The 50361-nt window shown below is 58.8% G+C and carries 43 protein-coding genes and 1 tRNA gene; 19 read left to right on the forward strand and 25 right to left on the reverse strand.

The genetic code is table 11. The features are described from left to right. The coding region (locus BN1189_RS08460; RefSeq protein WP_040227368.1) for a transposase at positions 1–663 on the forward strand (663 nt) is incomplete at its 5' end. Here BN1189_RS08460 and BN1189_RS08465 read toward each other — a convergent pair. From BN1189_RS08465 to BN1189_RS16280, 8 genes are all read right to left on the reverse strand, one after another. Then, positions 573–1883: a GTPase family protein gene (locus BN1189_RS08465; RefSeq protein ID WP_040227371.1), complete on the reverse strand. Its 1311-nt coding sequence runs from the start codon at positions 1881–1883 to the stop codon at positions 573–575. The genes BN1189_RS08460 and BN1189_RS08465 overlap by 91 nt on opposite strands. A gap of 236 nt (positions 1884–2119) precedes the next feature. Then, positions 2120–2536, reverse strand: a complete 417-nt coding sequence (locus BN1189_RS08470; protein ID WP_040227372.1) for a pyridoxamine 5'-phosphate oxidase family protein — start codon at positions 2534–2536, stop codon at positions 2120–2122. A gap of 71 nt (positions 2537–2607) precedes the next feature. Next, complete coding sequence (locus BN1189_RS08475) at positions 2608–4077, reverse strand: alanine/glycine:cation symporter family protein (RefSeq protein WP_040227373.1); 1470 nt, start codon at positions 4075–4077, stop codon at positions 2608–2610. A gap of 279 nt (positions 4078–4356) precedes the next feature. Beyond that, positions 4357–6894, reverse strand: coding sequence for a bifunctional 2',3'-cyclic-nucleotide 2'-phosphodiesterase/3'-nucleotidase (locus tag BN1189_RS08480; protein ID WP_040227375.1), 2538 nt, complete (start codon positions 6892–6894; stop codon positions 4357–4359). Positions 6895–7018: 124 nt separating this feature from the next. Beyond that, entirely contained in the window at positions 7019–7681 is a 663-nt protein-coding gene (locus BN1189_RS08485) for an HAD family hydrolase (protein ID WP_040227376.1), read from the reverse strand. Between the two features lie 34 nt (positions 7682–7715). Next, positions 7716–8078 (reverse strand): SCP2 sterol-binding domain-containing protein, encoded by a 363-nt coding sequence (locus tag BN1189_RS08490; protein ID WP_040227378.1) that lies wholly within the window; start codon positions 8076–8078, stop codon positions 7716–7718. Between the two features lie 81 nt (positions 8079–8159). After that, a complete protein-coding gene (locus BN1189_RS08495; RefSeq protein ID WP_040227380.1) occupies positions 8160–9371 on the reverse strand; it encodes a DUF819 family protein in 1212 nt (403 codons plus the stop codon). Between the two features lie 370 nt (positions 9372–9741). Further along, complete coding sequence (locus tag BN1189_RS16280; RefSeq protein WP_218922847.1) at positions 9742–10302, reverse strand: collagen-like protein; 561 nt, start codon at positions 10300–10302, stop codon at positions 9742–9744. Positions 10303–10946: 644 nt separating this feature from the next. Between BN1189_RS16280 and BN1189_RS08505 the strand changes: the two genes are divergently transcribed. Genes BN1189_RS08505 through BN1189_RS08515 form a run of 3 tightly spaced genes read left to right on the forward strand, consistent with a single transcriptional unit; the run spans position 10947 to position 14379 of the window. Next, positions 10947–11825, forward strand: coding sequence for a mandelate racemase/muconate lactonizing enzyme family protein (locus BN1189_RS08505; protein WP_257125401.1), 879 nt, complete (start codon positions 10947–10949; stop codon positions 11823–11825). A 14-nt stretch (positions 11826–11839) separates the two neighbouring features. After that, positions 11840–12970: a mandelate racemase/muconate lactonizing enzyme family protein gene (locus BN1189_RS08510; protein ID WP_040227383.1), complete on the forward strand. Its 1131-nt coding sequence runs from the start codon at positions 11840–11842 to the stop codon at positions 12968–12970. Beyond that, positions 12967–14379 carry a YfcC family protein gene (locus BN1189_RS08515; protein ID WP_040227385.1) on the forward strand — a complete coding sequence of 471 codons (1413 nt, stop codon included), beginning with the start codon at positions 12967–12969 and terminating at the stop codon, positions 14377–14379. The genes BN1189_RS08510 and BN1189_RS08515 overlap by 4 nt, the downstream gene beginning before the upstream one ends. A 450-nt stretch (positions 14380–14829) precedes the next feature. Here the strand turns inward: BN1189_RS08515 and BN1189_RS08520 are convergent, their stop codons facing one another. The 3 genes from BN1189_RS08520 to BN1189_RS08530 form a co-directional block, all read right to left on the reverse strand. Then, positions 14830–16008: a M20 metallopeptidase family protein gene (locus tag BN1189_RS08520; protein WP_040227387.1), complete on the reverse strand. Its 1179-nt coding sequence runs from the start codon at positions 16006–16008 to the stop codon at positions 14830–14832. A 223-nt stretch (positions 16009–16231) separates the two neighbouring features. Next, positions 16232–17119 carry an SDR family oxidoreductase gene (locus BN1189_RS08525; protein WP_257125402.1) on the reverse strand — a complete coding sequence of 296 codons (888 nt, stop codon included), beginning with the start codon at positions 17117–17119 and terminating at the stop codon, positions 16232–16234. 88 nt (positions 17120–17207) lie between these two features. Continuing rightward, the gene (locus BN1189_RS08530; protein ID WP_040227390.1) at positions 17208–17594 is read right to left on the reverse strand and encodes a UPF0158 family protein; all 387 of its coding nucleotides are present in this window, start codon (positions 17592–17594) and stop codon (positions 17208–17210) included. Positions 17595–17688: 94 nt separating this feature from the next. Here BN1189_RS08530 and BN1189_RS16090 point away from each other — a divergent pair, with 94 nt between their 5' ends. Continuing rightward, positions 17689–18837 (forward strand): SEC-C metal-binding domain-containing protein, encoded by a 1149-nt coding sequence (locus tag BN1189_RS16090; RefSeq protein ID WP_218922848.1) that lies wholly within the window; start codon positions 17689–17691, stop codon positions 18835–18837. Positions 18838–19281: 444 nt separating this feature from the next. Continuing rightward, positions 19282–19851: a hypothetical protein gene (locus BN1189_RS08540; RefSeq protein WP_143242282.1), complete on the forward strand. Its 570-nt coding sequence runs from the start codon at positions 19282–19284 to the stop codon at positions 19849–19851. A 422-nt stretch (positions 19852–20273) separates the two neighbouring features. Here the strand turns inward: BN1189_RS08540 and BN1189_RS08545 are convergent, their stop codons facing one another. Both BN1189_RS08545 and BN1189_RS08550 read right to left on the reverse strand, forming a co-directional pair. Continuing rightward, a complete protein-coding gene (locus BN1189_RS08545) occupies positions 20274–21785 on the reverse strand; it encodes a DASS family sodium-coupled anion symporter (protein WP_052455766.1) in 1512 nt (503 codons plus the stop codon). A 205-nt stretch (positions 21786–21990) separates the two neighbouring features. After that, positions 21991–22884: a TetR/AcrR family transcriptional regulator gene (locus BN1189_RS08550; protein WP_052455767.1), complete on the reverse strand. Its 894-nt coding sequence runs from the start codon at positions 22882–22884 to the stop codon at positions 21991–21993. Positions 22885–23156: 272 nt separating this feature from the next. Here BN1189_RS08550 and BN1189_RS08555 point away from each other — a divergent pair, with 272 nt between their 5' ends. The 4 genes from BN1189_RS08555 to BN1189_RS08570 all read left to right on the forward strand — a co-directional run bounded on the left by BN1189_RS08555 (position 23157) and on the right by BN1189_RS08570 (position 28870). Then, positions 23157–24662: a DHA2 family efflux MFS transporter permease subunit gene (locus BN1189_RS08555; RefSeq protein WP_052455768.1), complete on the forward strand. Its 1506-nt coding sequence runs from the start codon at positions 23157–23159 to the stop codon at positions 24660–24662. A gap of 297 nt (positions 24663–24959) precedes the next feature. Beyond that, entirely contained in the window at positions 24960–26438 is a 1479-nt protein-coding gene (locus BN1189_RS08560; protein WP_040227444.1) for an aldehyde dehydrogenase family protein, read from the forward strand. A 38-nt stretch (positions 26439–26476) separates the two neighbouring features. Then, positions 26477–27643, forward strand: a complete 1167-nt coding sequence (locus BN1189_RS08565) for a saccharopine dehydrogenase family protein (protein ID WP_040227397.1) — start codon at positions 26477–26479, stop codon at positions 27641–27643. A gap of 33 nt (positions 27644–27676) precedes the next feature. Then, positions 27677–28870: an acyl-CoA dehydrogenase family protein gene (locus BN1189_RS08570; RefSeq protein ID WP_040227400.1), complete on the forward strand. Its 1194-nt coding sequence runs from the start codon at positions 27677–27679 to the stop codon at positions 28868–28870. Between the two features lie 216 nt (positions 28871–29086). Here the strand turns inward: BN1189_RS08570 and BN1189_RS08575 are convergent, their stop codons facing one another. Further along, positions 29087–30400, reverse strand: a complete 1314-nt coding sequence (locus tag BN1189_RS08575; protein WP_040227402.1) for a short-chain fatty acid transporter — start codon at positions 30398–30400, stop codon at positions 29087–29089. Between the two features lie 167 nt (positions 30401–30567). Here BN1189_RS08575 and BN1189_RS08580 point away from each other — a divergent pair, with 167 nt between their 5' ends. From BN1189_RS08580 to BN1189_RS08590, 3 genes are all read left to right on the forward strand, one after another. Continuing rightward, the gene (locus tag BN1189_RS08580; protein ID WP_040227404.1) at positions 30568–32721 is read left to right on the forward strand and encodes a beta-propeller domain-containing protein; all 2154 of its coding nucleotides are present in this window, start codon (positions 30568–30570) and stop codon (positions 32719–32721) included. Between the two features lie 269 nt (positions 32722–32990). Next, positions 32991–33755 carry a threonine/serine exporter family protein gene (locus tag BN1189_RS08585; protein ID WP_040227406.1) on the forward strand — a complete coding sequence of 255 codons (765 nt, stop codon included), beginning with the start codon at positions 32991–32993 and terminating at the stop codon, positions 33753–33755. After that, the gene (locus BN1189_RS08590; protein WP_040227409.1) at positions 33752–34198 is read left to right on the forward strand and encodes a threonine/serine exporter family protein; all 447 of its coding nucleotides are present in this window, start codon (positions 33752–33754) and stop codon (positions 34196–34198) included. The genes BN1189_RS08585 and BN1189_RS08590 overlap by 4 nt, the downstream gene beginning before the upstream one ends. A gap of 57 nt (positions 34199–34255) precedes the next feature. Here BN1189_RS08590 and BN1189_RS08595 read toward each other — a convergent pair whose 3' ends face one another. Further along, positions 34256–35950, reverse strand: coding sequence for a sensor domain-containing protein (locus BN1189_RS08595; protein WP_257125403.1), 1695 nt, complete (start codon positions 35948–35950; stop codon positions 34256–34258). Positions 35951–36156: 206 nt separating this feature from the next. Here BN1189_RS08595 and BN1189_RS08600 point away from each other — a divergent pair, with 206 nt between their 5' ends. After that, positions 36157–37083 carry a DMT family transporter gene (locus BN1189_RS08600; protein WP_040227410.1) on the forward strand — a complete coding sequence of 309 codons (927 nt, stop codon included), beginning with the start codon at positions 36157–36159 and terminating at the stop codon, positions 37081–37083. A 59-nt stretch (positions 37084–37142) separates the two neighbouring features. Here BN1189_RS08600 and BN1189_RS08605 read toward each other — a convergent pair whose 3' ends face one another. From BN1189_RS08605 to BN1189_RS08620, 4 genes are read right to left on the reverse strand one after another with little or no spacing between them, the layout of a single operon-like run. Further along, complete coding sequence (locus tag BN1189_RS08605) at positions 37143–37814, reverse strand: hypothetical protein (protein ID WP_040227412.1); 672 nt, start codon at positions 37812–37814, stop codon at positions 37143–37145. Then, positions 37811–38563: a hypothetical protein gene (locus tag BN1189_RS08610; RefSeq protein WP_040227413.1), complete on the reverse strand. Its 753-nt coding sequence runs from the start codon at positions 38561–38563 to the stop codon at positions 37811–37813. Before BN1189_RS08610 ends, BN1189_RS08605 begins: the two co-directional genes overlap by 4 nt. Further along, positions 38505–39440, reverse strand: coding sequence for an ATP-binding cassette domain-containing protein (locus BN1189_RS08615; RefSeq protein ID WP_052455769.1), 936 nt, complete (start codon positions 39438–39440; stop codon positions 38505–38507). The genes BN1189_RS08610 and BN1189_RS08615 overlap by 59 nt, the downstream gene beginning before the upstream one ends. Then, the gene (locus BN1189_RS08620; protein ID WP_040227415.1) at positions 39437–39811 is read right to left on the reverse strand and encodes a GntR family transcriptional regulator; all 375 of its coding nucleotides are present in this window, start codon (positions 39809–39811) and stop codon (positions 39437–39439) included. The genes BN1189_RS08615 and BN1189_RS08620 overlap by 4 nt, the downstream gene beginning before the upstream one ends. 180 nt (positions 39812–39991) lie before the next feature. Here BN1189_RS08620 and BN1189_RS08625 point away from each other — a divergent pair, with 180 nt between their 5' ends. Together BN1189_RS08625 and BN1189_RS08630 are read left to right on the forward strand one after the other, a co-directional pair. Next, positions 39992–41722 (forward strand): ABC transporter ATP-binding protein, encoded by a 1731-nt coding sequence (locus BN1189_RS08625; protein ID WP_040227417.1) that lies wholly within the window; start codon positions 39992–39994, stop codon positions 41720–41722. Continuing rightward, a complete protein-coding gene (locus BN1189_RS08630) occupies positions 41715–43559 on the forward strand; it encodes an ABC transporter ATP-binding protein (protein ID WP_040227419.1) in 1845 nt (614 codons plus the stop codon). Before BN1189_RS08625 ends, BN1189_RS08630 begins: the two co-directional genes overlap by 8 nt. A 644-nt stretch (positions 43560–44203) precedes the next feature. On the opposite strand, the gene BN1189_RS08640 is transcribed toward BN1189_RS08630, so the two are convergent. Both BN1189_RS08640 and BN1189_RS08645 read right to left on the reverse strand, forming a co-directional pair. Continuing rightward, on the reverse strand, positions 44204–45265 hold the full coding sequence (locus BN1189_RS08640) for an acyltransferase family protein (protein WP_040227422.1): 1062 nt from the start codon (positions 45263–45265) through the stop codon (positions 44204–44206). A 190-nt stretch (positions 45266–45455) separates the two neighbouring features. Next, positions 45456–45992 carry a YusW family protein gene (locus BN1189_RS08645; protein WP_040227424.1) on the reverse strand — a complete coding sequence of 179 codons (537 nt, stop codon included), beginning with the start codon at positions 45990–45992 and terminating at the stop codon, positions 45456–45458. Positions 45993–46131: 139 nt separating this feature from the next. Between BN1189_RS08645 and BN1189_RS08650 the strand changes: the two genes are divergently transcribed. Next, positions 46132–46863 (forward strand): glycerophosphodiester phosphodiesterase, encoded by a 732-nt coding sequence (locus BN1189_RS08650; RefSeq protein WP_306610705.1) that lies wholly within the window; start codon positions 46132–46134, stop codon positions 46861–46863. A 57-nt stretch (positions 46864–46920) separates the two neighbouring features. Here BN1189_RS08650 and BN1189_RS08655 read toward each other — a convergent pair whose 3' ends face one another. After that, on the reverse strand, positions 46921–47241 hold the full coding sequence (locus BN1189_RS08655; protein ID WP_040227430.1) for a hypothetical protein: 321 nt from the start codon (positions 47239–47241) through the stop codon (positions 46921–46923). Positions 47242–47301: 60 nt separating this feature from the next. Further along, on the reverse strand, positions 47302–48354 hold the full coding sequence (locus BN1189_RS08660; RefSeq protein ID WP_257125404.1) for a DUF2804 domain-containing protein: 1053 nt from the start codon (positions 48352–48354) through the stop codon (positions 47302–47304). Positions 48355–48396: 42 nt separating this feature from the next. On the opposite strand from BN1189_RS08660, the gene BN1189_RS08665 reads away from it, so the two are divergent. Further along, positions 48397–48469: transfer RNA gene (locus tag BN1189_RS08665), tRNA-Ala, on the forward strand. Between the two features lie 163 nt (positions 48470–48632). Continuing rightward, positions 48633–49127, forward strand: coding sequence for an amidase domain-containing protein (locus BN1189_RS08670; RefSeq protein ID WP_098049691.1), 495 nt, complete (start codon positions 48633–48635; stop codon positions 49125–49127). 59 nt (positions 49128–49186) lie between these two features. On the opposite strand, the gene BN1189_RS08675 is transcribed toward BN1189_RS08670, so the two are convergent. Beyond that, a complete protein-coding gene (locus BN1189_RS08675) occupies positions 49187–50038 on the reverse strand; it encodes a DegV family protein (protein WP_040227434.1) in 852 nt (283 codons plus the stop codon). Positions 50039–50168: 130 nt separating this feature from the next. Beyond that, a partial coding sequence (locus tag BN1189_RS16095; RefSeq protein ID WP_040227436.1) for a hypothetical protein occupies positions 50169–50361 on the reverse strand: 193 nt, incomplete at its 5' end.

Below are 50361 nucleotides of genomic sequence, written 5' to 3' on the forward strand. Positions count from 1 at the left end.
GAACAATCGCGCAGTTATAAGAAAAACGCATACAACGCCAAGAACTGGGCGTATCACGAAGAGGATGATCTGTTCGTCTGTCCGAACGGACGGAAAGTCCGCTTCAAGAAATACATGAAAAAGAAAAATGCGTCTGGCTTCGTCCAGGATTTCAAAATCTATGAGTGCGAGGATTGCAGTGACTGCCCGTTGAAAGCACTGTGCACCAAGGCAAAAGGGAACCGGCAGGTTCACTGGAATCCGATTTATGAGGAATTGAAGGCCAAGGCAAGAAAAGCCCTTGATGATGAAACCCTAAAACAGATCTACGCCCTTCGGAAAATCGAAGTGGAGACAGTTTTTGGGAATCTCAAGGGCAATTTGGCGTTCCGTCGATTCCATCTTCGAGGGCTGGATAAGGTTCACTTGGAGTTTGGAATCCTGGCACTCGCCCACAATTTCCTGAAAGTGGCGGGCATCCTGCGGATGCCTTCTGCCAAACATATTCAAAATAAAAGGAAGGAGGCGAAAAACGATTTGTTTTTCGCCTCCTTCATCATTTTAGGGACTTATCGGACAGCCCCTTTTCATCATTATTTGTCTTCTTCCTGTTGCTCTTCGTACTCTTTCCGGGCGTCCTGCACGACTTGCCCGAGTTCGTGTTCCGGCACACCGCGCAAATAGTAGGCAACGGCGGCTTTGCCGATGGCGTAGGTGCCGCCGCTCGCGATGCCGGCGCTGATGGCGGAGCCGGCGCCGGGGAAGAGGAGGTTCGCCAGTTTGCTTCCTTGCTGGGCGACCATCCTCAGCGTGAACCCGGTCGCGCCGATGCCGCCGAGCGAGACGAGCAGCTCACGGGCGGTGCGGAATTCCAGTTCCCGTCCGGACAGGTACGCGATGATCATCAGCAGGATCGACTGCAGGGTGAGCAGCACGGCGATGTCCGTCGCGATGATCGGACTGAGCGCGACCGTCGCGCTCAGCGCGGAGAAGATTTTGATGAACCGCTCAGAGATCCGGATGGCGACCCGGTTCAGGCGCACGGTGAGTCCCAGATGGATCGCCGCCCGCACGTCCAGGCTTTCTTCCAAAAAATCGAGAAGCTCCTCGATCCCGCGACGTCCGTCGAATCCGATCCGCAGTTCGTGCCGGTCATTCTCCGGCATGGCTTCCGGATCCCGGTCCCATTCGATATAGGAGGAAACGGGCAGGATGGCCGTCGCCTCGAGGCCGTGTTCGGCGAAGATGCGCTCGAGCTGTGCTTTCTTTTCACCGATCAGCCTCAGTTTTTCATCCGGATAACGGTCCGGTTCCTTCACCCGGGACGGATTCAGTTCGTCGATATGCGTCAGGATCGCGACAAGCGGGAGGTCGCCGCCGGTCTTGTCCATGAGCTGCTTCGTCGCGATGACGTCTTTGTCGATGTGCGCCCGCTCGGTCGCTTTCTGCAGAAAGAGCAGCGCATCCGGCCGGAATTCCCGGACCACTTCGGACAGTTCATCTTCGGCTTTTTTGTCGAACGTCTCGGATTCGCCGATGCCGCGGGTGTCGATCACTTCGAAGTAAACCTGCCCGTCCGCCTCGTATGTGAACTTCCGGGCTTCCTTCGTGCCGATCTCCACATCGCTCACTTCGGCGAGGTACATGCCGCTCATCGCGTTGACGAGGCTGCTCTTGCCGACACCGGTCCGGCCGACGAGGACAAACCGCGGCGGCCGCGGATTTTTCAGGCCTTCCAGCAGATTATTCAGGTCATCGTCATCCATGATCGCCTCGGTCAGCTTTTTCCGCTGTTTCTCATTGATCAGGTTGCCCGGGACTTTCTGCAGCAAGTCCTCTATGTAATTGTTCAGGTTCCCGATATGGGTGAGGCGCTTCTGCATTTCCTCGGATTTCGGGTTCATAGCGGCCGCTCCTTCCGTAAAATCATTTGACTCCATTATGACCCTATACCCCCGATTGGCGCCATCAAGACATCCAAACGACGGGAGAAGGAGGACGGACTGCGAAAGGAAAAATAAACCCGGACGGCTCAAAGCCGGATGTGCCCGGCTCGCACCCGAATGCACCCGCTCCGTCCGAAACACGCGGCCCACGCCAAAACCGCCCCGGTCCATAGAGACCGGGGCGGTTCTTGCGATCAGGACAGCGAAACGTCCTGCGGGGGTTCACCTTTTTTGTTCATGACGCGCATCGATTCCGGCGTCACTTTCAGGATGACGAGGTCCGGGTCGTCCGGACCGCTGAACCAGCCTTTCATGGCGTCGTTCCACACTTTATCGATGAGCCCTTCTTCGTCCGTTACCGAGACGGTGGCGAGGATTTCAAGGAAGTCGTCGCCGAATCCGTCGCCGTCATATCCGATGAGGATGTGGGTGTACGGATTGGATTCCAGTTCATCGACCTTGTCGGTTTTCTTCGAAGTCGCCGTGTACAGCGTGAGTCCGTCGTTGAAGAACGTCATATACCGGCTGAACGGCTTTCCGTCCTGGACGGTCGCCATCGTTCCGACCATGCTTCCGTCCAGGATTTTCTGTGCAGTTTCCTTTGCGGCCAATTCGATCCCTCCTGTTTGGTCAATCCTCCGTATCATTCCCGCCGGGGACCCTGACTAAACGGAGCGACGGGTCACTTGCCGCGGTCCTCGTAGAAGACTTTGAAGTCCGGGTCCACCGTGCCGATGTTGAGATGGCGCGCTTTATAGTCATTGAGCAGGGCGAAGAACTTTTTGCTCAGGAAGAGGATGACGACCAGGTTGATGAATGTCGGGATCGCCGTTGTGATGTCCGCGAAATACCAGACATATTTGCCCGGGAGCTGGTAGACGACCGCGTAGATGACGAGCAGCAGTCCCGGCAGCGGATACACCCACTTAAACAGGAAGAGGATCCGCTTTTTCATCGGGATGCTCTGGTCTTTTGAGAAAATATGGCGAAGCAGGATTTCATAATACGTGTACCATCCGGTCGTCGTCGTGAGACCGAACAGGAAGACGGAAAGCGTGATGATGTACCGTCCCGTTGTGCCGATCCCTTCCTCAAATGCGGCGAGCGTCAGGCTGGCGCCGTCCAGTCCGCTCGACCAGACGCCCGTCGCGATGATCGTGAGGGCGGTGATCGAACAGATGACAATCGTGTCGATGAACACTTCGGCCGCGCCCCACATCCCCTGTTTGACCGGGTGGTCGGTCTTCGCGGTGGAGTGGATCATCGGCGACGTGCCCCAGCCGGCTTCGTTGCTGTAAACGGCGCGCGCGACGCCCATCTGGATGACCTGTGCGATGGCGGCGCCCGTGAAGCCGCCGACTGCCGCCGTGCCGGAGAACGCACTTTTGAAGATCAGTTGAAAGACCGGAATGATCTCTCCCGCGTTCGAAAAGATGATATACAAGCCGGCGAGAAGATAAAAGGCGCACATGAACGGGATGATCTTCGCGGCGGTTTCCCCGATGCGCTTGATGCCCCCGACGATGATCAGATAGATCCCGACCACGTAGATGAGGGAAGAGGGGATCAGGCCGAATCCGAATGTGGAATCAATCGCCTCGGCGACGGTGTAGTTTTGCAGGGTGATGAAGAAGGTCGCAAAGATGCCGAAACCGAACAGGACGGCCGGGATCTTCCACCACTTGATGTTGTGTTCCTCGCCGAGCCCTTTCTGCATGTAGTAGGTCGGTCCGCCGTAAGGGTCTCCCTGTTCGTCCGTGTTCCGGTAATGGACGGCGAGCGTGACTTCCACCATCTTGGTCATCATGGAGAAGAGGGCGATGAGCCACATCCAGAACACGGCTCCAGGCCCGCCGACCGCGATTGCCGTGGCGACGCCGCCGATGTTTCCGACGCCGACGCTTCCGCCGATCGCCGTGCTGACCGCCTGGAACGGCGTGAGGATCCCTTTTTCAGTATCCCTCTGGCTCCGGTCGCGTTCCCGTTCCTTTTTCGAAAACACTTTGCCGAATGTCGCTTTGAAAATATGAGGAAGATGCGTGATCTGGAAGACCTTGCTTCCGACCGTGAAGTAAAAGGCGACAAATAAGACCGTGAAGATCAGCGGCAGTCCCCAAAGCCAGTCGACAATCTTTTCCAACAGTACATCCATTCGTTGATCCCCCCTTGATTTTCAAATCCTCTTGCAGGTTCAGCCCCGGGCATCCGGAACTGCCTTTCCCGATCACCTCCAGCACTTTGCCTTGCCCATCCATCCGACGAATTCATTGCCTGCCGACAGGATTAGACAATATGATAGCGTTCTTCATGCTAGAAAGGAACTCTTTTTAGAATAGTCAAAAATATATATGAGAAAAGGACTGCCGTCCGATGCGAAAAAAAGCGGGACCGTCCGTTGTTTCGGACAGTCCCGCTTTTGGAGGGCGGTTATTTACTTCTGGATGGAAAGTGAAATGACCTTTGCGGCGTGGGAGCGTTTTGCCTGGCCTTTCGGATTGAAGTTGCGGTTCGGTTCGCCGGTCATGAGGCCGAGTTCATGGGCAAGCGCCACTTCGTCTTTGAACCATGGCGCCACTTTGTCGAAGTCCGGATAATCCGGCATCTTCGAGGCTTCGTGCTCTTTGCCCGTCTTGACGTTGTACGCGCGGACGATCATCGCCGCCATTTGTTCGCGGCTGATCGGCACGGCGGAGCCGAAGTTCTCGGCCGTTTTCACGGTGATGCCCTTTTCGATCGCAATGGCCAGTTCGTCATTGAACGGCGTGGAACTGTCGCTCAGGCCGAGAGAACGGACCGTCATCGACATGAACTGGCCGCGGGTGATCTGCTTTTCCGGCTTGAACGTCCCGTCCGGATAGCCTTTGATGACTTTCATCGACGACAGGTGATCGATGTAGGATTTTGCCCAGTGGTCCGAACCGACGTCTTTGAACGATATGACCGGTTCGGGTGCCGGAATGTCCTTTTTGCCGAGGTCGATCGTGAAGATGCCGAATCCGTCTTTATCCTTCTCGCCGGTGTAAGTGATATGGCCGGCGTCTGTCGTATATTTCTCGGCCGCCGGGCTGGAAATGAACGTGACGTTCGGGTTGCCTTCAAGCGGTGCGATCGACCAGTTATTGTCTGCCGCCGGGTTGATTTTACCCTGGTCTTTAATATAATCCATCAGCACCTGGCGGTTTTCCTCCGCGGAATCAACGATGAGCGGAGCATCCTTGACGTGCGGGAAGTAACCGCCGCCGCTCTGTCGGTAGTTGTTCATGATGAGGACGAATTCCTGGTCGTCTTTCACCGGCTTGCCTTCAAACTTCAGATCGGCGACACGCGTCGAATCCGCGTTGATGAGCTTGCCGTCGGCATCATATTTCGCCGGCTTCGTCACGTCGATCTGGTAGGTGACGCCGTCCACGATGTCAAAGTTGTATGAGCGGAAGTCCGGGTTGAGGAGCGGCTGCTCTTTGTCTGACGCCGGATCGATCTGATTGAAGTTGGCTGCGGAGCGGTCGATGTAATCGCGCAGTTCGCTCCCTTTCAGCAGGATGGCCTTCAGCGTGTTGTCATGGAGATACAAGTCGCCGGCACTGCGGATCGTCAGGTCGCCTTCAGGAATATCGGTGTACTCCGTGACGCCGTTTCGGCCGCCCGCCTTGAACGGGGCACCGGCTGACAAGATCGGCGTATTTGCATATTCAGGGTTGTTCAGCTTGATGAACTCTTTCGCATACGCCTTTTGGGCGTCCGTCACGATCTGGACCGACGGATCGTCCTGGACGAGTGCGAAGTAACTGTAAATCGGTGCAGTGGTCGTGCCGAGTTTTCGGTTCGTGTATTCGATGACTTTGTCGTGGGCTTCCTGAAGCGCTTGCTTGAGCTCCGGATCTTCGTCGAAGCCGATCACCGGGCGCACCGAGGACTGGCCGTCCGCCACTTTCCATCCGTCGCCGTCCGGCTCGATCGTCAAGTCGATGACGCCGAGGTATTCGCCACCGTAGCCGGCTTCAACGGCAGGGACGCCGTTGATCGTCCCTTTTTCAGGGTTGATGGAGGCGATTGCCCGGTCCCCGTCCATGAACTTGGAGGCAAGCGTGCCGCCCGGGGCCGCAGGGAATACATCATGGCCGTGCCCGAATGCGATGGCGTCCACGCCGTCGACGAGGGAAAGCGGCAGGACCGCATTTTCTTCTTCTGCATTTTCCGTGACGGCGTCTTTATCAAAGCCGGAGTGGGTGAGCGCAATGACGACGTCCGCGCCTTTTTCCTTCATTTCCGGAACGTATTTCTCGGCCGACTCGACGATGCCTTTCGTGATCACTTTTCCTTCGAGGTGACCTTTGTCCCACATCATGATCTGGGGCGGCACGAAGCCGATATAGCCGATCTTGATCGTCTGTTCGTTGCCGGCTTCGTCGGTGACGACTTTGTCCTGGATGGAATACGGCCTGAACATGAGCTCGTCGTTGTCCGGGTTGCCGTCGCCGTCATCCTTATAGACGTTTGCACTCAAGTACGGGAAATCAGCCTTGCCGTACGTTTTCCCCTGATAGTCGAGGCCGTAGTTGAATTCATGGTTGCCGAGCGTGACGGCGTCGTATTGCATGGCGTTGAACGCCTGGATCACCGGATGCACGCCGTCATCGCCGACCGGGTCGACAGTCGCGAAATAAGTGCCGAGCGGAGTGCCCTGGATTGTGTCGCCGCCGTCGACGAGGACGGAGTTGGCCACTTCGCCCCGTGCCTGCTTGACGGCCGATGCGACTTTGAGAAGGCCGAGCTTGTCGTTGGCCGCCCCTTTGTAATAGTCGTAGCTGAACAGGTGTGTGTGCGTGTCGGACGTTTCGAGGATGCGCAGTTTGACTGTGTTGTCCTGTTCCGCGGCGGAAACTGAAGCGGGAACAACGGTGCCGAGCAGCATTCCGGCAGACAAGAGAAGGGATCCTGCGACCGGGGCCGTTTTATTCGGTGGTTTCAAATGATTCAATCCTTTCAGATCAGATTAAGGTCAATGATAGTTTAGCATTCTATTAATCATTGGCATATGTGAAATTCACATAAAAAGAGGCACCCGCGCGTCAGATCGCGCATGGTGCCTCCGGTTATTCAACAATTTCCCAGCCGCGTCCTGCGGCGGTTTTCCTCAGGGCGTCTTCCGGACAGACGGCGACCGGGTGGCCGGTGAGCTCTAGTACGGACAGGTCGGACATCGTGTCGCCGTATGCCGAGCTTTCGGCCCAGTCGACTTTTGCATCGCCGAGCGTCTCCAGGATCCGTTCGTTTTTCCGTTCCGCGCGAATGTGGCGGATCGCATCGTCGCCGCCGAAAGTCCCGTCCCGGTAGGGGATGTCCGTGCCGATCACGTCATTCACCGGCAGTCCCTGCACGACTTCCTCAAGAAGCGGGGTGAAGGCGCCGGACACGAGCATGACCCGGTCGCCGGCAGCTGCATGTTCCCGGACCCGGCGTTCGATCTCCGGATTGAAGCCGCTCCGCATCTCTTCCGCCATGCCGCTGAAATAGGAATCGAGCTCCTGCTGCGAAAAGCCGGCGAACGGCGACAGGTAAAGCTGCATGGACTTTTCGCGCATGACCGGGGAGGGGACGAGTTTCAGCTTGTATCCCGTGTAGAGGGGCAGAATCCGGCGGAAGAACTTCCCGTACAGCTTCCCGTATTCCGGGTGGTGCTTCAAGTGCTTCATCATGAAATCGAATGTTTCATTTTGGTAAAGCGTTCCGTCAAAGTCGAAAATCGCGACGCGCAAGGCGTTCCCCCCTTTCCCGGCATGGCCGGTGCCTTCAGCCGGAGAAATCGTATTCCTTTAAGAGCTGTTCGAGCTTCAGTGCGAAGCCGACATTGCCTTTCACTTTCAGCTTGCCGGTCATGAAGGCGGCCATGCTGTTCAGATCGCCGGTGAGCAGTTTGCGGAAGTGCTTGCCGCCCAGTTCGAGCGTGCAGGCGGCTTCCTCGGGGCTGCCTTCCAGCACGTCCGCTTTCCCGTGGTCCAGAAGCAGCTGCCACCGGCCGTGTTCGTCTTTCCCTTCCACAAAAAATTCATACCGGACGTCCTGATCCTTGAACGGTTCCGGATTGGCGTCCAGTTTCTCTTTGATCAGTGCCCAGATTTCATCGAGCGAAAGCCCGTCGAGCGGATTCCCCATCATGCAGTCCCCCCAAAAGTAAAGTGAATCACTATTCATTCTATGGGAGGCTGGGGGTTTTGGCAATACTCGGAAGGAGGATCAAAGGCCGGCGAGCAGATTGCCGACGATCGTGCCGAGGTAGTTGCCGATGATATAGCCCATCGTCCCGACGAGCATGACGGGCACGATCAGGTTTTTCCATCCTTTGGCGATTGCCATCGCCGCGGCCGTCGTCGGCCCGCCGATGTTCGCATTGCTCGCGACGATGATTTCCTCTAGGCTGAATTTCATCGCCTTGCCTGCCGTGAACGTGACAATCATGTTGAGCAGGACGATGATGAACACGAAGATGAGCAGGAGCGGCGCGTTCTGGACGAGCAGGGGAATCGAAGCCGGAACGCCGATCACGACGAAGAAGATGTAGATCAGATAAGTGCCGATCTCCTGCGCGCCGTGCAGCGAATCGAAGAACTTCGGCATGAGCGTGACGGCTGCAACAGTGAGCGTTGTGAGCATCAGATAGTTGTCCCCGAGCAGTCCGCCGAGGAGCAGCCAGCCGGCGCCCTCGTCCGGGATGACCGAGCCGAAGAATTCCGCGATCTTGAACGAAACGGCGACGATGAGGAACGCGCTGCCGACGGACAGGGCGATGTCTTTGAGCGAGATGTCCTTCCGCTGCCAGTATGACCCGGCGAGCGTTTCCGACTGCGGGTCGGCCGATGCTTCCACTTCATCGATATGCGGAGTCGGGAACTTTTTCCGGAAGAAGCTGATGCCCGGGATGGCGATGAGGACGAAGAAGTAGATCGCCATCATGAGGTTGTCCGCGACGATCGTCGAGGAGATCATTCCTTCGCTCGTTTCGAACTTGGCGGAAAGCGCGGCGAAGTTCACCCCGCCGCCGATGTAGGATCCGGTCATCATCGCAGCGATCCGGTCAAGTTCGGGAATGAACCGGCCGAGGAGGGAGAAGGCCGCAAAGACGCCGACGACAGTTCCGACCGAACTGATCAGGAACAGAAGGAGCAGGCGGCCGCTTTCATTCCATACTTTTTTCAGGTTCGCCTGGTAGAGGAGGAGCGGGATGGCGAGCGGGATGACATAGCTCCAGACGACATCATACGCGGGTGCATCGACCGGGATGATCTTCAGATTGGACAGGATGAGCGCCCCGACGAGCGCGATGATGGCGCCGGATACTTTCGACGCCCATTTGTATCGTTGTTCGAGCCAGATGCTCGCGGCCGCCCAGCCGGCGAGAAATGCCCAGAGCAACCACGTGTCGTCCGGCTTGATGAGAGTGGTATCCATGGAGAACCTCCTTTTTGTCCATTATATAATGAAGGGCCAAGCGGTTGGCGGGGTGTTGTGAAAATAGGTCCGGAGAAATGCAAAAGGAGCTCCCGTTAGAGATTGATCGGGAGCTCCCTTCAGATTGGCCGGTCATCCGACCGCGAAGCGATCTGCGTGTTTAGAAGGATAAGAAATCCATGAGACACATGGGGGAAAAGTTAATGTGCTTGCACCCGGCCTCGGTCCAATGACACTCGGCCGTCCTCCGATTACACTCGGCTCCGCTCCGATGACACTCGGCTGCCCTCCGATTACACTCGCATCATCCTCTGAATTTCCGACTGAGGAACTCACATAAATTTTGGATACGATCCGCAAAGCCTCCGGTTTAAACGGGAGGCAGCTGTGCGAGCCGCTTGAACACGACGGACGCGGTGACGACCGGCAGCGATCCGCCGGCCTCCGGGCTCAGATTGGCATTGTTCGGCTCGGATGTGTGGTTTCGGAGCGTCAGGACGTCCCCTTCTTGAAGAGTTGTAACGAGAAGCCCGACCGGCATGGCGTTGCCGGACTGGATGCCGTAGCGGGAACCGGTCAGCTCCCGGTCATTGACGAACACCGCCCACTGGCTCACGTTCCGTGAAGTGACGGTGAAGGTGATTTCATAAATGCCGCTCCGGTGGATCACGATCTCGGCGTCGCCGGGCCGGTGCCCGATCCCGCGCGTCATCAGACCGTTATGGCTGAAACATAGAGAGTGGCCGCGCGGAATCCGCTGATCGCCGATATTGTAAACATACGCATACTCCGCAATCCCTCCGGGCGGGCCGGTCTCGCCTGTTGCCCCTTTATCTCCTTTCTCGCCTTTTTCCCCTTTGTCGCCTTTCTCTCCTTTTGGTCCGGGTATCCCCTGAGCGCCTTTTTCTCCTTTCGGTCCGGCGGGTCCCATCGGCCCCTGGTCGCCCTCGGGTCCGGGGATTCCCGGTTGTCCCTGAATGCCTTGTGGGCCCGGGTCTCCTTTCGGTCCGGCGGGTCCCATCGGCCCCTGGTCGCCCTCGGGTCCGGGGGTTCCCGGTTGTCCCTGAATGCCTTGCGGTCCCGGGTCTCCTTTCGGTCCGGCGGGCCCTGTCCGCCCTTGTGGCCCCGGTTCGCCGGGCAAACCTTGCGGACCCGGGTCACCCTGAGCGCCGCGGGGTCCTGGACGGCCTTGGGCCCCGGCCGGTCCCCGTTCTCCCGGCAGCCCGTCTTTTCCGGGCGGGCCCTGCATGCCGGTATGTCCCCGGGGACCCCGGTCGCCGCGTTCCCCTTTTTCTCCCGGGGGTCCCGGTTCGCCCGCCGGCCCTTGAGGTCCCGTAATGCCCCGAGGTCCGCGGCGGCCCCGGTTGCATTTCTTGCAGCCGTCTTCATTTTTGCAGCAGTTGCACGTTCGTCTGTTCACGATCCATTCCCTCCCTCGAGACCAGTGTATGCACGGGAAGGGGCCGGGCCAGGGCGCGGATCAGCTGGATGTTTCAGGAATAATGGTTCTGAATATACATTGATTTCGAATAAAGATGCCGATAGACTAGAGAAAAACTGAAGAGGTGGACATCCATGATCATCACGAGTGCAACAATCCATGCGGTCCGGTTCCCGCTGCGCGAACCATTCATCATTTCCTACGCGACGTATCCGGACATGCCGTCCGTGATCGTGAAGCTTGAGACAGACAGCGGGCTCACCGGATACGGGGAAGCCGTTCCGGACGAACATGTGACGGGGGAGTACTTCCTGTCCGCGTTTGAAGTACTGAAGGAGATTCTCATCCCGGCCGTGATCAGGGAAAATCCGTTTAACATCGAAAAGATCCACGGGAAGATGGATGCGGCGATCTGGGGCAACCCGGCGGCCAAGGCGGCGATCGACATCGCGTGCTACGACCTGATGGGGAAAGCGGCCGGGCAGCCGGTCTTCAATCTGCTCGGCGGCCGTGCGCACGACCGGCTCGAGTACCCGCGCGTCCTGAGCATCGAGGCGCCGGAAGTCATGGCCGAAAAAGCGGTGAAGGCGGTGGAAGACGGATACTCCTCGCTGAAGCTGAAAGTCGGCAAGGGAGATCCGATGGAAGACGTCGCCCGCATCAAGGCGGTCCGCAAGGCGGTCGGTCCCGAATTCCCGATCCGGGTCGATGTGAACCAGGGCTGGAAGACGCCGGGCACGGCGGCCGCCGCCATCCGGGAGCTCGAAGGGGAAANCTTGAGGTCCCGTAATGCCCCGAGGTCCGCGGCGGCCCCGGTTGCATTTCTTGCAGCCGTCTTCATTTTTGCAGCAGTTGCACGTTCGTCTGTTCACGATCCATTCCCTCCCTCGAGACCAGTGTATGCACGGGAAGGGGCCGGGCCAGGGCGCGGATCAGCTGGATGTTTCAGGAATAATGGTTCTGAATATACATTGATTTCGAATAAAGATGCCGATAGACTAGAGAAAAACTGAAGAGGTGGACATCCATGATCATCACGAGTGCAACAATCCATGCGGTCCGGTTCCCGCTGCGCGAACCATTCATCATTTCCTACGCGACGTATCCGGACATGCCGTCCGTGATCGTGAAGCTTGAGACAGACAGCGGGCTCACCGGATACGGGGAAGCCGTTCCGGACGAACATGTGACGGGGGAGTACTTCCTGTCCGCGTTTGAAGTACTGAAGGAGATTCTCATCCCGGCCGTGATCAGGGAAAATCCGTTTAACATCGAAAAGATCCACGGGAAGATGGATGCGGCGATCTGGGGCAACCCGGCGGCCAAGGCGGCGATCGACATCGCGTGCTACGACCTGATGGGGAAAGCGGCCGGGCAGCCGGTCTTCAATCTGCTCGGCGGCCGTGCGCACGACCGGCTCGAGTACCCGCGCGTCCTGAGCATCGAGGCGCCGGAAGTCATGGCCGAAAAAGCGGTGAAGGCGGTGGAAGACGGATACTCCTCGCTGAAGCTGAAAGTCGGCAAGGGAGATCCGATGGAAGACGTCGCCCGCATCAAGGCGGTCCGCAAGGCGGTCGGTCCCGAATTCCCGATCCGGGTCGATGTGAACCAGGGCTGGAAGACGCCGGGCACGGCGGCCGCCGCCATCCGGGAGCTCGAAGGGGAAAACCTGAATTGGATCGAGCAGCCGATCCGGATGGGGGACATCCGCGGGCTTGCCGACGTGCGGCGGAAAGTGGCCGTCCCGATCATGGCGGATGAAACGCTCCACGGCATGGAGGAGCTTCACGAGATCGTCCGGCTGGAAGCGGCGGACGTGCTGAACATCAAGCTCATGAAATGCGGCGGCATCTTCCCGGCGGTTCATATCGCGAAGGCGGCGGAAGCAGCGGGGCTCCAGTGCCAGGTCGGCTCGATGGTCGAATCGTCGGTCGCTTCATCCGCAGGCTATCACGTCGTCTTGAGCCGCTCCAACATCCGCAGTTCCGAGCTCTCCGGCCCGCTCCTCTTCAGCGAAGACATCGGCGACCTTCGGTACGAACTGCCGGAAGTCCTGCTTTCGGACAAGCCGGGCCTCGGCATCGAAATCGACGAGGCGCAGCTTGAAAAGCTGACGGTGAAGAAAGCGTCCGTCGGCGGCGGGGAGGGAGGCTCATGAGCAAGGAAGGGACAGAAACGGGGAAGAAGAAGCGCTGGATTCCCCATACATATGCGATCCTGCTCGGAATCATGGTGCTCGCCGCGGCACTTTCCTATATCATCCCGGCGGGTGAGTTCGAGCGGATCGAAGAGGACGGCCGGACGATCGTCGTCCAGGGAAGCTATGAGCAGATCGAGCAGCACCCGGTCGGCCCGTTCGACCTGTTCAAGGCGATTCCGGAGGGGATGAGCGCCGCCTCGCAGATCGTCTTTTACATCTTCCTCGTCGGCGGGGCATTCGGCATCATCCGCGCAACCGGTGCGATCGAAGCCGGTATCGGACGCGTCGTCCATAAACTTGAGAATAAAGAAAAGCTGCTGATCCCGGTCACGATGTTCCTCTTCTCGGTCCTCGGTGCGACAATCGGCATGTCCGAGGAATCGATCATCTTCGTCCCGATCGGCATCGCGGTCGCCCGCGCGCTCGGATTTGACGCCATCACGGGAACGGCGATGGTCGCCATGGGGGCGGCGGCCGGGTTTGCGGGCGGCATGATGAACCCGTTCACCGTCGGAATCGCCCAGTCGATCGCGGAGCTGACGATCTTCTCGGGGATCCTTTTCCGTTCATGTGTGTACGTGGTCATCCTCGGATTCGGCATCTGGTATGTCATGCGCTACGCGGACAAAGTGAAAAAGGACCCGGCAAAAGGGGTCATGTATGACATTGAGATGAAAGTGAAGGGGGACAATGCGGACCGGGCGGCGGATGAGTTCCAGCAATTCAACTGGCGCCACGCGATGGTTTTCCTGTTCCTCGTCGCGGGCCTGTCCATCAACGTCTACGGCGTGTTCCAGTGGGACTGGTTCCTCACTGAACTGACCGCTTCGTTCCTCATCATCGGATTCGCCGCAGGGATTGTCGGGAAGCTCGGTATCAACGGGACGTTCGATGCGTTCGTCGACGGCATGAAAGTGATCGCCTTCGGAGCGATCATCGTCGGCTTTGCACGCGCCATCCTCGTCATCATGGAACAGGGCTTCATCATTGACACCGTCATCAACGCGCTCGCCTCGATGATCGGCAGCCTGCCCGCCTCGCTGAACGCGGTCGGCATGTACTTCACGCAGGTCGTCATCAACTTCTTCATCCCGTCCGGCTCCGGCCAGGCGGCGACGACGATGCCGATCATGACGCCGCTCGCGGACCTGCTCGGCATGGAACGCCAGGTCGCCGTACTCGCCTACCAGTACGGCGACGCCATCACAAACTCGATCATCCCGACCTCCGCTTCCCTCATGGGATACCTCGCGGTCGCGGGCATTCCATACGAGCGATGGGTCAAATTCATCTGGAAACTCATCCTCGGCTGGCTCATCATCGCACTGATTGCACTCGTCGTCGCCGTCATGATCGGCGTTTCCTGAAGAATCAAAAGCTGTGCTGCGGCACAGCTTTTTTGATGCGGAGAAAGAGGGGAGCGAGGTGGGATGTTGGGCGGGTAAAATCGGAGTATGGCGTGTGGAATCGGAGTATGGGACGGAAAATCGGAGTATGGGACGGAAAATCGGAGTATGGGACGGAAAATCGGAGTAAGGCGGTTGAAATCGGAGTATGGGACGGAAAATCGGAGTATGGCGGTTGAAACCGGAGTATGGGACGCAATTTCGGAGCGTGGAGAGGAATCGGTAAGCCGGATGCGGTCTGTCGTCGCTCACCTTGCCGAAGTTGACACTCACACTGCCAAAGTTGCGACTCGCCTCCTCAAAGTTGATACCCAACCACTCAAAATTGACACTCGCTCTGCCAAAGTTGACACTCACCCACACTCACACTCTAAAAAAAGGCTGTCCGCTGACGGACAGCCTTTCCCATTCTTATTTCTCCTGAGCTTCAAAGAAGATGGCGGCGAAGGTGGTGGCGGCCATCGGCAATGCCGGTTCATAGAAGTCGAACCGCTCGTGGTGGTGCGGGTATGCCTTTTCTGCGTCCGGTGCCAGGGCGCCGACGAAGAAGTAGGCGCCCGGCCGGTGCTGCAGGTAATAAGAGAAGTCCTCTGCAGGCATGACGGGATCGATTTCCTGATAGGTCTCCGGCCCGTAGGCGTCTTCGACCGCTTTTTCGAGGATTTCGATGCCCTCGGTATGGTTGATGACGGTGTCGTAGCCTTTGGTGACATCGACGTCGGCCGTGCAGCCGAACGCCTTCGCCGTATATTCGGCGATTTCCTTGATTCGCTCCGAGGCGAGTTCTCGAAGTCCTTCATCGTAGACACGCATCGTTCCTTCCAGGACGGCCGTTTCCGGAATGACGTTCGCGGCCTGGCCGGCGTGGAAGCTGCCGATCGAGACGACGAGCTGTTCGAGCGGAGGCGCGTTGCGGCTGACGATCGACTGGAGGGCGGTCATGATGTGGCTGGCCGCGAGGATCGGGTCCCGTCCCGTATGCGGCTCGGCGCCGTGCGATCCATGGCCGTTCACCTGGATGCGGATCGTGCTTTCCGCTGCCTGCAGATAACCGTCGCGGCTGTAGATCTTGCCGTACGCCATCTGGGACTGGAGGTGAGCACCGAACACCATGTCGACCCCGTCCAGGCAGCCGTCTTCGATCATGCCGATCGCGCCGCCCGGATTCAGTTCCTCGGCGTGCTGGTGGAGGAGCACAATATTGCCTTCAAGCTCATCCTTCACTTCATTCATTGCCTTGGCGAATAAAAGAAGGGAAGCCGTGTGGCCGTCGTGCCCGCAGGCGTGCATGACGCCGGGAACGGTTGACTTGTACGGCACGTCTTTGGCGTCCTGGATCGGCAACGCATCGAAATCCGCCCGGAACGCGATTGTCTTGCCGGGCTTGCCTCCGCGGATCAGACCGACGACACCGCGGCCGCCGACATTCCGCCGCACTTCGATTCCAAGATTTTCGAGATAGTCCGCAATATAAGCGGCGGTATTCTCTTCTTCGAAGCTCAGTTCGGGATGCATATGCAGATGGCGCCGGATCTGGACCATTTCATCCAGGGAACCGGCGATCGTTTCATAGATGGATTGCTTGTTCATTGAATTCTCCCCTTTCCGACAATAAGTATAACATCCTCATGGAATGCGAATAGATAGAAAGGCCACACGAATAGATAGAATGAGCTCACGAATAGCTAGAAAGACCACATGAATAGCTAGAAAGACCACATGAATAGCTAGAACCGCTCTCCACGCTCCGCAAAACGCTGCACAAGAAATGCCGGCACCCGCTTTTGCGGATGCCGGCCGTGATGTCAGTGAATCAGCTCGTGAGGAAGTCGCCGCCGTCGATGTGGATCGTCTGGCCGGTCATGTAGCTGCCGTCCTTGGAGGCGAGCAGCACGTAGGCCGGGGCAAGTTCCGCCGGCTGGCCGCGCCGCTTCAAGGTTGTGTCGCTGCCGTGCTTTTCAACTTTTTCGGCGTCGAACGTCGCCGGAATGAGCGGTGTCCAGATCGGTCCCGGAGCGACCGCGTTCACCCGGATGCCCTTGGACGCGATATTCTGGGCGAATGAGCGCGTGAAAGCGGTGATGGCACCCTTCGTCGCCGAATAGTCGAGCAGTCCCGGCGAACCGTTGTACGCGGTGACGGACGACGTGTTGATGATGCAGTCGCCGTCTTTCAAGTAGGCCATCGACTCCCGGGTCATGTAGAACAGGCCGAAGAAATTCGTCTCGAATGTGTTTTTCAGCTGGGCGGACGTGATCGCCTCGATGTCCTTTTTCGGGAACTGCACACCCGCGTTGTTGACGAGAATGTTCAGGCCGCCGAACTCATCGGCCACCTGCTTGAGCAGATTGCGGCAATTCTCTTCATCGCGCAGGTCCGTCTTCACCTTCATTGCGCGCCCGCCGTATTTCTCGATGTCGCGGACCGTCTGCTCGGCATCGCCGTCTTCCGCATCAGCAAGGTAAGCGATCGCCACGTCCGCGCCTTCCTTGGCGAACGCAACGGCGACGGCGCGCCCGATGCCGGAGTCGCCGCCGGTGATGAGCGCTTTTTTCCCTTTCAGCTTTCCGGAACCTTTATATTCCGGGTCGTCGTAGATCGGCTCGGGCTTCATTTCCGATTCGACGCCGGGCTGGAAATCCTGTTCTTGCGGGGACACTTCCTGATCCACTTTTTCATATTCGTTCTTTTCTTCTGGCAACAATAAAACCTCCTTCATCCAATTTCGGATGGGATTTTGATCAACCTGCCGGTCACACACTGCAACGGTTTCTCTGCTCACACAAACGTCAGATGCCGTCCATGTCGAAACGGATGCCGTGATTGCTGCACCATTCATTCAGCAGCCGCTGGCGGGCGAGTTCCCGGTAGTTTTTCCAATCGTGCAGCAGCCCCTCCTGCTGGAGCAGCTCCTCAAACTCTTCGACAGGCCGGTTGTACGCGAAAATTTCTCCGATCCGGTCCTGAAGAGCAGGGCGGTCCTGGAGTGTATGGGTGAATTCCACCCTCATCTGCTGGTCGGTCGTGTCGTCGAACCGGGGGAGCTCGATGTACCGGTTCTCATCATGGTGGACCTCATGCTGGATGACTTGACCGGACTTCCGGTCATACCAGGACGGTTTCTCAAAGTGGGCGGCCTCGTAAAGGTCGCGATAGGCGATTCGGGTATGCTCCATCCGCCGGATCCCTTCCTTTCGTGTTTCTCCCTTTCATATACCCCGCCCGCCGCAGCCGGTAAACAGGCCGGGGGGTACACCGGAGAGCGATGCAGTGGTAAAATGGTTGGGCAGCTTTTTTAATAGCAAAGGAATGATGGCAGTGATCGGACGCAATGATCCATGCCCGTGCGGCAGCGGGAAAAAATATAAAAAATGCCACGGCAGACAGGAGGGCGGGGCAGAAGCGCTCGCTGAAGCGGAACTCAAGCGCATCATGTCCGCCTATATCCGGAATGCGCCGTCCAGTCTCGGACGGGAAGAACTGAGCCTCCATATCAAAACGTGGATGACCCATCTGGGCGGGCTGATGGAATCGGATGTGATCGAAGGTGCGGCATTCGAACACTTCCTGTTTTCCGTCCACCGTCAGGAGTGGCAGAAATACTTGGACGACATGCTGGCCCGGACCGGCCGCGAAGAAGTGCGGATGGTTCTTCGTTCCTGGCAGGAGCCGTTCATCCTCCTCGCCAAGCTCGAAGGCCGGGACTCCGGCCATTTCGTCCTGGAAGATGTGTTCGGCGAGGCGGTCCGGACAATGAAAATCGCCGGCGACACCGATGCGCCGGACGGCACGGTCTTCTTCGGAACCGTCCTGCCGGATCCGCGTGAGCGGGACAACGGAATCCAGCCGGTGACGATGCTTTACTCCATCCCGGCCGGCGCCGCGGGAATCACCGGACGGATCCGGAGGCTGGCCGAGTCGGAGGGAAGGGTTCCGGATGCCGGATTCCTGTCCGATCAGCTCATGGAGGTATTCGGCCTCCTGTTCACTCCGTGGGACAAGGAAGAAGAGGTCCTCGCAGTGCCGGCGGAAGAGGATTCAATCCCGGCTCCGGCCGAAGAGGCGGAAGTCGAGGCGGCCGCCGCAGAAGCCCGGCAAGGGAACGCGCCAGAGACGGCCACGCTCACCGGCGGACAGGCCGGCGCCGTCACGATGCTTCTGCAGGCACTGGAAGAAGACGGAGCGGCCGCCCCTGCAGCCACCCGCCTCCAGGAGGAAATGACCCGGTACTTCGTCGAAGAAAATCCGATCGTCCGCAAGCCGGGCGGGATCGTGGCCGGGCTGTACCTGGCCGCCGGGAATGAAGGACTGCTGGCCGGCACTCCGCTCACCGCAAAGGAAGCGGCCAAACGGTTCGGCGTATCCGAAGCGACCGCCCAGAAATACGCGGGCGTGCTTGCAAGTCGTCTTGGAAAATAAATCAACATGAAACAGCCCTGCCCGGGAGATTGAACCGGGGCAGGGCTGTTTTCTGTTCGCTTTTACTTTATCCAGCTGCGGGCGGCAGGGGCTCGGGGTCATAAGTCATGCCGCGCCGCGGATCAGGATCCGCTCTGCGTCCTGCCTTATGCCTGTCGCCCCTGACCAGCCGCCCTCCGCTTTTACCCTATCCAGCTGCGCGGGCCAGCCCCTCGGGGTCATAAGTCAGCCGGCTTCACGAGGCAGGCCTCGCTACGCCGTCCGCCTTATGCCTGTCGGGTCTGTGCAGGCCCGCTCCGCTTTTAATATATCCAGCTGCGGGCGGTAGGGGCTCGGGGTCATAAGCCGGACTGCGCCGCGAGGCAGGCCTCGCTCTGCATTCCGTCTTATGCCTGTCGCCCCTGACCAGCCGCCCTCCGCTTTTATAGCAGCCCTNTCCAGCCGGTGACGATGCTTTACTCCATCCCGGCCGGCGCCGCGGGAATCACCGGACGGATCCGGAGGCTGGCCGAGTCGGAGGGAAGGGTTCCGGATGCCGGATTCCTGTCCGATCAGCTCATGGAGGTATTCGGCCTCCTGTTCACTCCGTGGGACAAGGAAGAAGAGGTCCTCGCAGTGCCGGCGGAAGAGGATTCAATCCCGGCTCCGGCCGAAGAGGCGGAAGTCGAGGCGGCCGCCGCAGAAGCCCGGCAAGGGAACGCGCCAGAGACGGCCACGCTCACCGGCGGACAGGCCGGCGCCGTCACGATGCTTCTGCAGGCACTGGAAGAAGACGGAGCGGCCGCCCCTGCAGCCACCCGCCTCCAGGAGGAAATGACCCGGTACTTCGTCGAAGAAAATCCGATCGTCCGCAAGCCGGGCGGGATCGTGGCCGGGCTGTACCTGGCCGCCGGGAATGAAGGACTGCTGGCCGGCACTCCGCTCACCGCAAAGGAAGCGGCCAAACGGTTCGGCGTATCCGAAGCGACCGCCCAGAAATACGCGGGCGTGCTTGCAAGTCGTCTTGGAAAATAAATCAACATGAAACAGCCCTGCCCGGGAGATTGAACCGGGGCAGGGCTGTTTTCTGTTCGCTTTTACTTTATCCAGCTGCGGGCGGCAGGGGCTCGGGGTCATAAGTCATGCCGCGCCGCGGATCAGGATCCGCTCTGCGTCCTGCCTTATGCCTGTCGCCCCTGACCAGCCGCCCTCCGCTTTTACCCTATCCAGCTGCGCGGGCCAGCCCCTCGGGGTCATAAGTCAGCCGGCTTCACGAGGCAGGCCTCGCTACGCCGTCCGCCTTATGCCTGTCGGGTCTGTGCAGGCCCGCTCCGCTTTTAATATATCCAGCTGCGGGCGGTAGGGGCTCGGGGTCATAAGCCGGACTGCGCCGCGAGGCAGGCCTCGCTCTGCATTCCGTCTTATGCCTGTCGCCCCTGACCAGCCGCCCTCCGCTTTTATAGCAGCCCTATCCATTTCCAATAAGTAGCGCTGAACACGAGGATGAGGATGTAGCCGATGATCGTCAGCGGGACGCCGGATTTCAGGAAGTCCTTGACCGTGAAGGCGCCGGTTCCGTAGGCGAGCATGTTCTGCGGGGCGCTCACCGGCAGCAGGAAGCCGAACGAGATGACGAACTGCTGGATGAGGACGAACCCGACGCTTTGTTCGCCGAGCGCGAGCGTTGATGTGAGGGCAATGAAGATCGGGATGAGCGCGGACGACAGGCTCGTGGCGCTGGCGAATCCTAAGTGGATCAGGATGTTGAAGATGGAGACGAGCGCAATCGTGGCCAGAAGCGGCATCTTGTCCAACCCGACCGAGCCGAACACTTCGTTGGAGAGCCACTGGGCGCCGCCGGTGTTGAGCAGGATGGTTCCGAGCGCGATGCCGACCGCGAACACGATGATCGTGCCCCACGGGATCATCTTCTCGGCGGTTTTCCAGGAGTCGAAGATGCCGATCTTCGGGGTCAGCATGATGGCGACGGCGACGAGCGTGACCGTCGTCGTGTCGAACGGATGGAGCTTTTCCTCGGTTGCCCAGAGGAGGAGCAGGACCACCGACAGGACGATCAGTCGGATTTCAACAGGCTTCAGGTGGCCGAGTTCGTGCAGCTGCTTGTTGATCACTTCGCGGCCGCCTTCGATGTTGTCGGTCTCCGGCTTGATGAGCCGGATCATGACAAAATACAGGACGACCGACATGATGATCGAGAACGGAGCGGCATACAGGAACCACGAGCTCCAGGCGATCGTCTGGCCCATCTCTTCTTCGATGAAACCGATGGCGACCATGTTTTGCGCCGCCCCGGTCTTCAGCCCGATGTTCCAGATCGAGACGGCCTGAACGGCGGTGATGACGAGAAGCGCCGCGAGCCGGCTGTTGTTCGGCAGGCCGAACGCTGCGACCATTCCGAGCAGGATCGGGACAACCGCACCGGCACGCGCGGTCGCGCTCGGCACGAAGAACGCCAGGATGATCGAGACGATGATCGCCCCGATGACGATCGCGCTCGTCTTCGTCCCGACCCTCGACAAGATCCAGAGGGCGAGCCGTTTGTGTAAGTTGGTCGCCTGCATGGCGGCTGCGATGAACAGGGCACCTGCAACGAGGGCGACGGCGCTGTTCGAGAATCCGCCGAGTGCGAGCTTCAGTGCGCCTTTCGTGCCGAGCAGTTCACCGGGGTTGTCCATATCGGGTGCCATGCCGAGAAGCAGGGCGATCAGCCCGATGATCATGGCGGCACTCACCGGATATGTGACGGCTTCCGTCATCCAGACGATGACCGCGAACGCCAGGATGGCGAGTGCCCGGTGTCCCATCACCGGAAGCCCCTCCGGGGACGGAAGAACCAGGACGATGATTAATGCAAGAAATGATAAAGCCAGATAAAGCGGCTTCCGGTTCGGCTTCTTCTTCTCGGGAGCGGCCGGGCCGGCTGGCCGGTTGTTCGTGTTTTCTGCCATTCCATCTACCTCCCCGCCCGAAATTTCGCCGGGCTCTTCTTTCAATAGCATTATTACCCGCCGGGAGGGAAGGAATAACAGCGGGATCCGGAATAAGTCCCGTTCCGAATGAAAAGCCGCGCAGCGGGCGATGTCACCCGGCTGCACGGCTTTGCTTTAAATGAAGGTTCATCCCCGTGAATTGGGGAAACCTACAGGGAATTGCTCAATTCGCCTCATCCGGCTGATCCGGCTGCGGCTTGGTGATCTGCCAGAGGTCTGCCATGGCGGTGCGCGCCTCGGATTCAGCGGGCGTGCCTTCGAAGAGTTTCCGGAACGGTCCGGCGACGGTGCGCACGAGCAGATGGCGCGGCTGGCCGGATTGAAGTTCGGATGAGAGGAATCCGGCGTATTCTTCTCCTGTTTCCCGGTGCTGTTCGGGAAGGGTGCCGGCGAGCTGCCGGATCTGTTCGGCTAGCCTTGCGGGAGAAATGCGCACGGGTCCGACTACCTCACTCACGAACCGGCCCGGCTGGAGCATGTATTCATTGTGTTCGGCCAGATCGGCGAGGATCGCCTCCATCCGTCTCAGGATGTAGTCGACCAGTCCCGGGTAATCCACCGGCGCCTTCATGGCGGACTGGAGCTGGAGGAACTGGATCAGCATGCCGAACTGGAGAACAGCCGCATCGGCTGCGTACGGACGGGTCCATTCTCCATACACTTCGACGATCCGGCGCTCGGTCCAGGCGAATTCGGACAGCCGGATGCTTCCCATGAACTCCCTCAGTTCCGCATCGCCGGAGTGGAGGATCGCCTCGTAGAGCGGAAGGAGGTTCTGGTCCCGGTTGAGCCGAAGCCGGATGATGATCTGCTCGGCGAGGACTCCCGGGCCGTCCGATCTGTCCGAGGCGATCTCATCCCTTAGGACCGCAGACTCCTCCCAAGACTGCTGGATGATCGCCATCAGGCATTCATTTTTCGATGTGAAATAGTTATAGAAGGTTCCCTTGGAAATGCCGGCTTCGTCCAGGATATTCTGGATCGATGTGTGGGCAAATCCTTTTTCGAGGAACAGCCGCCGTGCCGCAAGGAGGACATGCTGCTTACGTTCGTTCAATTCAATCACCTTTCGATCGGGGCGTTTGCAGTTTTGTAACCGTTTTTATACCGTTGGTCCAATGCATCGGTTCTGCGTCTATTGTACTGTTTTAATGCCGGTTGCACAATTTTTTAATGTGGTGCCGTCTTTTTTGTTGCAAAGATTGGACCGCCGTTATAAAATGAATCTCATGTTTGATTCGTAACCCGCAATAATCGGATCATGCCTGGAAATGGAGGAACGAAAGAGTGAATCAGCAAGAACAACAAACTGCCAAAATACCATATGGAATGATCGCCATCCTGTTCTTGGGAGCATTTGTGGCATTTTTGAATAACACGCTCCTGAACGTCGCACTTCCGGTCATCATGGATGAATTCAAGGTGAACCCGGCTCAAGTGCAATGGCTGACGACCGGATACATGCTCGTGAACGGGATTCTGATCCCGGCGAGTGCGTTCTTTATCCAGAAGTTCACCAACCGGAACCTGTTCCTGACGGCTATGACCCTGTTCTCGATCGGGACGCTGACCGCGGCGCTCGCGCCGTCCTTCGGCTTCCTGGTCGCGGCGCGCATGATCCAGGCATCCGGTTCCGCCATGATGATGCCGCTGCTCATGAACATCATGCTCGTCATCTTCCCGATCGAAAAGCGCGGGACGGCCATGGGCTTCTTCGGCCTCGTCATGATCACCGCGCCTGCACTCGGACCGACCCTGTCCGGCTGGATCGTCGAGCACTATTCTTGGCGGGTCCTTTTCTGGATGGTGCTTCCGTTTGCGATTTTCGTCATCGTGGCTGCGCTGCTCAAGCTTCGCAACATCATGGAAACGCGCGATGTCCGGCTTGACTTCTTTTCTCTTATTTTATCGACCATCGCATTCGGCGGCCTGCTGTACGGTTTCAGCATGGCCGGTGACAAAGGATGGGGCAGCGCGCATGTGTACGTGCCGATCGTTGTCGGCGCCATCTCTCTCACGGCGTTCATCTTGCGCCAGCTGAGCATGCAGGCGCCGCTCCTGAACTTCCGGATCTACAAATTCCCGATGTTCGCCCTTGCTTCGGCGATCATGGTCGTCATCTCGATCGCCATGTTTGCAGGGATGCTCCTCACGCCGCTCTACGTTCAGAATGTGCGCGGCATCTCGCCGTTCCATTCGGGGCTGCTCATGCTGCCGGGCGCGATCGTCATGGGGATCATGTCGCCGATCACGGGCAAGCTGTTCGATAAATACGGCCCGCGTGTGCTCGCGATCAGCGGCCTGCTCATCACCGCTGTGACGACATTCCTGCTGAGCCGGCTTCAGATCGATTCGACTTACTTCTATATCATGGCCGTCTACACGGTCCGGATGCTCGGGATGTCGATGGTCAACATGCCGATCATGACAAACGGGCTCAACCAGCTGCCGCAGATAATGAATCCGCACGGCACCGCGATGAACAATACGCTTCAGCAAGTGTCCGGTGCGATCGGCTCCGCTTTCCTCATCACGGTCATGAACAAACGGACCGAATCGGAGGCCGAGTCGCTTGCGGCCGACGCGATGAAGAACGTCTCGCCGGATATGTCGGCTGATCAGCTGGCTTCCCTTAAAATGGAGATCGGCCAACAGGCGCTCATGCACGGGATCAACTTCTCGTACTTCGTCTGCACGATCATCGTCGTGATCGCCCTTGTGCTGACCTTCTTCGTCAAGCGGGTCATGCCGCCGACCGCCCAGCAGCAGGAGGCGGAACGCGTGGCTGCCGTGCAGAAAACACAGACGAACACGAACACGACCGCAACCGAATAAAAACAGTCAGCCCGCAGGCCATGTGCCTGCGGGTTTCTCGTGTACGGCCGGAATTTGGGCGGATCGTTCCGATTCGGGGTTGAGTCGTCCGGATTCGCCCTTGAGTCGGACGCATTCCGCCTTGAGTCGTCCGCATCCGGCCGCGAGTCATCCAGGTTTTTATTTCCATCTCCGCATGTTCAGAAAACTTTGATTCCGGCCACCGCAACTTTCCCCGCGTTCCGGGAAGGAATCCACAATCAAATGTCGAAATAGTCATAATGAAAGCGGTTTCAAATGGAAAGGGGAAATGCAGACATGAAACTCGAGAATTACATCAACGGATCGTGGCAGGAGACAACGGGCGGAGAGTATGCGGCCGTCGTGAATCCGGCGAACGGCGAGACGCTCTGCGAAGTCCGCCTGTCCGGCAAAGAAGACGTGGACCAGGCCGTCGAGGCGGCCAAGAAAGCGCAGAAGCAATGGGCACTCGTCCCCGCCCCGAAGCGTGCGGACTACTTATATGAAATCGGCCGGCTCATGAAAGAGCGGAAAGAGCACCTTTCACAAGTGCTCACGAAAGAAATGGGCAAGGTGATCGAGGAGGCACGCGGGGAGGTCCAGGAAGGGATCGACATGGCGTACTACATGGCGGGCGAGGGCCGGCGCCTGTTCGGCGAGACGGTGCCGAGCGAGCTGCAGGACAAGTTCGCGATGAGTGTCCGGGCGCCGATCGGGGTCGTCGGCCTCATCACGCCGTGGAATTTCCCGGTCGCCATCGCCACGTGGAAGTCGTTTCCGGCGATCGTCGCGGGCAATACATTCCTCTGGAAGCCGGCGACCGAGACGCCGATGATGGCGTATGAAATGGCGAAGATCTTTGAAGAGGCCGGGCTTCCGCCGGGCGTAGCGAACGTCGTATTCGGCAGCGGATCGGACGTCGGGACGGCGATGATCGAGCATCCGGACATCCGCGTCATTTCATTCACCGGTTCCACGGAAACGGGCCGGCATGTCGCCGAGCTCGGCGGCCGCCACCTGAAGAAAGTCTCGCTTGAAATGGGCGGGAAAAACGCGGTCATCGTCATGGATGACGCAGACCTCAATCTGGCGGTGGAAGGCATCCTCTGGAGCGCGTTCGGCACGGCCGGACAGCGATGCACCGCATGCAGCCGGGTCATCGTGCATAAAGATGTGAAATCGGAACTGGAACAGCGCCTGCTCGAGGAGATGAAAGGGCTGACGATCGGCGACGGCCTCGATGAATCGGTGAAAGTCGGACCGGTCGTCAACAAAAAGGCGCTCGAGAAGATCGACGGATACGTCAAGATCGGCCAGGAAGAAGGCGCCCGTCTGCTCGCCGGCGGAAAGATCCTCGATGAAGGGGAGCTCGCGGCCGGCTGCTACTACGAGCCGACGCTCTTCACCGACGTGAAGTGGGACAGCCGGATCGCCCAGGAAGAAATCTTCGGCCCGGTCATCTCCCTCATCGAAGTCGACAGCCTGGACGAAGCGATCGAAGTGAACAACAGTGTGAAATACGGGCTATCGAGCTCCATTTTCACTCAGGATGTGAACAAAGTGTTCCGCGCCCAGCGCGATCTCGACACGGGGATCGTCTACGTGAATGCGGGCACGACCGGCGCGGAGATCCACCTGCCGTTCGGCGGAACGAAAGGCACCGGCAACGGACACCGCGACTCCGGCGTGGCGGCGCTCGACGTGTTCACTGAATGGAAGAGCATCTACGTGGACTACAGCGGCAAGCTGCAGCGCGCACAGATCGACACCGAATGACCGGAACCTGATGACCAGAACAGAAAGGGGAGAAAGAGATGAAAGTAGTCGTACTCGGAGCAGGATTGATGGGGAAGGAAGCCGCACGGGACCTGGTGAAAAGCGAGAAGGTTGAAAAGGTATGGCTGGCGGATCTGAACGTCCGCCAGGCGGAAGAATTCGCGGAGCAGCTCATGTCGGACAAGCTGGATATCCTCCGGCTCGACGCGACGGATGACGTCCAGCTGAAGGAAGTGATGTCGCTCGGCGACGTCGTCATCAATGCGCTGTTCTACACGTTCAATGAGAAAGTCGCCCGAACGGCGATCGAGGCGGGCGTCCATTCGGTGGACCTCGGCGGGCATATCGGCGGCGCGACGGACGCGGTCCTCGGGCTGTCTGAACAAGCGGAAAAGAAAGGTGTCACGCTCATTCCGGACCTCGGCGTCGCTCCGGGCATGATCAACATCCTGACCGGCTACGGAGCCGGGAAGCTCGACAAGGCCGAATCGGTCAAGCTGTTCGTCGGCGGAATCCCGGCCGATCCCGAGCCGCCGCTGAACTACAACATTGTCTTCTCCCTGGAAGGCGTGTTCGACCATTACACCGACCCGTCCCATGTGATCCGGGACGGCCGCTGGCAGGAGATCCCGTCGCTCAGCGAAGTCGAATCAATCTGGTTCGACGGCTACGGCGAGCTCGAGGCCTTCCATACGTCGGGCGGCACGTCAACCCTGTCAAAATCGTTCCCGCAACTGGAGACGCTTGAATACAAGACGATCCGATACAAAGGCCATGCCGAGAAGTTCGGCGTGCTCGTTGACCTCGGTCTGCTCGGCCGGGACGCGGAAGTCACGATCGGCGGCCGGAAAGTGAAAGTGCGCGAAGTCATGAAAGAGCACCTGACGCCGCAGCTCAAACTCGGCGACAAAAAAGACGCCGTCCTCCTCCGGGTCGTCGTCAAAGGGGAGAAGGACGGGCACGAAGCCTACTTTGAGTACGATCTGATCACCGAGAAGGATCCAAAGACGAATGTCACCGCGATGGCGCGCGCGACCGCCAACACGATTTCCGTCGTCGCCCAGATGATCGGCGACGGGACGATCACGAAGCGCGGCGTCCATCCGCCGGAAATGATCGTACCGGGCGGGCCGTATATCGAGGAGATGAAAAAGCGGGGCGTCGTCATCGAGGAGATGTCATCCGAGGAAGCCGCGACGGTCTGATCGTCGGCTGCATTGCGAAAGGGGGAGCCAAGTTTGGATTTCCGATTTTCTGAGGAACAGGAACTGTTGAGGAAAACCGCCCGGCAGTTCACGGATGATGAGATCATGCCGCATATCGCAAAATGGGACGCAGAAGGCGGCTTTGACCCGAAACTGTGGAAACGGCTGGCCGAGATGGGCTTCATGGGCGTCTGCATTCCGGAAAAATACGGCGGCAGCGGAATGGATTATAATTCCCTCGCGATTCTGTGTGAGGAGCTGGAGCGGGGGGACACCGCGTTCCGGACGGCCGTGTCGGTCCACATCGGCCTGAACTCAATGTCGTTGCTACAGTGGGGAAATGAAGAACAAAAGCAGAAATACCTCGTGCCGCAGGCGAAGGGTGAAAAGATCGGTGCATTCGGACTCACCGAGCCGGGTGCCGGTTCCGACGTCGCGGCGATGTCGACGACCGCCGTGCGCGACGGGGACGATTATGTATTGAACGGGCAGAAAACGTGGATTTCTCTCTGTGACGTGGCCGATCACTTCCTCGTGTTCGCCTACACCGACAAGGCAAAAAAGCATCACGGCATCAGCGCGTTCATCGTCGAGCGGACGATGCCCGGCTTTTCTTCCAAAGCGATCAAAGGCAAATACGGCATCCGCGCTGGCAACACTGGCGAGCTGTTCTTTGAGGACATGCGCGTGCCGGCGGCAAACCGGCTCGGCGAAGAGGGAGAAGGCTTCAAGATCGCGATGGCATCGCTCGACAACGGCCGGTTCACGGTGGCGGCCGGCGCCGTCGGACTCATCCAGGCCTGCCTGGAAGCGAGCGTGAAATACTGCCACGAGCGGGAAACGTTCGGCAAGCCGATCGGCAAGCACCAGCTCGTCGGGCAGATGATCGCCAATATGGAAGCGGGTTACCAGATGAGCCGCCTGCTCGTCTACCGTGCCGGCGAGTTGAAAAACCGGGGCGTCCGAAACACCCGCGAGACGTCGCTCGCCAAATGGCAGGCCTGCGATTTCGCCAACAAAGCCGCAGACGACGCCGTCCAGATCCACGGCGCCTACGGCTATTCCGATGACTATCCGGTCGCCCGCTATCTGCGGAATTCCAAGGCACCGGTCATCTACGAAGGCACGCGTGAGATCCATACGATCATGCAGGCGGAATACGTGCTCGGCTACCGCGAGGACAAAACGCTGAACAAGATGTTGCCGGCGTGGGAACCGGAAGCATGAGAAACGGGGCTCTCTGTTAGGAGAGCCCCGTTTTCTTCTTCTATCAGGCAGTGACCAGAGGGAAAAGGGTCCAACTCTCCTCACTCGCGGCCAAACTCTCCTCACTCGGGAGGAAACTCTCCTCACTCAGGACCAAACTCTCCTCACTCGCTCTTCGCCTGTCCTGAACGAACAAAGCCTGTCGGAAGGAATTCCGGACAGGCTTTGTTAATGGACTTAGAAAAAGTAAAGCCCGATCGAGATGACAATGCCGCTCAACAGAAGGACGAACACGCAATATCCCATGATGTCTTTCGCCTTCAGTCCGGCGATCGCGAGAGCAGGCAGTGCCCAGAATGGCTGGATCATGTTCGTCCAGGCGTCGCCCCATGCGATGCTCATGGCGGTCTTGGCGTAGTCAACGCCCATCGATTGGGCGGCGTCGAGCATGATCGGCGCCTGGACGGCCCACTGTCCGCCGCCGCTCGGGACAAAGAAGTTGACGATGCCCGCAGCGTAGAAGGCGAACAAGTGGAATGTGTGTTCATTGGAGATCGAGACAAATGCGTCCGAAATGACGGCGGCGAGCCCCGAAGCGGTCATCATGCCCATGATCCCCGCATAAAACGGGAATTGGATGACGATGCCGCCGGCCGTCTTGACTGCATTAGCCACGGCTGCAAGGAACCGGCGCGGCGTCCCGTGGAAGATGATGCCGAGAATGAGGAAGATCAGGTTGACGATGTTCAGGTTCAGGTCGAAGCCGTTGCGGACGAAGTGGTTAACAAGATAGACGACGCCGAGTGCACCTATGAGCATCGACAGGATCACGCTGTCTTCCATGCGGGAGGCCGGCGTCTTTTTCTCCGGAACTTCGACTTCGATCGGATCTTCGAGCTTCGCGGGATCGACCGTTACCGTGTCTTCCGGCTTCGGCATCATCCAGCGGTTCAGGAGCGGGATCGTGATGAACAGCACCGCGATGATGAACAGGTTGTATCCGGCGAAAATCGTCTGAGAGGTCGGCACGATGCCCATGATCGATTCGAACGGATGGTCCGCCGTCGCAATCGAAAGCGGGATCGAGCCGCCGAGCCCGCCGTGCCAGACGACGAATCCGGCGTAGGCGCTTGCGACGAGCAGCCGGTAGTCGACGTTCGTCACTTTCTTGGCGATCTCTTTCGCGAAGAGCGCGCCGATGACAAGTCCGAAGCCCCAGTTGATCCAGCTCGCGATGATCGAGACGACTGTCACGAGGATGATGGCAGAGCCCGGTGACTTGGCCATGCCGGCAAGCGAACTGAGCAGCTTCTTGAACACCGGGCTGTTGGCGAGAACGTGGCCCGCAACGAGGACGATGACCATCTGCATCGTGAAGGCGAGCAGTCCCCAGAAGCCGTCCCCCCAGTGGACGACCATGTCGAGCGGACCCGAATCGGTGAGCCCGAGTCCGAGCAGGAACACGACGAGTGTCAGGAGTGCGACGAAAATATACGGATCGGGCAGGAACCGCTCCATGAGTGCGTTGGAGAATCTTGTGAGCGTTTTCATTTTAAGTAACCCCCTTTGTCTTTTAAGAAAACATCCCCATATCCAATGTATCGGAACGAACGGACGGGCGCCATCCCTTTTTCAGAATTTATTCAACCGGCGGGCGGTGCATGAATGAAACTCTTTCCATGGAAGAACGGACTAATGGAAAAGGGAGGGGTCCTGGGATGAATAAAGGAAAGAAGTTGGCCTGGATCGCCGGAGCGGGGGCGGCCGTGTTGGTTGCCGTGCTGGCGATCGCCTTCCGTCTCGGCGGAACGGCGGGCGTGAGCGCTTCTCCGGTCGCGATGAGCGGGAATGCCTGGCAGGCGGCGTTCAGCGAGAAACTGGCCCGGAATGCAGGGGAAGACGGAAGCCTGAAAATCACCGGGAAGAACGGGGAGCCGGTGAATGCGGACCTGAAAGTGGAGGGAAGCCGGCTCGATGTCCGCGGGCTTGAGACGGGTTCGTATACGTTGCATGTGAAACGGTCTGCATTCGGCGGGCTGTTCGGGACGAAGCCGGCGGTGGATACGGTGAAATTCAGTGTGCATGAAGGCATCGCGCCGGTCGCTTCGCTCGAGGAACTGGAAGATCATTTCCGCCGGATCGCCAAAAGCCGGGAAAGGCAGAACCGGTTCTTCATGGCCGAAACGGAATCGTCTTCTGAAGACAAAGCCGCCGGACCGGCGGGCGCCGGAAGCGACCACTCGGAAACGAATATCCAGGTGGAGGGGGTCGATGAAGGGGATATCGTCAAGACGGACGGCGATTTCCTATATACGGCGCTTGACGGGGAAGGGGTCCGGGTCTTTGATATCCGAAACCCGGAAAATCCGTCGGAAATCGGGGAGATTCCGGGAGAGCAGGCGTTCATGCCGACGCAGCTTTACTTGAGCGGGGATACGCTCGCCGTGATCGGACACCGTTATTTTGAGGAGCCGGTGAAGCCGGCGGGAGAGTCGGATAAAAGCGCGGCGACGGACCGGATCATGCCTGCCGGCGGGAACGCCGTCACGGTGAGGCTGTACGACGTGGCGACTCCCGCAAAGCCGAAAATTCTGCGGGAGACCGGCGCGGAAGGATGGTTCCTCAGTTCCCGGCTGAGCGACGGTGTTCTGTATGTCGTCACGAACGTCCATCAGATGTGGTGGGCGCAGGAAGAGCGGGACGTCCGGCCGTTCACGTACGAAAGCGACGGGAAGTCGGATGAGATTCGACCGATGGACACCGGGGACATCACGATACTCCCGGGCACGGACGGCGACTCGTACAGCGTCATCACGTCGGTCGACATCGACGGGGGCAAGACCGGCTCCGTCAAGACGAAGGCCTATCTCGGAAACGGGAGCGGACTCTACATGTCGAACGAACACCTGTATATCACTTCTTCCTCGTTTGGGAACTGGCTTATGAGAGAGGATGCTGCGGGTCCGGGGTCGGCAACGACGGGCATCTTCAAATTCGGGCTTGATGGAACCGAAGTGGGCTATCTCGCTTCCGGGGAAGTGCCGGGCATGCCGCTCGATCAGTTTTCGATGGATGAGCATGACGGGCATTTCCGGATCGCCGTGACGGACGGGGACATGTGGAATGAAGACCGGCCTTCCGAGTCTGCCGTCCATGTGTTCAATGAACAAATGGAAAAAACGGGGTCCGTGACGGGGCTTGCGAGAGGGGAACGGATCTATTCGGCGCGCTTCATGGGCGACCGGGCGTATGTCGTGACGTTCCGCGAGACCGATCCGCTGTTTGCGATTGATCTGTCGGACCCGGCCGGACCGGAAGTGCTCGGAGAACTGAAGATTCCCGGCTTCAGCAATTACCTGCATCCGATCGGTGAGGATCATCTTATCGGGTTCGGCCAGGACACGGTCGTGACCGGCGGAGGGGACGGAAAGGAACCGGTCATCCGCACGGCGGGAATGAAGATCTCCCTGTTTGATGTGTCGGACATGACCGCGCCGAAAGAGCAGGCGACGGAAATCATCGGGGGCACCGGCACGAGCTCGGACGTCCAGTACGACCACAAGGCGCTGTTTGAGCATAAAAGCCGGAACCTGTACGGATTTCCGGTCATGATTTACGAGGAGAAAGGAAAGAATGGGGAGCTCTCATATGAAGGGGGCGGGGCGCTCATCTATGAGATCACCCCGTCCGGCGGCATCGTGAAAAAAGGGGATCTGACCGAGAAGAAGCTCGACGAAATGGGCTATGAGGCATACGACGAAATGGTCCGCCGGATCATCTGGTCGGGGGACGCCGCCTTCACGATCTCGCCGTCCGCCGTCACCGCCTACTCTCTCGACGACTTCCGGAAACTCGGCTCGACCGGCGAATAACAACCGTGCCCCGGGATGAGGTGAGTGTAAACGGAAGACGATCGAGTGTAATCGGAGCGAGGCCGAGTGTAATCGGATGGCGGGTGAGTGTAAGCGGAGCGGGATCGGGTGCGATCGCATTGGCAAGACTGATGTAAGTCTATCAAACCGGACACGGATAACCGTGAATTGTAGGGAATCGCCTGAACCTTTCCGGGCCGATTGAGTTTTCGCCGGCTTTCCGATACGATGATAAGAAAAATGCAGACAGGACGGACGGCGATGGGTTCATGAAGACAGATTCAACAGAAGAGCTGGCGATCGACTGCTGCCTGCTCGCCGGGCGGCTCATGATGGAGGCGGGGGCGGAGACGTACCGGGTCGACGATACGATGGCCCGGATGGCCGCGTCACAGGGACTCGACGGCGCCGACTCGTTCACGACCTCGACGGGGGTCATCTTTTCCCCGGGGAGGAGCCGGCCGGTGAAGCTGGCGAGCGTCCGGAAACGGGCGACGGACCTGGAGAAGATCGCCCGGGTCAACTCGGTGTCCCGCGGGCTGTCTGCCGGGGAGATGGACCTGGACGCCGCCTACGAGGCGCTGCGGAAAATCGAGCGGGGGGATTTCATGTTCCCGTTCTGGCTCCAGATTCTCGCGGCGGCCGTTGCGAGCGGCAGTTTCCTCGTGATGTTCGGCGGGCACTGGAGCGATATCCCGGCGGCCTTCGCAGCGGGGGGAATCGGGTTTTTCATCGCCGAGAAGTTCCATGAACGGACGCGGGTGAAGTTCTTTTCCGAATTCACGGCGTCCGCGCTCGTCGGGCTGCTGTCCCTGATCGCGGTCCGGTCCGCGCTCGGCAAGGATCTCGATGTGATCATAATCGCGGCGGTCATGCCGCTCGTGCCCGGGCTCCTCATCACGAACGCCGTCCGGGATCTCATGGCGGGGCACTTCATGGCCGGCACGGCGAAAGGGATGGAAGCCTTCCTCACCGCGTTCGCCATCGGGGCGGGCATCGCGCTCGTCCTGTCCTTCCGGGGGGTGGCGTCATGATCTGGCTGGTCAACGGGATCTCGAGTTTCATTGCGTCCGCGATGTTCGGGATCATCTTCAATTCGCCGCGCAACCGGCTGCTTCACTGCGGATTCGTCGGGCTTGTCGGCTGGCTGTCATTCCTGGCGGCGAGGGATCTGCTGCTCGGGGGCGATGCGGTCAAGGCGTCGTTCATCGGAGCATTTGCCGTGGCGGTCGTCGCCCACCTGTTCGCGAAGCGCTACCGGACGCCGATGATCATCTTCAGCGTCGCCGGCATCATCCCGCTCGTTCCGGGCGGCACGGCGTACAATGCGATGCGCAACGTCATGGAAACCGACTATGAAGTAGCGACTGTCCATGCGATGGAGGCGTTCATGATTTCCGGATCGATCGCGATGGGGCTCGTTTTTGCCGAAGTGATCATCCAGCTCGTGTTCAAGAAAAAGCCGGCTGCCGCATAAATGAACGCCGACGCACGAACGGACTCCTGCAGTCCGCCGTGCGCCGGCGTTTTGATTTTATTTTCCGTTCTGTTCCCGCAGGAGTTCCGTCAGTTGTTCAGCCGGCATCGGGCGGCCGGTATGATACCCCTGGACGGCGTCGCATCCGCTGTCGGCGAGCGCCCGGTGGACGTTTTCATCCTCGACGCCTTCCGCTACGACATACAGCCCGAGGGAATGGCCGAACCGGACAAGTCCGTCGACGATGCGTCCGACTTTGTCATTTGTCGGGAAGGAGGCGATGAATTCCTCTCCGATCTTGATCTTCCGGAGGGGAATCGTCTGCATGTACCGGAACGAGGCGTAGCCTGTCCCGAAATCGTCGAGTGCGAACGAAATTCCGTCATCGTGAAGGAGCTTCAGCTGGTGCATGATCTCTTCTTCCGCCTCGGCCTCGAATGCAAACTTCTCGGTGATCTCGATTTCGAAGAGAGACGGCGGGCAGGCAGTGCGCTGCAGAATATCCCGGATTTTCGTCACCATGTCCCCGGCCCGGAACTCCCGGACCGATGTGTTGCAGCTGACCGGGACGGCGACGCCTTCCTGTTTCCACAGCACTGCCTGGCGGGCGGCCGATTCCATGACGTGTGCGCCGAGTGCGGAGATCAGGCCGGCATCTTCGGCAATGGGGATGAGTTCGGCGGGCGGCACTTTGCCGAGATCCCGGTCTTCCCACCTGACGAGCGCCTCCGCGGCGATGATTTTTCCGGTCTTCGTGTCCACTTGCGGCTGGAAGACGGCCTGGATGTCCCCGTCCTGGAGCGCGTTCGGCAGCTTCTGTTCAATCCGGAGCTTCCGGGAGACGGCCCGCTGTTCGGACTTCGGCAGCGAAGTGATGAGCCCTCCGCCGCTTCTCATGGCGCGGTGCCGGGCCATCGAGGAGGCGCTCAGCAGATGTTTGAACGACTGCTGATCGTCCGGGAATTTAGCGATGCCGCCGCTCACGCGGACCGGGATCCCGGTCGTCTCGGACTGGATCGGATGCTCATCGAGAAACTGGAGGAACCCTTCCGCAAACCAGCTGCCGAGCGGGGTAAGGACGGCGAATTCGTTCATCCCGATCCGGGCGAACCGGCTGTTGCGGAAGTAGACCTTCATGCTGTGGACGAATTCATTCAGCAGGCGCTTTTCCGCCTCCTTGTCGCCCGGTTCGAACAGGGAGTGGAAATTCTCGACCGTCAGATAAACGAACGTGAAAGGGCGGGCTCCCTCGATGAGCCGTTCGGCCTCTTCGGTCAGTTTATGGCGATTCATGAGTCCGGTGTCCGGGTCGGTGAAGGCGATCGACTCAAGCCGTTCCCGGAGTTCCCGCTCTTCGGTCCGGTCGGATTCGATCATGAGGGTATAGAGGAGGAGGCCCTTTGAAAGGACGGGGATCGCCGTCAGGGAAACCCAATACGGATCGCCGGTCTTGGTCACTTGCTGGACGTCCCCCTGCCAAGGTTTCCCCGCACGGAGACGCCGCCAGATTTTCATGACATCGGCTTTGCCGTCTTTCGTGTCGGGGAACATGATCTTGAAGGGCTTGCCGAGCACCCGCTTCGGCGTCCATCCGCTCTTGACGAGAAAGTTCGAGTTCGTGCCGAGGATCAGTCCCTCGGCATCAATCTGATAGGTCATGAATTTCTTGTCCAGGCCGTCCATCAGGCTGTCGAATGCACTCTGGTCCGGATCGGCAACCATGCTGGTCTCCTGGCGTCTGTTGTTATCCAATCGTTCGACCTCCTGTACAAGTTGGATAAATGGATATATGACTCTCAGTATACGGAAATCGGGAGGCGGCCGGAAGGGCCAAAATGCCCCCTTCCGGCAAGATTCGGATAAATCCGCGCTTTTTCGGGCGAATTCTGACAACAGTACGTCATGATTTTATGTAGAATGAAGAATAATTACTTCACGAGAGGAAAGGGGGAGATCCGGTGAATCGCCTGAAAGGAATCGGGATGATCGTATCCGGTGCCGTGCTCTGGGGGGCGACGGGACCGATGATGGAATGGCTGCTCGCCGAAAAGCCGATCGAGGTGGCGCCGTTCATTGTGTTCCGGCTGCTCATCGCAGGGGCTGTGCTTCTGATCGTACTGAACCGGCAGGGGAAGCGGGTCACCCTCGTCTGGCGGCAGAAGGCATGGGCGCGTCAGCTCGTCATCTTCGGGATCGTCGGCATGCTCGGCGTGCAGTTCACATTCCTGAAGACCATCGAGGAAAGCAACGCCGTCATCGCCACGCTCCTCCAGTTCCTTGCGCCGATTTTCGTCATCTCGTTCGTCTCATACAGTCAGCGCAGATGGCCGCCGGTCTATCAGATGCTCGGCATCCTCGTGACGCTCGGCGGGCTCGTGCTGCTTCTGACGAACGGTTCATTCTCATCACTCGAAGTGAACCGGGCGGCGCTCTCGTGGGGTGTCGTCCTCGGGTTCACGTTCGCATTCTATACGCTTTATCCCGCCCGGCTCATGCACGAATACGGCGTCATCCAGACGGTGGCCTGGGCGATGGTCATCGGCGGGTCGGCTCTGTTTATCGCCTCGCCGGCCGCCGTGTTCCGGACTTTCCCGAAGCTGCTGGATCCGACGGTGCTGCTCATGATGCTGCTCATCATCGTGTTCGCGACGGCGGGGTTCATCCTGCTCCTCGGCAGCACGAAATTCATCTCCCCGGTGGAGACGAGCGTCCTGTCGAGCTTCGAGCCGCTCACGGCGATGATCGTGTCGGCGTTCTGGTTCGGCCAGCTGCTCGGGAAGTGGCAGCTCGGCGGAGCGATCGTCATGCTCATCGGCGTCGTCTGGCTGTCCGTCGCGGGAAGCAAGGCGGCCGAAGTGGAGGCCGAACCGCCGAAAGTTTCATGAATCAAACAAAGGAAGCCGTCCGGAACTTGTCGTCCGGGCGGCTTCCTTTTTGGTTGGCTTTATAGATGATGAATTTCCATCGGCCCTTCGGCTTTCACGTCGACACCTTCAGGGACGGTGAGGAGGTAGACCGGCGATCCCGAGGCGGTTGACCATCCGTTCGAATGTTCGGGGACAAATGGGACGGCCAAGAAGGAGAGGGTTATCCGCGAAACATCGAAGGTCTCATAATCCACAAGAGTGAGCCGGCCCGTTTCAGAGTCGAACACAGGCGGTTTGGGGCCCGTCTCGGATGAAAAATCATAGCCATCGAGGAGCAGCCGGGACTGATATGTGACCACGGAAATCTCCCCGGGCTCGCCTCTTTGCACCGCGACACTGGCGTAGCCGTCGTACCCTCTTCCGAACGGGGTTTGAAGGATCAGCGTGTCCCCGCTGAATGAAAATGTGTGTTCGGAAGCAATTTGTTCCGGAGGAACGGCGTCCGGATTACCTTGATCGATCACCGTTTCATAAGCCCCGAGCGGCTCTTCCGTGTCCCCGACATACGGATAGGCCTTTTCACCCGGCAGAACGACAAGAGCAATGGCGGCGCCGACCAGGGCAACAGCCATATAAACGAGGAACAGCCGGTTGACCAGCCGTCCTCCCGGCACCGGGATTTTTCTCCGGTACCGCACTCCGGCCAGCAGCAGGATGATCAAGGCGATAAGCAGCGGAAACATGATCATGCGCCCGCCTCCTGTCTGTTTGAAATGAGGGCGGCGGCTGCGAACAGCACAGCCGATACCGCGACTGCTTTGATCAGCAGGATGCCCGGCTGGTCATTGCCGAACAGGAAGCGGCCGACGTCCCCGAGCAGCAACAGGCCGGCATTGTCCATGATGCCGAGGACGATCAGCGCCAGGAGGAAGAAGACGATCACGAGCAGCCTCGACAGGCCGAGCAGCGTTCCGAGCAGATACCCGGCACCCGCCGCCAGCAGGGAATACGAAAGCAGGACGGTTAACAAAACAAGCGCATACCCCGCAAGTCCCCAGTCGCCGAGCCGGAGAGGGATGACCGGCGTGCCGCCGAGAACCGGAAACAGCAGGCAGGCCGTGGAGGCGAGGACCGCCGTCAGAGAACCGGCCAGGACGAGCAGGGCCATATATGCGATATTCCCGGCATGGCGGGACATCCGGTCGGTGGCAAAGATCATATCGGCTTCAAAGGAATCGCGCCCGGTCAAATAAAGCGGGGCGAGGAATGCCCAGGCGAGCGTCAGCACGAAGATGACATCCGTATTGAAAAACTGGGTGTTGATATTCATGCCGCTGTAAGAATTATAATCGGACACGCCGGACGAGGTCAGGGCGATCACGATTCCGGCAAGCTGCACGGCCAGCAGTGATCCGACGATCCCCGGCCGGGAAGCGAGGTTACGGGCGATCTGCCGGAAGATGACGGTCTTCCGATTCGGTCTGGTCAGCGTAGACACGGTCGATTCCTCCTTCCGTTCCGCCGGTGAAGGCGATGTAGGCGTCGTTCAGGAACAGGGAAGAGACGGCGAGGTCCTCTCCGGCCGGCGCAAAGATCGTGCCGGGTTCCAGTTCGACGATCGCTTCTTCCATGCCGGGGAGCGTTTCCCGTCTGGAGCGGACGTGCAGTCCGGCGGTCGCAGCCCGGACGGTTTCGGATCTGCCGGTCAGCCGCTTGAACCGCTCCCTGAACGATTCCGCCTCCCCGTGATGGCGCAGCCGGCCGTCTTGAAGGATCGCCACTTCCTCGAACAGTTCCTCGAGTCCCTGCAACTGATGGCCGGATAGGACGATCATCCTCGGGGCTTCGATGAATTCCTTGAGCAGCACGCTCGTCAGGTCTTTGCGCACGACGGCGTCCATGCCGTTCAGCGGCTCGTCAAGAAGGGTGAGCGGGCAGCGCGCGGCAAGTCCGGCGATCAGGTTGAATGTATTTTTCATGCCTTTTGACAGAGCCGCGTGCTTGGCGCCGGAAGGGAGGGAGAAATAGTCCGCCAGCCTCCCCGCCAGCTTCCGGTCGAAATTCGGATAGGCGCGGGCAAGCTCATCGAGGATCCCCGCAAGCGAAAGCGTGTCGGGGAACCGGATGTCTTCAGCCATGTAGATCGTATTGGCCGAGGCAAGTAGCGAATTGAACACCGGCTCGCCGAATGCCCGGACTTCTCCGCCGGTCGGCTTCAGGAAGCCGGCGGCCAGTTTCATCGCCGTCGTCTTGCCGGCGCCGTTTCGCCCGAGCAGTCCGATGATCTTTTCCCCTTCGAGTGAAAGGGTGAGGTCTTGCAGTGCGCGCTTGCCGAGAAACTGTTTTTCCGTGTGGTCAAAATCCAGCCGGGTCATTCCGTTCCCTCCATTTCACGTTTGATCATCCGGATGAGCTCTTCACCCGGGATGTCGAGCAGCCGTGCCTCGGCAACCGTTTCCCTGATCTTTTCGAGCAGCGTGCCGCTTCGCCGTTTCTCCAGGATCGCTTCTTTCGCGCCTTCCGCGACGAACATGCCGAGGCCTCTCTTTTTGTACAGGATCTCTTCTTCCGCAAGGATATTGAGCCCTTTGGCTGCCGTCGCCGGATTGATCCCATATAGTTCGGCGAGCTGGTACTGCGAATAGACCTTCCCGTGTTCGGGAAATGATCCGGCGATGATGCCTTCTTCGATCCAGTCCGCGATCTGCCGGTAGATCGGGGCATTGCTGTCCGGGTTGATGGCCACCGGATCACCTCCCGATGAGTGAGTGCATTACTGTTGTAATGTACTATACAGGCCGAAGGTCCGCATGTCAATTGTAGAATTGCGGGAAAATTCATCCTTGGAACTACCCGGCACTCTTGGAATATGGCATAATGGGAATCGATAAATGATTCGGTGGACGAAAGAATTTGGGGTGACAGCTTGAAGACTATCTTTTCCTATGCATTGAAATATAAGTGGGCGATCGGCATCGCGCTCGTCCTCATGCTGATCGAACTCGGAGTCGAGCTCGTGCAACCGCTCGTGGTCAAGCAGATCATCGACGAAGGAATCCTGGCGGGGGACTCGGGGACGGTCTGGATGTGGGGAGGTGTCATGGCCGGGCTCGCGGTGGCCGCATTCCTCTCGGGAGTCGTCAACTCCTACTTCTCGGCGCATGTGGCGCACAGCTTCGGCTATGATCTGAGGACTGCGCTGTTCCGGAAGATCCAGTCGTTCACGATGTCGACGTTCCTGCGCTTTCCCCAGTCGGGGCTCCTGACCCGGATGACGAGCGACATCACACAGGTGATGAACGTTCTTTATATGAGCCTCCGGATCATGCTCCGGGCGCCGCTCGCCGCAGCCGGAAGCCTCATCATGGCGTTCATCGTCAATCCGAAACTCGCGCTGTTCCTCATGATCGGGGTTCCGTTCCTCGTTGTGTTCCTCGTGTTCATGGTAAGGAAGGGCGTCGCGCTGTTCGGCCGCGTGCAGCGGAGGCTCGACCGGGTGAACCGGGTCGTGCAGGAAAACCTGCAGGGCGTCCGGCTCGTCAAAGCGTACTTGCGGGGCGGCTATGAGACGAAGCGGTTCTCAAAAGTGGCCGATTCCCTGCGGTCGGACACGGTGTCGGCCGTCCGGCTCATGGAACTAATCCTGCCGATCCTGCTGTTCGTCATGAACGTCAGCCTGCTCGCAGTCCTCTGGTTCGGAGCGTCGGAAGTGCGGGCCGGGGACGCCCAGGTCGGTGAAGTCGTCGCAATCGTGAACTATGCGCTGCGGATGACCGGTTCGTTCTCGATGTTCTCCTTCATCATCGTGGCTTACTCCCGCGCCAGGGCGTCCGCCGAGCGGATGGAAGAAGTGCTGCTTGCGGACGGCGGCTCCGAGACTGCGGAAAGCGGAAGCGGGGAAATGCCTGCGGGCGACCTGCGCTTCGAGCATGTTTCATTTAAGTACGAAGGGTCGGACAAAGGCGTGCTCCACGACGTGAATTTCCATGTCCGCCCGGGGGAGAAGCTCGCCATCATGGGGGCGACCGGTGCCGGAAAGTCGACGCTTCTGAATCTGATCCCGAGATTTTTCGATCCCGTGACAGGAAAGATTCTGATCGACGGCCGGGATATCGCCGAATGGCCGCTGAAAGATTTACGGGATGCAATCGGCTACGTGCCTCAGCAGTCGATGCTCTTCACTGGTTCAATCCATGAGAACCTCGGCTGGGGGGACCCGGAGGCGGGGCTCGACGAACTGGAGGCGGCTGCACAGAAGGCGCAGATCCACGACTCGGTCGAACAGTTCCCGGACCAGTACGGCACACGGGTCGGCCAGAAAGGCGTCAACCTGTCGGGCGGCCAGAAGCAGCGGCTGTCGATCGCGCGGGCGCTCGTGCGGCATCCGTCGATCCTGATCTTGGACGACAGCACGTCCGCACTCGACGTGAAGACCGAAGCCGCACTCTGGGAAGCGCTCGAAGGGGAGCGGGCGACGATGCTCGTCGTCACCCAGAAAGTGAGCACGGCGGCCGGCGCGGACCGGATCCTTCTGCTCGATGAGGGCCGCGTGGCGGGCTACGGCACGCACGGGGAACTGATGGCGCAGTCGGAGCTGTACCGGCAGATCGTCGATTCGCAGTTACAGCATGACGGGGAGGTGGACGCCGATGCCTGAATTCCTGAGACGGCCGTTCGGCTATGAACCGATCCTCTCGAAGGAAGATCTCAAAAAACCGGCACAGAAAAAAGGCGAGCGGCCGGACAACTGGAAGCGCGTGCTCATCCGGATCTGGAAGCTCGTCGATGAGCAGCGGGCACTTCTCATGACCGTGCTCGCACTCGTCGTCGTGAGCTCCGGACTGTCGATCCTCGGCCCATATTTAGTGGGCCATATCGTCGATAACTATATTGTGGCCGGCCAATTCGCCGGCTTCGGCAAGATGGTTGTTGCTTTGCTTGCCGTGTATTTCGGCCTGTCGCTGTCGATGTACATGCAGAGCTTCTGGATGATCGGCATTTCTCAGCAGGCGGTCTATAAGATGCGCGCCGGCCTGTTCGGCCATCTTCAGCGGCTCCCGGTGAAGTTCTTCGACCGCCGGCAGCACGGTGAACTGATGAGCCGCATGACGAATGACATCGAGAACGTCAGCCAGACGCTGAACAACTCGTTCATCCAGGTGTTCTCGAGCGTGCTGACGCTCGTCGGGACGCTCATCGTCATGCTGACTCTCAGCCCGCTGCTCACACTCCTCACGATGACGATCATCCCGGTCATGTTCATCGCCGTCCGGTGGATCACCCGCCGGACCGGCCGGCTGTACAAAGCCCAGCAGAAGGCGGTCGGGGAGCTGAACGGGATGATCGAGGAATCGATCTCCGGACAGCGCATCGTCAAGGCGTTTTCCCAGGAAGACCGGGTGATGGAGGAGTTTGCCGAAAAAAGCGAACGCCTCCGCCGGACCGGCTTCTGGGCGCTCACATACGCAGGGTTTATTCCGAAGGTGATGAACTTGCTGAACAACGGGGCGTTCGCGGTCGTCGCCGGCATCGGCGGCATCCTGGCGCTCCGTGGAGACGGCATCGTCACGATCGGCACAATCGTCATCTTCACCGAATACGCCCGGCAGTTCACCCGTCCGCTGAATGACCTCGCGAACCAGTTCAACACGGTGCTTTCCGCAATCGCGGGGGCGGAGCGGGTGTTCGACATCATGGACGAGCCGGAAGAGAGGGACGATGCGGCCGGCCATGCGGATACGGTCCTGAAGGGTGACGTGGAATTCCGAGACGTCTCGTTCGGCTACGATCCGGAGAAAAGCGGCTACCAGGCGAAGGAAATCAGTTTCCATGTGCGGCCGGGTGAAGCGGCGGCGTTCGTCGGTGCAACCGGAGCAGGGAAGACGACCGTCATGCAGCTGCTTGCCAGGTTCTATGATCCCGACGAGGGGCAGATCCTGATCGACGGCATCCCGATCACCGACCTCCCGAGGAAGACGCTCCGGAGCCAGACGGCGTTCGTTCTCCAGGATCCGTTCCTGTTCGAAGCGAGCGTCATGGAGAACATCCGGTACGGCCGGCTCGACGCGACCGACGAGGAAGTGATCCGCGCGGCGAAGGAAGCGAACGCCGACGACTTCATCTCGAAGCTGGACGCCGGCTACGAGACCGTCCTGTCCGCGGACGGCGGCGAGATCAGCCAGGGCCAGAAACAGCTCCTGTCGATCGCCCGCGCGCTCGTCGCGGACCCCGTGCTGCTCCTGCTCGACGAAGCCACTTCGTCGATCGACACCGTCACGGAAATGAAGATCCAGGAAGCGCTGGAGCGGCTCATGGAAGGCCGCACGAGCTTCATCATCGCCCACCGGCTCAACACCGTCCGCAAAGCCGACCTCATTTTCGTCATGCAGGACGGCCGCCTTGCCGAATCGGGCACCCAGGAAGACCTCATCGAAAGCCGTGGCCTCTACTACCACATGCTGAAAGGCTCGGAAATCGGTGCGGAAGAAGAATGAAAATGATTGAACCCGGAGCGGGGAAGAAGCTCCGGGTTTTTTTGTGAGTTGGGGGCGTGTCGGAGTTTCAGGTACAGGAGGGGCCGGTTCTATTTTGGGGAGTATCAGCTTTGGTCGGGCGGGTGTCAACTTGGAAGGGGAGAGTATCAACTTCGGGGGTGCGGGTGTCAACTTGGACGGGGAGAGTATCAACTTCGGGGGTGTGGGTGTCAACTTGGAAGGGGAGAGTATCAACTTCGGGGGTGTGAGTGTCAACTTTGAAGGTGAGAGTATCAACTTTGGGGGTGTGAGTGTCAACTTCGTGGAGGCGGGTGTCAACTTTGACAGGATGAGTGTAGTTCCAAGCGGGCGGGTGTCAGCTTCGATTATGTTGTGGTGTCGTTTGAATGTTTAATTATCTAACCTGAAGCGCTACTTGCCTAGGCCAAGACGTAACGTTTCAGCAAAGATACACAACGTTTCAACCAAGATAAACAACGTTTCACGATTGCGGGCCGAAACTTATATAAATGTGCTGCGGGAAATCTGAGTTCACTCGGAAAACTGTACACGGCCTCGTCTTTTGCGGGACGAACACCAACTTCCGCTCCTGCAGCACCCGACAAAAAACGCATGCCATGAAAGCATGCGTTTCTTCCTGCGGATCAATCCCCGGCCATGATGGGTTTTCGTTTTTTCTTCGGCCTGAAGCCGCCGAGGAGCAGTTTTCCGTACGGGACGAACTTCTGGAGGACGATCGAGACGAGGATCGGCAGGATGAGCCCGATCGCCGTGAATCCGATCAGTCCGTACGTGAAGAAGTCGTTCAGGACGATGTCGGCGAAAATATGGAGGTACATGACGGAGATCGAGTGCGTTTCGATTTTCTGCAGCCAGGTGAGCGGCATCCGGGCGGTGAGCCGCTGGAACAGCCCGATGACCACGATCGTGCAGGACAGCGGAATGATCAGATCGAGCAGGAAATGGTCATACCGGAGAAACTTCATGCTCAGCCGGTAGTCGAAGATGCCGGCCGCATCCATGGCGAAGCAGGCGGCCGCCGTCACGAGGCCTGCGGTGAACCACTTGCCGGAGATGTCCATCCAAAATGTTTTTAAATAGTAGCCGAGCGCAAAGTAAACCGTCGCCATGAGGGCCACGTCGAGGTTCCACGGAAGCGGGATCTGCTGGGCCGCTTCGACCGTCCCGCCGCTCAAGACATACTTGGCGATCAGGCTTTCCGCATGGGCGAGGAGGTAGAAGCCGGCGATGATCGCGAGCTGCGCTTTCCGGCCGAAATGGCGGGTGATCTCCGTGAAGATGACAAACACGGCAAACAGCGTCGTGATGAACCAGAACACCCCGTAGGCGCCCCGCACGAACCGGCCGCCGACGACGAGCTTCCATAAATCATTCAAATACCACTGGATATCCGTGTTCCCCGAACCGAGTTCGATTCCGTAGCGCATCCCCGTGATGACGACGAGGAAAAACAGATAGGGAACGATCAGCTGCATGAACCGCTTGCGGATGGAGTCGCCGACTTCCGCGCGGTTTTTCGCTTCCTTGAAAAATAGACCACTCATCAGGAAGAAGGCGGGCATATGGAACCAGTAAATATATTTGGAGAGCGGAAAGTCGAGCTCTCCCGGATAGTGTCCGATGACGACGAGGATCATGAGGAATCCCTTCGTCACGTCCACCCACGTCAGTCGTTTGTTTGCCATGATGAAGGACCTCCGGGTGTCGGGTGTGTAAATAAGTTTTCCTCTATAGATTACCGGAATCCGAGTTTTGTAAACCGGCAAGCGGGCGGAAACTGGCCGTGCTGCTTCCCGTATGCCCGTGCCCCCGTGCTGAAAAAGCCGTCAAATCAACAAAAACCCGGGCGGACAATTGTCCGGCCGGGCGTCAATTTTATTCCTGGTCGTTGATCTCCATCTTGCTGCCGTCGTCGAAGGTCACTTCGAGTTCAAACTTGGAGTAATCCGGAATGTCGAGTGCATTCAGGATATTTTTCTTCACTTCATCCTTGCTCATCTGCTGGTCGAGGATGATGTCCTTGAAGAGCTTGTCGAGCTCGTCCATCGCTTCTTTCTGGTGGGTGTCGTTGTCGTAATCAACTCCCTGGAGCGAGTTTTCATAATCGGCTTCGAAGGTTCCGTCTTCTTTCGTCTTGTAATCGGCATCGACCGCATCCTGTCCGTCCACATCGATTTCAAGATCGAATTTCGTGAATCCGTAGCCTTGCTGGGTTTCCTGCATGCCGTCTTCGCCTTTGCCGCCGGCAGGATTATCGCCCGCTTCGTCGTTCTCAGGGGCTTCTTCGGTTGTGTTGCCCGTGTTTTCGGTGGTGGCGGAGTTCTCGTCGTTCGCGTTGTTGTCACTGTTGCCGCAGGCTCCGAGAACGAGAGTCCCTGACAGCAGGGTGAGACCGAGAAGTCTCAGTTTCATGGTAGCACGTCCTTTCCTGATCCCTTTGTCTTTATCTTGCCTGTTTTACGGTTTTCTAAACAGCGGTTCATGGCGGCGGACCGGCAATTATGCGATAATCAATCCAAACTGCGGGCATTCGGCCCGGCGGGAAGGGCGGATGGAAATGGAGATTTTCGCGCATAGGGGAGCATCGGGGACGCATCCGGAAAACACGATGGCGGCATTCAAGAAGGCTGTCTCGCTGCCGATCGCGGGCGTGGAGCTGGATGTGCACCTGTCAAAGGACGGCGTGCCGGTCGTCATCCACGACGAGGCGGTCGACCGGACGACAGACGGTGCCGGCTTTGTGAAAGACCTGACATTCGATGAATTGAAGGAGCTCGATGCCGGAAGCTGGTTCTCGGAAGAATTCCGGGGAGAGAGGATCCCGTCGCTGCGGGAAGTGCTGGAGCTTTTCGACGGGACCGGACACCGGCTGAACATCGAATTGAAGTCAGATATCTTTCCGTACCCGGGCATGCGGGAAAAGGTGATCGGCCTTGTGAAGGAATTCGGACTTGGGCGGCGTGTCATCCTGTCTTCATTTGACCACGAGACGATCCGTGCGGCCAAGCAGGAGGCGCCGGATCTCGAGACGGGCGTGCTGTTCATGGAAATTCTGTCGGATGCACCGGCCTACGCCGCCTCCATCGGTGCCGACGCCCTTCATTCGGCGATTCCGTTTGCGGTCCGGGGACCCGGACAGAGGGCCGTCGATTCCGGATCGATTCTCCGGGTGTTCACCGTCAACAGCCGGGAGCACGCCGAGTGGGTCGCCGCATCCGGTGCCCGCGCCATCTTCACGGATTACCCTGAAAAGATGTTGGAGCTGTTCGGCGGACACAAATAAAGCCGGGGTTGCCTTGATGGCAGCCCTGGCTTTTGTCTGTCGTCATGGAATAGCCTTTCAGTTTTTCGGAAGGGCGCCATTCGTGATCTTGCTCATCACTTTGTCCGACACAGTTCCGATCGAATAAAATACGAGGAACACAACGACAAGGAAACTGAACGATTGCAAAAAGATATTCGAAAACTGTCCCGCAATCCAATTGCCGCCGTAAAATATAAGAGCACTTGCCACGACTACGGTAGAAACAAAAGTTAGCGCAACGCCCAGAAGCTGAAGTTTACCCAGCTCTTTGAACGCTCTCAACGTCTCTTTATTATTCACGATGAAACTATAAATCATCAGGAGTACCAACAGTAGGATGAATACAAAATCGTCCAAGTTTTTCCCTCCACACAAAGTGATTAATACAGTGCCGGAATAGACGGTCAGCGTACAAAATCACCAGGCGGCCCGGTGTTCTTCCGTGCAGCCGAGCAGTTTGACGATGTGAAGGTCGATGTGCGGGTCCGCCAGGCGGAGCCAGCCGCTGTAGTAGCCGATGAGCTGGTGGACCTCGGAGCGGACGAGGCGGACATCGGTTCCGGCCGTGCGCTCAAAGAACGGTGTGAATGTCAGATCGACCGCGTTGGAAAACTTGCTGTGGATTCGCCAAGGCTTCATGTAGTCGTCCGGGTCGTAGTCGAACAGGACGTCTTCGCTGATTTTGATCATCTTTCCGTCGAGGAAGACGGCGTTCTCGGTCATGCCGGTCCCGTCCGTCCAGCGCCCCCCGAAGTTCAGTCCGATCCGGCGCCGGCCGTACCGCTGGGAGGCCATCGCCCAGTTCCATGTGATTTTCCGAGGCCAGATGCCCCTGCCGAAATCGAGGACGGCGAAGCTTTCGTCGCGGGTCATCTCGTATCGGCGGTCGCCGAGCGTGATGAATCCTTCGGTCGGAAGAAGGTGGTGCTTGGCGGTGAACTGGAACTGCTTCCGGTTCCATGGAACGACGACATTCAGCGATTCATCACCGGGCAGATGCGTGATCAGCAGATCTCCATGCAGCAGCTCGCCGTCGAAGTCGGGCACCGTGACGAGGAGACGCGTGCTGCCCTGCAGGTGGATCATCTGGATGTTCATGTCCGGGTTCGTGAACGAAACATTGCCGAGCACTTCATCGGGCATCCGGATATGGCGGCCGATCGGGACCGTGATGGTCTTCTCGAAAAACCGCTGGGTATCGTAGTGGAGGAGGTAGACAAAACAGACCACTGCGTAATCAAGATGGGCCACCGTCGCCGAAAACAGGACTTCGTCCCCGAACACGCACCAATAGTTCCACCGCTTTTTCCTCATGTAGTTTTTCGCAAGGTTGCCGGTGATGATCGGGCTCCGGGCGAAGCCGATCGCATCGGGATTGACTGTCCCGTCCGGGTTGGAAAGCCGGACAGGTTCCGTGATTTCACGCTCTGCGTGTTGCATGGCGACCACCTCAATTTTCACTGTTGTCATCGAATCTGTTATCTGCTATACTCTACATTGTACCAAACAAACGGGGCATTAGCTCAATTGGGAGAGCGTTGCGCTGGCAGCGCAGAGGTCAGGGGTTCGAGCCCCCTATGCTCCATAAAGTGAAAGTCGCCGGATTCCTATTATGGGAAATCCGGCGGCTTTTTTGTGCGGGGCGAACGGTCCGCATCCGGCCACGCACCGTCCGGGTTTTATTTCCACCCGTCTTGCGCCCCGAATAGACCGCCCATCGCCGGCATACGATGTGCTGAGGAGGTGCGGTGCTGGCCACCTATGACCGGGAAGCGGCGGTTGCGTATGCAAACCGGTGGTGGAACGACTACAATCCGGAGTTTCCGAAGTTTGGCGTCGACTGCACGAATTATATCTCCCAGTGCCTGCTGGCGGGAGGCGCTCCGATGCGGGGATTTCCGAACCGGGAGCAGGGCTGGTGGATCCAAGACGGCAACTGGAGTTTCAGCTGGAGTGTGTCCCATTCGCTGCGGTGGTACTTGGCCGGTTCGAATAGGGGACTGACGGCGAAGCAGGCCGGATCGGCCGGGGAGCTGGCGCCCGGCGATGTCATTTCGTATGATTTCGAGGGTGACGGGGTATTCAACCATACGACGATCGTCACGTCGGTGCGCGACGGCGTCCCGTATGTCAATGCCCACACGTACAATGTGAAAGGGAGGCACTGGGCCTACAAAGACTCCTACGCATGGCGTCCGGAGGCAAAGTATATCTTCTGGAAGATCAATGATCAGTTCAGCTAAAACAAAAACCGCTTCTGCCGGAAAAGACGGCGGGAGCGGTTTTGCCGTGACGGCCATCGTCAATCGAAGTCGTACCAGATGACGGCCATCGTTCCTTCGCCGGCGTGGGCGGCGAGGACCGAACCGATGTCGCCGACTTCGATTTCCAGCTCCGGCATGGCGGACACCATCTGATCCTTCAGCCTCATTGCCTCTTCGGGGCTGTTTGCGTGCATGAGGCGGATTTTCCGGCGGCCGTCCCCGTAGGCCAATCCGACCCGGTCGGCCAGGTAGCGGAATGCCTTTTTCTCGGAACGGACTTTGTCCATCACTTCCAGCCGGCCGTCGGGAGTGATTTCGATGATCGGCTTGATCTGCAGCATGCTGCCGAGGTAAAACTGGACACTGCCCATCCGTCCGCCTTTGTACAGCTGGTTCAGCTGTCCGATGTAGATGAATGATCGGGCCTCGCCGGCGTGCTGCTCGAGGGCGTCGGCGATTTCGTCCCTTGATTTTCCTTGCTCCCCGAGTTTCATCCCGAGAAGGACGAGTCCCGTGATGCCGTGGGACACCGACCGGGAATCGATCACCCGGACGTCGAAGCTGCTGAGGGCGACGCCCGTGACGGCGGATGAGTATGTGCCGCTCAACTCGGAGGCGAGCGCCACGGTGATGCCCTGCTCATACTCTTCTGCAAGCCGGTCATACAGGTCTGCGAATTTTCCGGCTGACGGCTGCGACGTTTTCGGGAAATCTTCGGATGTCCGGATCATCTCATACAATTCTCCCGGCTGGAGGTCCACTCCGTCAACGAACGACTTGTCCCCGAAATGGACGTTCAGCGGAACGACGTACAGATCCGGATGCCCGGCAAGCTCCGGTGGGATATGTGCGGTGCTGTCCACAATCCACGCAAGCGGTTTTTTCTTCATCCCCATCCCTCCATTTCTTCCCCTTATTACTATTACTATTATAGCATCCTTCTGCGCTAAAAAGACTGAAAATTAAAAGGATGCCCGTTGCTATACTGAAATAACAACGGGCACCTCGAATAGAAGTTATTCAATTGAAAGCGTCCTTGAAATCGGGCCGGTGCCGGATCAGCACGATCGAGGCTGCCAGGAGCAGCGGCCAACCCGCTTCGAGCCGTCCTGCGAACAGGAGGGCGAGCGTCCATGCAGCGAAGCCGCCGGGCATGGCGAGGACCGCGTTCCGGAGGGGCAGCCAGGCAGCGGCCGCGCCGGCGGCAAATCCG

The sequence above is a fragment of the Bhargavaea cecembensis genome (assembly GCF_000826125.2).
GTDB classification, from domain to species: domain Bacteria; phylum Bacillota; class Bacilli; order Bacillales_A; family Planococcaceae; genus Bhargavaea; species Bhargavaea cecembensis_B.

Bases quoted from the DNA above. Each gene is read 5' to 3' on its own strand.
- BN1189_RS08465 (WP_040227371.1), bottom strand. From the start codon at position 1,883: ATGAACCCGAAATCCGAGGAAATGCAGAAGCGCCTCACCCATATCGGG.
- BN1189_RS08475 (WP_040227373.1), bottom strand. From the start codon at position 4,077: ATGGATGTACTGTTGGAAAAGATTGTCGACTGGCTTTGGGGACTGCCG.
- BN1189_RS08490 (WP_040227378.1), bottom strand. From the start codon at position 8,078: ATGGGGAATCCGCTCGACGGGCTTTCGCTCGATGAAATCTGGGCACTG.
- BN1189_RS08495 (WP_040227380.1), bottom strand. From the start codon at position 9,371: ATGGATACCACTCTCATCAAGCCGGACGACACGTGGTTGCTCTGGGCA.
- BN1189_RS16280 (WP_218922847.1), bottom strand. From the start codon at position 10,302: ATGGGACCCGCCGGACCGAAAGGAGAAAAAGGCGCTCAGGGGATACCC.
- BN1189_RS08510 (WP_040227383.1), top strand. From the start codon at position 11,840: ATGATCATCACGAGTGCAACAATCCATGCGGTCCGGTTCCCGCTGCGC.
- BN1189_RS08515 (WP_040227385.1), top strand. From the start codon at position 12,967: ATGAGCAAGGAAGGGACAGAAACGGGGAAGAAGAAGCGCTGGATTCCC.
- BN1189_RS08520 (WP_040227387.1), bottom strand. From the start codon at position 16,008: ATGAACAAGCAATCCATCTATGAAACGATCGCCGGTTCCCTGGATGAA.
- BN1189_RS08530 (WP_040227390.1), bottom strand. From the start codon at position 17,594: ATGGAGCATACCCGAATCGCCTATCGCGACCTTTACGAGGCCGCCCAC.
- BN1189_RS08545 (WP_052455766.1), bottom strand. From the start codon at position 21,785: ATGGCAGAAAACACGAACAACCGGCCAGCCGGCCCGGCCGCTCCCGAG.
- BN1189_RS08555 (WP_052455768.1), top strand. From the start codon at position 23,157: ATGATCGCCATCCTGTTCTTGGGAGCATTTGTGGCATTTTTGAATAAC.
- BN1189_RS08560 (WP_040227444.1), top strand. From the start codon at position 24,960: ATGAAACTCGAGAATTACATCAACGGATCGTGGCAGGAGACAACGGGC.
- BN1189_RS08565 (WP_040227397.1), top strand. From the start codon at position 26,477: ATGAAAGTAGTCGTACTCGGAGCAGGATTGATGGGGAAGGAAGCCGCA.
- BN1189_RS08575 (WP_040227402.1), bottom strand. From the start codon at position 30,400: ATGAAAACGCTCACAAGATTCTCCAACGCACTCATGGAGCGGTTCCTG.
- BN1189_RS08580 (WP_040227404.1), top strand. From the start codon at position 30,568: ATGAATAAAGGAAAGAAGTTGGCCTGGATCGCCGGAGCGGGGGCGGCC.
- BN1189_RS08585 (WP_040227406.1), top strand. From the start codon at position 32,991: ATGAAGACAGATTCAACAGAAGAGCTGGCGATCGACTGCTGCCTGCTC.
- BN1189_RS08590 (WP_040227409.1), top strand. From the start codon at position 33,752: ATGATCTGGCTGGTCAACGGGATCTCGAGTTTCATTGCGTCCGCGATG.
- BN1189_RS08605 (WP_040227412.1), bottom strand. From the start codon at position 37,814: ATGATCATGTTTCCGCTGCTTATCGCCTTGATCATCCTGCTGCTGGCC.
- BN1189_RS08615 (WP_052455769.1), bottom strand. From the start codon at position 39,440: ATGACCCGGCTGGATTTTGACCACACGGAAAAACAGTTTCTCGGCAAG.
- BN1189_RS08630 (WP_040227419.1), top strand. From the start codon at position 41,715: ATGCCTGAATTCCTGAGACGGCCGTTCGGCTATGAACCGATCCTCTCG.
- BN1189_RS08640 (WP_040227422.1), bottom strand. From the start codon at position 45,265: ATGGCAAACAAACGACTGACGTGGGTGGACGTGACGAAGGGATTCCTC.
- BN1189_RS08645 (WP_040227424.1), bottom strand. From the start codon at position 45,992: ATGAAACTGAGACTTCTCGGTCTCACCCTGCTGTCAGGGACTCTCGTT.
- BN1189_RS08650 (WP_306610705.1), top strand. From the start codon at position 46,132: ATGGAAATGGAGATTTTCGCGCATAGGGGAGCATCGGGGACGCATCCG.
- BN1189_RS08660 (WP_257125404.1), bottom strand. From the start codon at position 48,354: ATGACAACAGTGAAAATTGAGGTGGTCGCCATGCAACACGCAGAGCGT.
- BN1189_RS08675 (WP_040227434.1), bottom strand. From the start codon at position 50,038: ATGAAGAAAAAACCGCTTGCGTGGATTGTGGACAGCACCGCACATATC.